45 protein-coding genes (1 of these 45 cut by a window edge) are annotated in these 47,979 nt (G+C 63.6%); 27 read left to right on the plus strand and 18 right to left on the minus strand.

Annotated elements, in window-relative coordinates; genetic code table 11:
- The 6 genes from G3O06_RS08265 to G3O06_RS08290 all read left to right on the plus strand — a co-directional run.
- Window positions 1–240 carry the 3' portion of a flagellar motor protein gene (locus G3O06_RS08265; protein WP_089453483.1) on the plus strand. Its footprint begins 525 nt before the window's first position, so only the last 240 of its 765 coding nucleotides appear in the window; its start codon lies beyond the left edge, outside the window; its stop codon occupies window positions 238–240.
- Window positions 241–279: 39 nt separating this feature from the next.
- Window positions 280–954: an OmpA family protein gene (locus G3O06_RS08270; protein ID WP_205815693.1), complete on the plus strand. Its 675-nt coding sequence runs from the start codon at window positions 280–282 to the stop codon at window positions 952–954.
- A gap of 169 nt (window positions 955–1,123) precedes the next feature.
- Window positions 1,124–2,986 carry a methyl-accepting chemotaxis protein gene (locus tag G3O06_RS08275; protein ID WP_205815694.1) on the plus strand — a complete coding sequence of 621 codons (1,863 nt, stop codon included), beginning with the start codon at window positions 1,124–1,126 and terminating at the stop codon, window positions 2,984–2,986.
- 105 nt (window positions 2,987–3,091) lie between these two features.
- Entirely contained in the window at window positions 3,092–3,508 is a 417-nt protein-coding gene (locus G3O06_RS48950; protein WP_241019592.1) for a hypothetical protein, read from the plus strand.
- A 492-nt stretch (window positions 3,509–4,000) separates the two neighbouring features.
- Window positions 4,001–7,516, plus strand: coding sequence for a hypothetical protein (locus tag G3O06_RS08285; RefSeq protein WP_205815695.1), 3,516 nt, complete (start codon window positions 4,001–4,003; stop codon window positions 7,514–7,516).
- A gap of 405 nt (window positions 7,517–7,921) precedes the next feature.
- The gene (locus tag G3O06_RS08290) at window positions 7,922–8,143 is read left to right on the plus strand and encodes a hypothetical protein (protein WP_241019593.1); all 222 of its coding nucleotides are present in this window, start codon (window positions 7,922–7,924) and stop codon (window positions 8,141–8,143) included.
- A 161-nt stretch (window positions 8,144–8,304) separates the two neighbouring features.
- On the opposite strand, the gene G3O06_RS08295 is transcribed toward G3O06_RS08290, so the two are convergent.
- From G3O06_RS08295 to G3O06_RS08305, 3 genes are all read right to left on the minus strand, one after another.
- Complete coding sequence (locus G3O06_RS08295; protein ID WP_205815696.1) at window positions 8,305–9,540, minus strand: amidohydrolase family protein; 1,236 nt, start codon at window positions 9,538–9,540, stop codon at window positions 8,305–8,307.
- 11 nt (window positions 9,541–9,551) lie between these two features.
- Entirely contained in the window at window positions 9,552–10,868 is a 1,317-nt protein-coding gene (locus G3O06_RS08300) for an MFS transporter (protein WP_205815697.1), read from the minus strand.
- A gap of 128 nt (window positions 10,869–10,996) precedes the next feature.
- Complete coding sequence (locus G3O06_RS08305) at window positions 10,997–11,908, minus strand: LysR substrate-binding domain-containing protein (RefSeq protein WP_174918889.1); 912 nt, start codon at window positions 11,906–11,908, stop codon at window positions 10,997–10,999.
- Window positions 11,909–12,115: 207 nt separating this feature from the next.
- Here G3O06_RS08305 and G3O06_RS08310 point away from each other — a divergent pair, with 207 nt between their 5' ends.
- The 4 genes from G3O06_RS08310 to yfcF all read left to right on the plus strand — a co-directional run bounded on the left by G3O06_RS08310 (window position 12,116) and on the right by yfcF (window position 14,045).
- Entirely contained in the window at window positions 12,116–12,376 is a 261-nt protein-coding gene (locus G3O06_RS08310) for a hypothetical protein (protein WP_174979055.1), read from the plus strand.
- Window positions 12,377–12,419: 43 nt separating this feature from the next.
- Window positions 12,420–12,647 carry a hypothetical protein gene (locus G3O06_RS08315; RefSeq protein ID WP_205815716.1) on the plus strand — a complete coding sequence of 76 codons (228 nt, stop codon included), beginning with the start codon at window positions 12,420–12,422 and terminating at the stop codon, window positions 12,645–12,647.
- A gap of 211 nt (window positions 12,648–12,858) precedes the next feature.
- On the plus strand, window positions 12,859–13,269 hold the full coding sequence (locus G3O06_RS08320) for a TIGR02594 family protein (protein WP_205815717.1): 411 nt from the start codon (window positions 12,859–12,861) through the stop codon (window positions 13,267–13,269).
- A 143-nt stretch (window positions 13,270–13,412) separates the two neighbouring features.
- On the plus strand, window positions 13,413–14,045 hold the full coding sequence (gene yfcF, locus G3O06_RS08325) for a glutathione transferase (protein WP_174968278.1): 633 nt from the start codon (window positions 13,413–13,415) through the stop codon (window positions 14,043–14,045).
- Window positions 14,046–14,091: 46 nt separating this feature from the next.
- On the opposite strand, the gene G3O06_RS08330 is transcribed toward yfcF, so the two are convergent.
- Complete coding sequence (locus G3O06_RS08330; RefSeq protein WP_205815698.1) at window positions 14,092–14,796, minus strand: hypothetical protein; 705 nt, start codon at window positions 14,794–14,796, stop codon at window positions 14,092–14,094.
- A 204-nt stretch (window positions 14,797–15,000) separates the two neighbouring features.
- On the opposite strand from G3O06_RS08330, the gene G3O06_RS08335 reads away from it, so the two are divergent.
- Window positions 15,001–15,411, plus strand: a complete 411-nt coding sequence (locus G3O06_RS08335) for a hypothetical protein (protein WP_205815699.1) — start codon at window positions 15,001–15,003, stop codon at window positions 15,409–15,411.
- 218 nt (window positions 15,412–15,629) lie between these two features.
- Here the strand turns inward: G3O06_RS08335 and G3O06_RS08340 are convergent, their stop codons facing one another.
- The 5 genes from G3O06_RS08340 to G3O06_RS08360 all read right to left on the minus strand — a co-directional run bounded on the left by G3O06_RS08340 (window position 15,630) and on the right by G3O06_RS08360 (window position 21,292).
- On the minus strand, window positions 15,630–17,066 hold the full coding sequence (locus G3O06_RS08340) for an efflux transporter outer membrane subunit (protein ID WP_205815700.1): 1,437 nt from the start codon (window positions 17,064–17,066) through the stop codon (window positions 15,630–15,632).
- A gap of 19 nt (window positions 17,067–17,085) precedes the next feature.
- Window positions 17,086–18,660 carry a DHA2 family efflux MFS transporter permease subunit gene (locus G3O06_RS08345; RefSeq protein WP_174979052.1) on the minus strand — a complete coding sequence of 525 codons (1,575 nt, stop codon included), beginning with the start codon at window positions 18,658–18,660 and terminating at the stop codon, window positions 17,086–17,088.
- A gap of 13 nt (window positions 18,661–18,673) precedes the next feature.
- Window positions 18,674–19,768, minus strand: coding sequence for an HlyD family secretion protein (locus tag G3O06_RS08350; RefSeq protein ID WP_205815701.1), 1,095 nt, complete (start codon window positions 19,766–19,768; stop codon window positions 18,674–18,676).
- Window positions 19,769–19,832: 64 nt separating this feature from the next.
- A complete protein-coding gene (locus tag G3O06_RS08355) occupies window positions 19,833–20,264 on the minus strand; it encodes a MarR family winged helix-turn-helix transcriptional regulator (protein ID WP_174918896.1) in 432 nt (143 codons plus the stop codon).
- Window positions 20,265–20,371: 107 nt separating this feature from the next.
- On the minus strand, window positions 20,372–21,292 hold the full coding sequence (locus tag G3O06_RS08360) for a LysR family transcriptional regulator (protein WP_174979050.1): 921 nt from the start codon (window positions 21,290–21,292) through the stop codon (window positions 20,372–20,374).
- 90 nt (window positions 21,293–21,382) lie between these two features.
- Between G3O06_RS08360 and G3O06_RS08365 the strand changes: the two genes are divergently transcribed.
- The 3 genes from G3O06_RS08365 to G3O06_RS08375 all read left to right on the plus strand — a co-directional run bounded on the left by G3O06_RS08365 (window position 21,383) and on the right by G3O06_RS08375 (window position 23,731).
- The gene (locus G3O06_RS08365) at window positions 21,383–21,811 is read left to right on the plus strand and encodes a MarR family winged helix-turn-helix transcriptional regulator (protein WP_174968287.1); all 429 of its coding nucleotides are present in this window, start codon (window positions 21,383–21,385) and stop codon (window positions 21,809–21,811) included.
- A gap of 185 nt (window positions 21,812–21,996) precedes the next feature.
- Complete coding sequence (locus G3O06_RS08370) at window positions 21,997–23,244, plus strand: aconitase X (RefSeq protein ID WP_205815702.1); 1,248 nt, start codon at window positions 21,997–21,999, stop codon at window positions 23,242–23,244.
- Entirely contained in the window at window positions 23,237–23,731 is a 495-nt protein-coding gene (locus tag G3O06_RS08375) for a DUF126 domain-containing protein (RefSeq protein ID WP_205815703.1), read from the plus strand. The genes G3O06_RS08370 and G3O06_RS08375 overlap by 8 nt, the downstream gene beginning before the upstream one ends.
- Here the strand turns inward: G3O06_RS08375 and G3O06_RS08380 are convergent.
- Entirely contained in the window at window positions 23,671–24,777 is a 1,107-nt protein-coding gene (locus G3O06_RS08380) for an AraC family transcriptional regulator (protein WP_205815704.1), read from the minus strand. The two genes, G3O06_RS08375 and G3O06_RS08380, sit on opposite strands and share 61 nt — an antisense overlap.
- Window positions 24,778–24,852: 75 nt before the next feature.
- Here G3O06_RS08380 and G3O06_RS08385 point away from each other — a divergent pair, with 75 nt between their 5' ends.
- On the plus strand, window positions 24,853–26,886 hold the full coding sequence (locus G3O06_RS08385; protein WP_205815705.1) for an NADPH-dependent 2,4-dienoyl-CoA reductase: 2,034 nt from the start codon (window positions 24,853–24,855) through the stop codon (window positions 26,884–26,886).
- A 201-nt stretch (window positions 26,887–27,087) separates the two neighbouring features.
- Here G3O06_RS08385 and G3O06_RS08390 read toward each other — a convergent pair whose 3' ends face one another.
- Both G3O06_RS08390 and G3O06_RS08395 read right to left on the minus strand, forming a co-directional pair.
- A complete protein-coding gene (locus G3O06_RS08390; protein ID WP_174979043.1) occupies window positions 27,088–27,492 on the minus strand; it encodes a DUF2471 family protein in 405 nt (134 codons plus the stop codon).
- 165 nt (window positions 27,493–27,657) lie between these two features.
- Window positions 27,658–28,551, minus strand: a complete 894-nt coding sequence (locus G3O06_RS08395) for a LysR family transcriptional regulator (protein ID WP_205815706.1) — start codon at window positions 28,549–28,551, stop codon at window positions 27,658–27,660.
- An 86-nt stretch (window positions 28,552–28,637) separates the two neighbouring features.
- Between G3O06_RS08395 and G3O06_RS08400 the strand changes: the two genes are divergently transcribed.
- Window positions 28,638–29,426 carry an NAD(P)H-dependent oxidoreductase gene (locus G3O06_RS08400; RefSeq protein ID WP_205815707.1) on the plus strand — a complete coding sequence of 263 codons (789 nt, stop codon included), beginning with the start codon at window positions 28,638–28,640 and terminating at the stop codon, window positions 29,424–29,426.
- Between the two features lie 150 nt (window positions 29,427–29,576).
- The gene (locus tag G3O06_RS08405) at window positions 29,577–30,767 is read left to right on the plus strand and encodes a hypothetical protein (RefSeq protein ID WP_205815708.1); all 1,191 of its coding nucleotides are present in this window, start codon (window positions 29,577–29,579) and stop codon (window positions 30,765–30,767) included.
- Window positions 30,768–30,868: 101 nt separating this feature from the next.
- Here the strand turns inward: G3O06_RS08405 and catC are convergent, their stop codons facing one another.
- From catC to G3O06_RS08420, 3 genes are read right to left on the minus strand one after another with little or no spacing between them, the layout of a single operon-like run.
- A complete protein-coding gene (catC, locus tag G3O06_RS08410; protein ID WP_011355923.1) occupies window positions 30,869–31,159 on the minus strand; it encodes a muconolactone Delta-isomerase in 291 nt (96 codons plus the stop codon).
- 43 nt (window positions 31,160–31,202) lie between these two features.
- Window positions 31,203–32,105 carry a catechol 1,2-dioxygenase gene (gene catA / locus G3O06_RS08415; RefSeq protein WP_174917622.1) on the minus strand — a complete coding sequence of 301 codons (903 nt, stop codon included), beginning with the start codon at window positions 32,103–32,105 and terminating at the stop codon, window positions 31,203–31,205.
- A gap of 31 nt (window positions 32,106–32,136) precedes the next feature.
- Complete coding sequence (locus G3O06_RS08420; RefSeq protein WP_089428086.1) at window positions 32,137–33,270, minus strand: muconate/chloromuconate family cycloisomerase; 1,134 nt, start codon at window positions 33,268–33,270, stop codon at window positions 32,137–32,139.
- A gap of 91 nt (window positions 33,271–33,361) precedes the next feature.
- Here G3O06_RS08420 and G3O06_RS08425 point away from each other — a divergent pair, with 91 nt between their 5' ends.
- Window positions 33,362–34,252 carry a LysR family transcriptional regulator gene (locus G3O06_RS08425; RefSeq protein ID WP_205815709.1) on the plus strand — a complete coding sequence of 297 codons (891 nt, stop codon included), beginning with the start codon at window positions 33,362–33,364 and terminating at the stop codon, window positions 34,250–34,252.
- A 147-nt stretch (window positions 34,253–34,399) separates the two neighbouring features.
- Here the strand turns inward: G3O06_RS08425 and andR are convergent, their stop codons facing one another.
- Window positions 34,400–35,359, minus strand: coding sequence for an anthranilate 1,2-dioxygenase regulatory protein AndR (andR, locus tag G3O06_RS08430; RefSeq protein WP_205815710.1), 960 nt, complete (start codon window positions 35,357–35,359; stop codon window positions 34,400–34,402).
- A 213-nt stretch (window positions 35,360–35,572) separates the two neighbouring features.
- On the opposite strand from andR, the gene andAc reads away from it, so the two are divergent.
- The 5 genes from andAc to G3O06_RS08455 all read left to right on the plus strand — a co-directional run bounded on the left by andAc (window position 35,573) and on the right by G3O06_RS08455 (window position 40,361).
- Window positions 35,573–36,844, plus strand: coding sequence for an anthranilate 1,2-dioxygenase large subunit AndAc (gene andAc, locus G3O06_RS08435; protein ID WP_122949727.1), 1,272 nt, complete (start codon window positions 35,573–35,575; stop codon window positions 36,842–36,844).
- A 14-nt stretch (window positions 36,845–36,858) separates the two neighbouring features.
- The gene (gene andAd, locus G3O06_RS08440) at window positions 36,859–37,347 is read left to right on the plus strand and encodes an anthranilate 1,2-dioxygenase small subunit AndAd (RefSeq protein ID WP_069251004.1); all 489 of its coding nucleotides are present in this window, start codon (window positions 36,859–36,861) and stop codon (window positions 37,345–37,347) included.
- Window positions 37,348–37,367: 20 nt separating this feature from the next.
- Entirely contained in the window at window positions 37,368–37,694 is a 327-nt protein-coding gene (gene andAb, locus G3O06_RS08445) for an anthranilate 1,2-dioxygenase ferredoxin subunit AndAb (protein WP_174917625.1), read from the plus strand.
- Window positions 37,684–38,904, plus strand: coding sequence for an anthranilate 1,2-dioxygenase system ferredoxin--NAD(+) reductase (gene andAa, locus G3O06_RS08450; protein ID WP_205815711.1), 1,221 nt, complete (start codon window positions 37,684–37,686; stop codon window positions 38,902–38,904). The genes andAb and andAa overlap by 11 nt, the downstream gene beginning before the upstream one ends.
- Window positions 38,905–39,074: 170 nt before the next feature.
- Window positions 39,075–40,361, plus strand: coding sequence for a DUF445 domain-containing protein (locus G3O06_RS08455; protein ID WP_205815712.1), 1,287 nt, complete (start codon window positions 39,075–39,077; stop codon window positions 40,359–40,361).
- Window positions 40,362–40,409: 48 nt separating this feature from the next.
- Here G3O06_RS08455 and G3O06_RS08460 read toward each other — a convergent pair whose 3' ends face one another.
- Together G3O06_RS08460 and G3O06_RS08465 are read right to left on the minus strand one after the other, a co-directional pair.
- Window positions 40,410–40,709 carry an addiction module antidote protein gene (locus G3O06_RS08460; RefSeq protein ID WP_039344756.1) on the minus strand — a complete coding sequence of 100 codons (300 nt, stop codon included), beginning with the start codon at window positions 40,707–40,709 and terminating at the stop codon, window positions 40,410–40,412.
- A 3-nt stretch (window positions 40,710–40,712) separates the two neighbouring features.
- Window positions 40,713–41,030 (minus strand): type II toxin-antitoxin system RelE/ParE family toxin, encoded by a 318-nt coding sequence (locus G3O06_RS08465; protein ID WP_174917674.1) that lies wholly within the window; start codon window positions 41,028–41,030, stop codon window positions 40,713–40,715.
- 352 nt (window positions 41,031–41,382) lie between these two features.
- Between G3O06_RS08465 and G3O06_RS08470 the strand changes: the two genes are divergently transcribed.
- The 4 genes from G3O06_RS08470 (at window position 41,383) to G3O06_RS08485 (ending at window position 47,941) form a co-directional block, all read left to right on the plus strand.
- Entirely contained in the window at window positions 41,383–43,023 is a 1,641-nt protein-coding gene (locus G3O06_RS08470; protein WP_174917628.1) for an acetolactate synthase large subunit, read from the plus strand.
- 29 nt (window positions 43,024–43,052) lie between these two features.
- Window positions 43,053–44,486, plus strand: coding sequence for an aldehyde dehydrogenase family protein (locus G3O06_RS08475; RefSeq protein ID WP_174917629.1), 1,434 nt, complete (start codon window positions 43,053–43,055; stop codon window positions 44,484–44,486).
- Window positions 44,487–44,739: 253 nt separating this feature from the next.
- Window positions 44,740–46,323: a Na+/H+ antiporter gene (locus G3O06_RS08480; RefSeq protein ID WP_174968303.1), complete on the plus strand. Its 1,584-nt coding sequence runs from the start codon at window positions 44,740–44,742 to the stop codon at window positions 46,321–46,323.
- A 484-nt stretch (window positions 46,324–46,807) separates the two neighbouring features.
- Entirely contained in the window at window positions 46,808–47,941 is a 1,134-nt protein-coding gene (locus G3O06_RS08485) for a hybrid sensor histidine kinase/response regulator (protein ID WP_174968304.1), read from the plus strand.
- The last annotated feature ends 38 nt before the right edge of the window (window positions 47,942–47,979 follow it).

Consider the following 47,979-nt stretch of genomic DNA (forward strand, 5'->3'; position numbering starts at 1 on the left):
GCGCAGCTCGGGCCGGGCATTGCGGTCGCGTTCATCGCGACGCTGTACGGGCTGGCGTTCGCCAACCTCGTGTTCCTGCCGCTTTACGGCAAGCTGCGCGCGCAGATCGACAGCGAGCTGCGGTTTCGCAAGCTGTATCTCGACGGCTTGCTGGCGATTTCGCGCAAGGAATCGCCGCATACGATCGAGACGCGCCTGACCGGCGACGTGCGCGGGCGCGCTGCCGAATCGCTCGCGTGATGGGCGTGTGTCGTACGACGAACCCGGATTTCCAACCGCATGACTGCTCGAACTGACGGTGCATCCGCTGCCGATCGCGACGACGACGAACTCGAAGGCGCGCAATCCGGCCGCTGGCTGATTTCGTACGCGGATCTCATCACGACGCTGATGGTGCTGTTTCTCGCGTTGTACGTGCTCCAGCTCGCGAAATACAACGCGCTCGACGCGCGGTACCAGACGCTTGCGCGGCATGCTGCAGGCGCGGCGAGCGCATCTGCTGCCGCCACCGTGACGCCTGAGCACTCGCCGCCATGGCTCGCATTGCTCGATTCGTTGAAGTCGAACGGCCGGATCTCGCTCGTGAAAGCGCCGCATGGCGTCGAGATCGGCATCGACGCGAAGATCCTGTTCAACGTCGGCGATGCGCGCCTGCTGCCCGATTCGTCGCCCGTGCTGAACCAGATCGCGCAGGCACTGAGCGATCACGCGACCGGCGACATTCTCGTCGAAGGGCATACCGATAGCGTGCCGATCGCGAACGCGAAATACGAATCGAACTGGGAGCTGTCGTCGGCGCGCGCGGGGAGCGTCGTGCGCTACCTGACCGAGCGCGGTGTCGCGTCGCACCGGCTCGCGGCCATCGGGCGGGCCGATACGCAGCCGCTCGTCGCGGGTGACGATGCCGCCGCGCGGGCGCGGAATCGGCGTGTCACGATCTTCGTTGCATACTGATTCGCGCTGAATTTTCGTTGTTCGTGCATCTATAAGCGGCCGCATATGTCCGCCTGACAACGACATAACGAATCTCGCATGATGAGCATGTGAAATCAGCGATGCGCTTCTGCGCGTGCATGCCGATAACCCAATCTGGCTCAGACCGAGCGGTTATCGAGGGTTCCCCATGCATTTCTGGCGCAAGCTTTCCATACAGAACAAGCTGATTCTCAGCATGACGAGTTGCCTGCTCGTGTTCGTCGCGATCTCGAGCGGACTCAGCATCCGTCTGATCGGCAACGCGGTGCGCGATCGCGTCGTCCGCGAAGAGTTGCCGACGGCTGTGAACGGCATCCGCGCCGACGTGCAGCGGCAGATGGCCGGGCCGATCGCCGCGTCGCGGATTCTCGCGCGCGATGCGTTCCTGCTGCAATGGGAAGCCGAGGGCGAACCCGACGCCGGCACGCGCAACTGGATCCAGCTCGCGAAGAACGTGAAGGACGAGCAGAAGGCCGCGTCGGTGCAGTGGGTGTCCGTGAAGAGCGGCAACTACTACAACGAATCCGGCCTGCAGCGGAAGGTGACTGACAAGGATCAGTGGCTGACTGGCTTCCTGTCGTCCGGCAAGGCGTTCGACGTGAACATGGACCGAGAGGTGACGGTCGGCGGCTACATGATGTTCATCAACAGCCGCGTTGAACTCGATGGCGTGCCGATTGGTGCGGCGTGCATGAGTTTGTCCGTCGATGCGCTCGCGAAGGGTATTGCTGCGTACCGGATCGGCGAGAGCGGGTTCGCGTATCTCGTGCGTCCCGACGGCGCGATCATGATGCATCGCGATACGGCGCTGATTGATGGCAAGCATTTCATGAAGGATCAGCAGGGGCTGCCGGGGGATGCGTCGTCGACGCTGTTGGCTGGCCAGCCGTATGCGTACCTGAGCTACAACGGTGATGGCGGTGCGCGTTTTATCGCGACGTCGTTCATTCCGGAGTTGAATGCGTATGTGGTCGTCGAGGTGCCGCAGGCGGAACTGCTCGGGCCGGTGACGCGTGCGATTCGCAGCGCGGCGCTGGTTGCGGCGGTGGTGGGGCTTGGTGTTGCACTGCTCGTGATCTGGCTGGTGGGGCGCGCGATTGCTGCGCCGATCCGTCGCGCGGCGACGCTGCTGTCGGAAATCGCCAGTGGCCAGGGTGACCTGACGCGCCGGATGACGGTCGAGAGCCAGGACGAGATCGGGCAGTTGTCGGATGCGTTCAACCGGTTCGTGTCGTCACTGTCGACGCTGGTGCACAGCATTCGCGCGGCTTCCTCGTCGATTGCGACCGGGTCGGCGCAGATTGCGACGGGGAATGCAGACCTCAGCGAACGCACCGAAGGGCAGTCAAGCAACCTGGAGCGCACGGCTTCGTCGATGGAAGAGATCACAGCCGTGGTGCGGAACAACACCGAAACGGCGACGACGGCCGCGAAGATGATCAACGGCGCTTCCGATACGGCGGCGCGCGGCGGGCAGGTGGTGGGTGAGGTCGTGACCACGATGCAGGAGATCAGCGACGCGTCGCAGCGGATCTCCGAGATCATCGTGATGATCGACAGCATTTCGTTTCAAACGAATATTCTGGCGCTGAATGCCGCTGTGGAAGCGGCGCGGGCCGGCGAGCAGGGGCGCGGGTTTGCGGTGGTGGCTTCGGAAGTGCGGAATCTTGCGCAACGCAGCGCGCAGGCAGCGAAGGAGATCAAGGCGCTGATCGAACATAGCGCGGGCACGGTGAGTACCGGGTCGCGGCTGGTGAGTGAGGCCGGGAAGGTGATGCGCGATGTCGTGTCACAGGTTCAAGGCGTGAGCGCGATGATGAGCGAGATTGCTGAGGCCAGCCTGGAGCAGAGTGCAGGCATCGATCAGATCGGGGACGCGGTGCAGTCGCTCGATCAGATGACGCAACAGAATGCGGCGCTGGTGGAAGAAAGCGCGGCGGCCGCGGCGAGCTTGAAGCAGCAGGCGGCGGAATTGACCCGGCTGGTGTCGGCTTTCAAGGTGGATGAGTAAAGTCTGATTCGCGATTTAGAATAAGGTGCTTCTGAGGGACGGCTGCCGTGGGTTCACGGCAGCCGTTTTTGCATGTCGGTGCGGGATTTGGTAACGCTTATAAAAATGAAACGCATTTCCAGGTGGAAGATCGGGGTGGGGGCAGCGGTGCTCGTCGCGGTGGCGGCTGCGGTGGGGGCGAAGGTGATTGTGTCGCCTACTGATTCTTATCTTGCGTATCGGAAGAAAGCCGTCGACGCGATTACAGCGGCGCGGATGGAAGATCAGGCGGATCTGGACAAGAAATACACGGCCGAGGTGAATGCGCGGCTGGTTAAGCTTGTTGGAGCGGTTAAGGCGAAAGGGTTTTCCGGGAAAGCGGGGAGTAACGTGCAAAACGTTGTGCCCGATGACGGGATGACGCCCGGGCCGGATGGGTTGTTCTTGAAGTCGGATGACTGGAATGTGAACCTTCTGGTTACTACAGTTCCGCTTGAAGGCTTGGGCCAAGAGGGCAGATGCGGGGATCAAGTCCTCGGGTGATGTTGCCGTTATCTTCGATAACGAGACTTTTTATACGGATGTGTTCGCCGATGACGCCGCGGCGTTTCGGTTTGCCGAGTTGCTGGTGAGGCGGAAGCCGGCTGATGCGGTGGTGAAGGCATTGCTGCTCGGGGAAAGCCAGGATGGGGTGCCGGAGGGGCCGAATACGTTGGCGGTCTCTGTCAAGCAAGGGGAGAGGGTTTATGTCCTCTTGCGGGAGGCGACGGTGCCGATGACTGCGACCTGTGCAGCGGGGCGGTAGTTGAGGAGCAGCGGCACAATTCCTTCACGAAGCATGTTCCTATGCTTAAGAGTTACCCTAGGATCACGGTGAGTGTTAGGTCTATGCTCGAGGCAGTCGCTAAATGACTCGGTTGCACTTGATATAACATCTGATTGTTATACGCAAGATGCACAAAACTGAGATGCAGGCGTCAGTTTTGAAATAAAAAATGTGTCGAGTAACAGAAAATTTTATATTCGGGGGATAGAATGGCCGAGTCAGGTGGACCGACAACGCAGTCGGGGATTTATTATCAAAACACGATTTCTGCTCTCTATTTAGGAGCGCTGCTGGATCTTCGCGTGTCTCCTAATGAGAGGGCTCGAATAGTTTCTGTGCGAATCGAAGCTCCTGAAGAAATCGATGACACGATTGTCGAGTATTCGGATGGATCGATGCTCTATATACAGGCTAAGGAGCAATTTTCGTTGCAAGGTGAGGTTTGGGATAAATTTTGGGCTGCGGCAAGAGAGCAAAACACAAAGTGTAGTAACAATCGTGATCGGTTTCGCCTTGTGCTTGGTACCATGGGCGCCTCGATGGAGAATCTGCGAGAAACGCTTGAGCGCGTGCAAGGAAAAGAAAATATTCGAGAGTGGCTAAATTCATTAAATAAACAGCAGAAGGCCATTGCTGAATCGATCTTGTCAACACTTGCCTTGCCGGAACAAGAGGCGTACGTCGTAGTAAAACGAACGCGTGCCGAGTTTGTCACGCTAGATGTCGCGGAAACGACTCGGGTTAGAGATTGGATGCCTCTCGCATCGGAACCGAAATTGGCCTTGCTGAGTCATTTAAGAGACTGTTGCGGTGGTGCTGGTCGAATTCGTTATACATTTCGCTCTGTAGAATTGTCGGAGTTATTGCTCGAAAAATTCAATGTCCGCGTTTTCGGATCTCATGGAGATGGGCTTGAGCAGTATCGCGAAGCGATTGCTATTCAGGTCGGTAATATCGGAGTTCCTGGTACTTCTTTATCGATACGCGAAGATGATGTGCTGATATGGCCGACTGCTATATCAATTGACAACACCATGAAGACGGATTTTGAGGATGAAGATCCGTGGCTTGTTCGTCGATATGATGGAGATAAAATCGATTTGAAGATTTTCCCATCACCGGAAATGCGCGCTGTGATTCTTGAAAGTGGGGCTGGATACGGAAAATCAACTATTCTCAGAGCGACCGTCCGTCGACTGGCAATTAAAACGACATATATTCCGGCATTGATTCATGCGGAATTTCTTCCCGATCATCCGACTATACAGGAATATTTGAATGCAGAGTATAACGCACTTTATCAAACTAATATTGATTGGACTGCCCTTTGTGAACAAGGGCGTGCCGTGATAGTCATTGATGGAGTCGATGAGCTTAGTGATGGTGCTCGAGCTGCACTTGTTAATATGATAGAGCGTGCTGCGGCTCGATTTCCGAATACGTCATTTTTGATTGGCGCTCGCGATGCGTCGGTTACTACATTTCCCCCGCATTTCAAATTGATCCGTGTGCAAAGGCTCGACGATGAGCAGATGATGGGAATGTTAAAGGCATATTTTAGAGCCCGCGGCGAATTTAATGTTGCTGAGATTGTGCGGCATGTACGGGCCTATCAAGAGTTGGAGTTGCTTTGTCGCATTCCGCTGTTTCTTGCTATCTTTTCTGCGACACTGAAAAAAAATGAAAAAATCCCGACTAGTAGGGTTGAGATGCTTGAGCTTTATTTAAGAAATGCATTTTCTCCGGAGAAAAATAAAAATGTCAAAAAAACGGATGTTGGGAAGACGCAGCTTCGGCGAGGTGCGGAGGCGGTTGCCTCTATTTCTTTGAAGAGGAATGAGGCTGCCATTCCAGAAACCAAGGTGCGTGCTGAGCTGAGTAGAATACTTGGGGACGCGATCGGTGATGATTGCGTAGATACTTTACTTCAATATGGATTGATTGAGCGTCGTGGTTCGCGTCTGGCCTTCTGTATTCCAACGGTTCAAGAGTACCTCGCTGGATGTGTCTTGGCGGAAGCCGTTACTTTAGAAGCGGCTGGCTTGTTGGAGAATGTCTATAGACGCCCTTGGGCCCAGGCAATTCAATATGCGGTTGAGAAAATAGATGATGCTGGTGGTATTCTTCGGCAACTGATTGAATCTGAGGATGATCTTTTTTATACATCGTTGCGACTTGTGGCAAGATGTATTGTCAATGGTGCAAAGGTCGACGCAGCTCTTAGAGAGTCAGTTGCATCGAGATTGGCTAAGGCGTGGGTTAGAGGTGGGTATATTGTTGAGCGACAAATTGGAAATTTAATTGCCGATGGTTTTTCTCGGCCACTTCATCCTGAGATTAGGCGTGTATTGATTGAGAGTGGTGAAAATTATTTTGAGCGATCTATTATTATCGATAGGGCGTCAGATAAAATTCTCACGTTGGAATGCCTTGAGGCGCTACTCAATAGAGAGGATATTCGAGAGCTGTGGGGCGAAGGTTGGTGTCGTGCAATAAAGCCAGTCTTAGGCGATGCGGTTGCGCTTTTGGTTGGCCGGGCTCGACGTGAAACTCGCGGATCTTTAGCTCTCGGAGTGATTTCGGAGATCTTTTACAAATTACGAGACGAGTCGTCGGTTGATTGGAAGATTATCTCAGATGATGAAACCCTTCCTCCGATTATACGAGCGGCTGCGATGTTTGGCCCCCCAGCAGGTGCTAGGGAGCCGGGCCCCGAATTGATTGATGCTGCGTTGGCAGAGACAGAGAGCGAGCATCTTTGGCCGAGCTTCCCTGCTGCTTACCTATCAACTACTTGGTGGAAGGTGCATCTCCGCGCGCGCTATCGTGTGGAGGCAACCAATGCCGGTGGATATCCGCTTGCACACCTTAACTCTGATGGTGACATATCCCGTGAACTTGTGGAGTTTTTATCAGAGATTGCGGATGATCCGCTTACTAACTCAAGATATAGGGCTGGCCTTGTTGTTTTGTTGGGGGCTTTCGGTATCGAGAAATTTTCCGATGCGGCTATTGATTGTCTCGCGGTAGCGGATATATCTGATATTCTGGGCTGGGTTCATGAGGTGCCGTATTTTTCCGAAGACAGAAAATGCCGCGGGATTGAGGTGATTTTTGAGCGAAATTTGCCAAATTTAGAGAAATTTAGAATTATAAAATCATTGAGTTTTCACATAAATTTGAAGCCATCTGGGAAGCGTGGGAGGCTCTGGGGAGGTGGTCCATTTTTGACGAAGAAAGATCCTGATGAATCGATGAAGCTGCTTGTTTGCCAGGCAGAGAATTTAATGAAGGAAAAGGATATTGATGGCCCTGAGGTAAGAGAGCTTCGATTAATATGTGCAGTGCATGGTTCAAGTGACGCGGCACATCAACTTGCGTTAGAGGTTGGGAGTTATCTTGATGGGCGAGATGTAATTGACCATGATGATTGGTCGTGGTTGGCCGGAGCTATCGATGTTCTTTGGCAAAAAGGTTTTGTGGTTGATGTTGATAGGCTTTGGCAAATATTGGAAAAAGGGCAAGATTTGCCAATGCATAGTATTGTAAGTATGATTGTTGGGAAGAGCGGGGCGGGTTGTTATGCGAATTTAATTGATTTTGTTAACAGGTATCCTAAATCGACTGCTATGCATGCGGTGTATTTTTATTTTGAAAGAAACGCGGAGCGAGAAGGTCTTAAGGTGCAAGTTCTGAATGGAAAATTTCATGTTGCAAAGATCTGAGTGATGTCGAGTGTTTTATAATTAATTTAATGTGTGGTAAATTGGATGGATTGTCGATTTGAATTTGATGGTGATTTTATAAGGTTTTGGTTTGCGAGGGAGTGAAATACACTGATCACAGTGGAAAATTCGAACGAGATTGGTGGCAATGCGCTTCAACGATCGATTTTTGCATGCAAAGGCGGTCTTGTTGTTCGCGGTACCCCAGCGTTTCGCCGAGCGTACTCAAAGAGGTCGGACTCTTGGCTACGGTATTCTGATTGCGCGGAACGGACATCGGACGACATGCAGTTGTCGCGGATGTCGAGTGTGGTGGGGCGCTTTGTGCACGAAGCTTCGGCCGTCGCTTGAGCCTTGCCGAACCTTTGTGTGTGAGGCATAAACTGATGGCCAAGGAGCCACTTTATGCCACGCGAACGCAAGGAAGCGCAGGAGGGCCAGCCGTACATGCCATGGATGCGCGCCATCGACTTGCATTTCGAGATGTTCGGATTCAAGCCGGGTGATCGCGTCTATCTTGAGTTCAACTTTGATTTCCGAAAGGTCATCATCACGCCCGACTACAGCGCGCTGAACTGGCGAGAGCAGCCTTACGGTGCGGCGGCCCAGGAAGAGGAGCAGGCATAAGCAGCAAGGGCCGCTTCGCGCGGCCCTTGCTGCTGGATTTCTGTTTCCGCGTGAACATAACTGAGAGCGGGCGCTATTGCGGGCGCCGTGTCCGTGTTGATGTTCACCGTTAACGATTGTCACGACCGCTGTATGCGGAGGGACTCGCGCAACCGCGAACGCTAACCCGCGCGCGCTTTCACGATCTTCCCTCGCTGCAGTACATATTCGACGCGTTCACCTTGACCGGCCACCACCCCGATATCCTCAAGCGGATTCCCGTCCAGCACGACCAGATCCGCGATCGCTCCCGCCGCGACCACCCCGAGCTGCCCCTGCATGTTGACGATCTCCGCCGCCACGGTCGTCGCCGACCTGAGCGCTTCCAGATTCCCCAGCACCTCCGCCCGAATCCGAAACTCCCCGCTTTGAAATGCATGCATTTCCCCGAGCAGATCCGACCCGAACCCCATCTTCACGCCGGCGTTCGCATAGATTTCCAGCGATTCGCGTCCCTTCTGCTGAACGGAAGCCACCTTTGCCACCGATTCGGGCGGCATCCCGAACTCCGCGCCGTGTTTGGCAAGCGCGTCATAAGTGACAAGCGTGGGCACCACAAACGCCCCATGCTCGTGCATCAGTTTCGCCGCCGCCTCATCCACAAGATTCCCATGTTCGATCGTCCTCACCCCACAGCGCACCGCCCGAGCAATCGCCCGCCCCGTGTATGCATGCGCCATCACATAAGTATTCGCGGCCTCGGCTTCATCCACGATTGCCCGAATCTCGTCCTCGGAGTACTGCGTGTTCGCAATCGGGTCGGTCGGCGAAGCCACGCCACCTGACGCCATGATCTTGATCTGCGTCGCGCCTTTCTGAATTTCTTCACGTACCGCAAGCCGCACACCTTCGACCCCGTCCACCACACGCGCAATCGCACCCGTCCTGAAACAGCACGAGCAAGGCTCCAGCAAGTCCCCGCGAGGCCGAAAGTCCCCATGCCCGCCGGTCTGCGACAACGCCTTTCCCGACGGAAAAATCCGCGGCCCCGACACTAGCCCGGTCTCGACCGCCTGCATCAAGCTCCAGTCCGCGCCCCCTGCATCGCGCACGCTGGTGAACCCGCGCGACAACATCGCATCGAGAATCGGCAACGACCGAATCGCCGCAAGAATATTCGGCTGCGTCGCATTCGCGCCGAGATTCGCATTCGAAGCCAGCACATGCACATGGCAATCGATGAACCCCGGCATCACGGTCTTGCCGCGCACGTCGATCAGTTGCGCATTCGGAAAATCCACCGGCCGATCGGTGACTTCGACAATCCGGTCGCCGTCGATCACGACATGATGATGGTCGAGCAGCACGCCCCGTTCGAGATCGAGTACGTTGCCGCCTTGCAGCACGGTAATGGTCATGGAGAAGGTCCTTATCGAGTCGTTGACGTGTTGCGCCGTGCGTCCTTCACGAAGCGCGTTCCGATGAAGCTGACGGCCGCCGCGAGGGTCACGTAGAAGGCAGGCGCCATGTTGCTGCCGGTGCGGGCGATGAGCCACGTGATCAGGAACGGCGCGAAGCCGCCGAAGATCGTGACCGCGAAGTTGTAGGCGACGGACAGCCCGGTCGACAGCACCTTGGTCGGGAACAGTTCTGCGAACGCCGCGAGGATCGGCCCCGTGTAGGTCGCGATCAGCACGCCGAACACGGCCTGGAACACGATCAGCGACGTGAACCCGGGCGCATGGTTGATCCACGCGAACATCGGCCACGCGAGCACGAAGATGGCAAGCGCCGATCCGGACAGGAACACGCGCCGTCCCCACACGTCGGCGAGCCGGCCGACGATCGGCGAGCAGCACATGATCATCAGCCCGCCGACCATGCCGGCCGCGAAACCGGTCGATTGCGGCAGATGCAGCGTGCGCACGGAATAAGTCGGCATGTAGAAGAGCAGCACGTAGGTGCAGACGGTCCACAGAATGACCATCGCAAAGCTTGCGAACGTCTCGCGCGGGTAGGTGGACAACACTTCCTTCAGCGGCGAGCTCTCTTTCGCCTGCGCTTCGACGGCACTGAATGCTGGCGTCTCGTCGATATGGCTGCGGATGTAGTAGCCGACGGGCCCGACGATGATCCCGAGCAGGAACGGCAGCCGCCAGCCCCAGCTATGCAGCGCCTGCACGTCGAGCGACGTCGTGACGAAGGTGCCGGTCGCGGCGCCGAGCAGCACCGCGAAGCCGATGCTCGACTGGATCCAGCTCGAGTAGTACGCGCGCTTTTCCGGCGGCGCGTATTCGGTGAGGAACGCGGTGGCGCCGCCCATCTCGCCGCCGGCCGAGAAGCCTTGCAGCAGCCGCGCGACGACGATCAGCAGCGGCGCGGCGATACCGGCCTGTTCGTAGGTCGGCGCGAGCCCGATGAGCGCGGTGCCGGCTGCCATCATGAGGATGGTGAGCGACAGCGCGGCCTTGCGCCCGACCTTGTCGGCGTAGATGCCGAGCACGATGCCGCCGACGGGCCGCATGAAGAAGCCGACGCCGAACGTCGCGACGGTCAGCAGCACGGACGTCAGTTCGTTGCCGGTCGGAAAGAACAGTTTCGCGATGATGACCGCGAAGAAGCTGTAGACGGTGAAATCGAACCATTCGAGACCGTTGCCGATCACGGTCGCGACGATGGCGCGGCGGCGCTGCTGCACTGCGGCATCGACGGCTGGTGCGGCGCGCGGGGAAAGCGTTCCTTGCATGGTCTCTTCCTCTATCGGAATCAGAAGACGGGACGGCTGCCCCGCGTGAATCCATGCTAAGGACAGCCGGATTTTTTTCTGAAACGAAAGATTCGCATGCATGCATGCGCTACACGCATGCATCGCGATCAGGACGCGGTCTGCTTCTCCGCCTGTTCGAACAGCCAGCGTGTGAACAGGCGTGCTGCCTGGTTCTGCGCGCGGTCGTTCGGCGAGATCACGTAGTAGCCGCCGCCGTGGCTCGCGGATGCTTCCGTCACGCGCACGAGCAGGCCGGCCTCGATGCATGCGTCGATCATGTAGCGCCAGCCGAGCGACACACCCTGGCCGAGAATGGTCATCTGTACGATCTGCGGATACGAATTGATCGTGATGTCCTGCGGCAGCGCCTTCTGTCGATCGATGTCATGCATGCTGAACCATTCGGGCCACGACATCCATTGGCGCTGGCCATCCTCGAGGCGCAGCAGCGTCTCGTTCGCAAGATCGGCTGCGTCGAGCGTGCGGCCGGCCAGATAGCCGGGCGCGCAGACGGGAAACACTTCCTCGTCGAACAGGCGGCGTGCGGTGTATTCGGCCGGCGCCTGCTGGCGCACGTAGTAGACGCCGACATCGAATTCCGCCGGCGACATCGACGCGAGGCCATCTCTTACGATCAAGCGCAGCTTGATGTTCGGATAGGCGGCGCGGAAATCCGGCAGGCGAGGGGTGAGCCACAGCAGCGCGACGCCTGACGAGCATGCGATCGTCAGTTCGAGATCGCCGTACGGCTTCATCACGTCATGCGTGGCTTCCGCGCATTGCGTGAGCAGATGGTGGACCTGGGTCGCGTATTGCTCGCCGGCAATGGTCAGCCGCAGCGAACGATGCTCACGGACGAACAGCGAGCGGCCGAGGAATTCCTCGAGCTGCTGGATCTGGCGGCTGATCGCGCTTTGGGTCAGGTGCAGTTCGGCGGCGGCTTTCGTGAAGCTCGCGTGCCGCACGGCGGCTTCGAACGCGACGAGGCACTGAAGGGGCGGCAGGGGCGTGATGCGCATGGCGGGTGTGAAGGTCTTGTGGCTCGCGACATCATAAGCGCGGATCGAAAGGAAATCACAAGCCGACGCATGGGTGAAAGCCCGACCGTCTGGTGCGTAATACAGATTTACAAAGTCTGAGCAATGCGGCGTCAACAGTGGGGCGGGACGGGGCGTTCACTACTGCAGCAACAATCCCATTCACGACAAGACGGAAGAACTGCACTCATGAAACTCAAATCCATCCCCGTGATTCTGTGCGCCGCCTTGATGGCGAATGCCGCGTTCGCCGACGAGCTTCACAACAAGGCGATGGCCGCCACGCACGATCTTCAGCGGTCCATCGAGGAAATGCACATCATCCAGCAGGAACATGGCGGCGAGTTCGGCGGCCATATGGCGCGTGCGGAGCAACTGGCCCGGCAAGCCGAGCAGGAGCGTGATGCCGCGCTCGAGTACTACCGCGCGCGACATCCCGGCTGGCAGTAACGCCTGCCTGCAACACATGGCAACTACGTCTGGATGATCAATGATGAAATCGAAAACCTGTTACACCCTGGTCGCGTCGCTGCTGTTGGTCGCGTCGCTGTCCGGTTGCGTGGTGGCGCCGGCTGAACCGCCGGTAGTCGCCCCCGCTGGTGTCGTCTATGTTGCGCCGGTCGGCGTGATGCCGGCTCCCGGTTATTCGTGGCGCTATCACCCGCACTATGGGTGGGGATGGTGGCATCCGCACTACGGCTGGCACCGAGGCTGGCGCTAACGTGTGACCGCGCGGGAATGCCTGCGTGACGAATGTGGACGTAGGAGCAAGGCACGGGGAGATTTCCCCGTGTTTTTTTTGAGGGTTCCATGCCGTTGCATCAGTCGCGGATCGTATTCATGCGAAGATTGAGCGCACATCACACTCGCCCGAGAACGACGTGACCCTATTCAACCCTGAGAGCAAACCGGACGCCGCCCATCCGCCGTGGATGCCTGTTGCGATGGCCGAACTCGGCATCCGCCGCCATCCGCCCGGCAGCATCAACCCGCGCATCGTCGAATACAACAACCAGACGAACCTGGTCGGCTACGACGACAAGATTTCCTGGTGCTCGTCGTTCGTCAACTGGTGCATGTCGCATGCCGGTGTTCGCGGCACGGGATCTGCGCTCGCGCGTTCGTGGCTCGAATGGGGGAGGCCGCTGGAACGCCCGGTCTACGGCTGCATCGCGATCCTGACGCGCGACGATCCCGCGAGCTGGAAAGGGCATGTCGGTTTCTACCTGCGTCACGACGACGAGCAGGTGTATCTCTTCGGCGGCAATCAACTGGAAGAAGTACGCGAACTCGCCTACCCGTTGAACGAAGTGATCGGGTATCGCTGGCCCGACGCCGCATGATCACACCGCTGCAGCACATACAAAACAACGAACATCACGAAACCCGCCGCTGCTAACCTGTCACACAACCGCATCGACCCACCCGGAGCCCGTCGGCGCATCAGCCCGCAGCCGTGAGCATCCGCACCCACAAGGGGCCAGCAGTGCAAACCGGTAATCTCCGTCTCTACGCGGATACGCAATACACGAGCCCTTACGCGATGTCGGTCTTCGTTGCGCTCGAGGAAAAATCGCTGCCGTACGAACTGGTGACCGTCGATCTCGGCAACCGCGCGCATTTCGCGCCCGACTACGCGGCGACATCGCTGACGCAGCGCGTGCCGACGCTCGTGCACGATGATTTCGCACTGTCGGAATCGTCGGCGATTACCGAGTATCTCGACGAGACCTTCCCGGGCACGCGGCTCTATCCGGTCGAGCCGCGCCAGCGTGCGCGGGCGCGTCAGGTGCAGGCGTGGCTGCGCAGCGACCTGATGCCGGTTCGCACGGAGCGATCGACCGAAGTGCTGTTCTACGGGCCGTCGAGCGAGCCGCTGTCGAGTCTGGCGCAGGCTGCCGCGCAGAAGCTGTTCGCGGCCGCCGACAAGCTGCTCGCGCCGGGCGCGGCCAACCTGTTCGGTGAGTGGAGCATCGCGGATGTCGACCTGGCTGTGATGCTGAACCGTCTGGTGCTGAACGACGATCCGGTGCCGCAGCGCCTCGCCGACTATGCGCGGGCGCAGTGGGAGCGGCCGTCGGTGCAGCGCTGGGTGAAGCTGAAGCGGCCGCCGTTGTAATTCTCGGATCTTTGTTGTGCGCGACGTCAGGGTGTGACCTGAACAATCAGTCAACCCGGTACCAGCGACCAGATTCTGGACACACAGCGGCTGGTGCGCCGTTCGACCAGACTTGCTCCTCATCCAGGTGCAGCGAGGTCGAAGGGGCGATGTCGAAGACTACCTTAAGTGCTTGCCCAACATGGGCATCTTCGATGGGAAGCTCCCAAGTCAGGAATATCTGGATGCAATCCTGGTCCGTCGCGAAGTCGACCTCATTAAAGCCGCTGCTGCGGCGCTGAATGACGCCATGAGGCTGGCCGGTATCGAATATCACAGCTGTCCCCCGGGTCAGGGGAATGCGATGGCCCGTAGAGGGAAAATGCAAGTCCAGCCCCCGGTCCTCGCTCAGGAATAGATTGCAGAAGGCCGCACTGCCATATTGCGCACCGTCATGGTGGTACTTCGCGCCACGACAGGCCATGAGGGCTACGTCGCTGGAGGCAAGCACGGTGGGCAGTCCTAGTGCGCACGTCCAGTCGGACATTGCCTGCACGCAGCGCTTATAGTCCGGCCAGCGCGCTTGCGTTCGCGCCAAAGGCATAGCCTCGACGTCCCCGGGTTCCAGGACGAGCCGCGACGATGTTTCTCTTTCCCAGTCTGCAAGCACGCGTGCGGAGGGAACGGGCACGTCGACCGTGCCTGATAGAACGATGTCACTTATGCGTCGACTGCGGATGGCGTCGCCGCTCCAGAAATAGGAAGTCAGCATGTCTCGAATTCGACTCTGTCGAAGGGGGCATCTGGGCGATTGTAACGATTCAGCCTGATCACGTCGGCGAAAATCGGCCAGGAGCAGTCGTTCGACATTAAGACGTAGATCGCCGACAATCTACGTCACTCGCGGAACCGCTGCTTGCTGCAAGTTCCATTGCTAGATCGGTTACCAACCCCGAGTGTTGGAGGATCTCCTGATATGAGCTGGGACGTTTCGCTTTACAAGTTCACTCGACGATACAAAACCATAGAGGAGATTGCGCACGACGAACAGCCACTTTCTCTTGGTTCGCTTTCGGAAGTGCATGCGGCAGTGTCAGACGTTTTTCCGGGAACGGATTGGAGTGATCCTGCCTGGGGTATTTATGACAGTGAATTCGGCTCGATCGAGTTCAATGTGGGCAAAGACGATCCAGTAAAAAGCTTAGGCCTACATGTGCGAGCCAGCGATGCCGTCGTCGTCGGAATTCTCAATCTTTGCGAACGCATAAGATGTCAGGCTATAGACCTGACCGACGGAAGCTTCCTCGACCAGTCGGAGTTCCCTGCCGCTGGCCTGGCGAAATGGCGTGAATACCGGGATCAGATCATCGGGAAGACTAGGGGCTAATTCCCCCATCCGACGGATGCCGAACGTAGGCGCTGGCGTTAGCGATATCATCAGGCGTAATGCACTTCTAAGGCAGTGAAAATACGCCCATGAGCGTCCGCTTCCGAGATGGGTAAGCGTCGGCTCAGGGTCGATCACAGCCCTTGATGAGGTGACGTCCAAGCAAGCTCAGAGCTAACCTGACGCTGACTGACAGAGCGGGTCTAGACTTACACAGCTCAGTCCTTCGCCACCGCCTCCACCTCCGGCCCACCCGCCGCGTCATTCCTGCTCCACCCACCCCCAAGCGACCGATAAAGCGCCACGGCCGCCAGCGCATGCTCGCGCTTGACCTGGTTGAGCGAATCCGAATCCCGCAGATAAACCTCCTGCGCGGACAGCACATCCAGAAAATCCGTCGCACCGCCCTTATAGAGCTGATTCGCCAACCCGAGCGCCTTGTCCGACGCAGAAAGCGCACTACCAAGCCTGCGCGACGCCTCGTCGGAACTGACGAGATTCGCCCGCGCATCCTCGACTTCCCTCAACGCCTGCAGCATCGTCTGCCGTAACCCGAGTTCCGACTCGCGCATCCGGCTTTCGCTCTGCGAGATATCGGCGGTAATCCGCCCCGCATTGAAGATCGGGCTTGTCGCACTCAACGCGGCACTGAACAGGTTATCGGTCAGCGTAGGCAACCCGAGATAAGAAGCCGCCAGAATCCCGTCCGTCAGGTTCAACGAAAACTTCGGATACCGCTCGGCCTTCGCCACACCGACTTGCGCCGCCCGCCGCTCGACCTGCGCATACGCGGTCAGCACATCCGGCCGCCGCAGCAACGCCTGCGAAGGCAACGTCCCCGGCGAGCCAACCGGCGGCGCCGGAATCTCCCCGGCCTGCGTGAGCACCAGCCGATCGACCGATTCCGGCGTGCGCCCCGAATACACGGCAATCAGATTGAGCTGATGCGAAACCTGCGCCTGCGTCGGCGGAATCCGCGCTTCGAGCGCATCGAGCTGGTTCTGCGCACGCGTGACGTCAAGTTCCGTCGACAGCCCGAACGCCTGCCGCTTGCGCGTGAGTTCGAGCGCATGCTGCCGGATCTTCGCGTTGTCCTGCAGGATCTTCAATTCCTGCTGCGCCCAGCGCAGATCGACATACGCGGAAGCCGCATCGGCGGCGAGCGCGAGCCGCATCGCATCTTCCGCATGCTTCTGTCCGACCAGCTCGGCCTGCGCGGCGAGCAGATCGAGCCGTTCGCCGCCGAACACGTCAGGCGACCAGCTCAGTGCGAGCCCCGCGCCAGCCTGCCGCACATAGCCGAGCGGCGGCGGTGTGTTCTGGCGGGCATCGGCCGCATGCGCGGTCGCGTCGAGTTCGGGCAACAGCACCGCGCGCTTCTGCACGGTCAGCGCCTGCGCCTGCTTCACGCGTTCGGCTGCTGCCTGCAGATCGAGGTTGCCGTCGAGCACGGTGGCGATCAGCCGGTCGAGCACGGGGTCGTGAAATTGTGCCCACCACGCGGCGGCGTCGATGTCCGCGCGCGGCACGTCGGTATCCCATGCATCGGGCGCGAGCGTTCGAACCGAATCCTGAAGCGCCGGATGCTGTGCTGGCTGCACCGCACACCCTGCGGCGAGTGCGCTGACGGCGAGGGCGACGAGAAGTTTTTTCATGATGGTGATGACCTCAACCTCAGTGCGCGTCCGGGGGCGGCGCGTTCAGGGAAATGGGTTTGGAGAAGACGACCGCGATCAGCGCGACAACGAAGCACAGCGACAGCGCGTAGTACGCATCTGCGTAAGTGAGCGTCAGCGCTTCGCGATAGATCAGGTGGTGCAGGTTCGCGAGCCCGGCTTGCGCGGTGTCCAGCGTGTTGCCGGCCACGGATGTCCAGTACGCGGCCTGGCGATCGAGCAGCGATGCGACCTGCGGCTGGCCGGCGCTCACGTGCTCGTTCAGGCGCAGGTAGTGAAAGTTCAGCCGGTCGTTGAGCATCGTCGCACTCACCGCGATGCCGATCGCACCGCCGAGATTGCGCATCAGGTTGAACAGGCCGCTCGCCGATTTCAGGCGCGACTGCGGCAGCGAGCCGAGCGCCATCGTCACGATCGGCGGCACGCTGAATTGCTGGCCGATGCCGCGCAGCGCTTGCGGCAGCAGCAGTTCGCGCCAGCCCCAGTCGTGCGTGATCGGCGTGTACAGGTAGCAGCCGAGCCCGAAGCAGATCAGCCCGAATACGAGCAGCGCGCGCAGGCTGAAGAAGCGCGCGGCAAACGCATACGCGCAGAGGGCGACCAGCTGGAATGCGCCGACCGACAGCAGCGCCATGCCGATCTGCAGCGAGCTGAACGCGCGCACCTGCGCAAGAAACAGCGGCGTCAGGAACACGGTCACGAAGATCCCGATGCCGGTCACGAACGAAAGCAGGCTGCCGATCCCGAAGTTGCGCACGACGAGCGCGCGCAGGTCGACGACCGGATCCTTCGCGGTCAGCGCATGCACGATGAACAGGAAGCCGCAGATGCCGGAGATCCACGCGCAGATCACGATCGCGTCGTCGCCGAACCAGTTCTTGCGCGGGCCTTCCTCCAGCACGTATTCGAGGCAGCCGAGGAAGCCCGACATCAGCACGATGCCGAGATAGTCACCACTCTTGATGAGGCTGAGGTCGGGTTCGTCGATGTGCACGTAGCGCGGCACGAGCAAGGCCACCGCGATACCCGGCACGAGGTTCAGGTAGAACAGCCAGTGCCACGACCATTGATCGGTGATCCAGCCGCCGATCACGGGGCCGATCGCCGGCGCGAGCGAGGCAAGCGCGCCGATGGTCGTCGATGCGATCAGCCGCTGCTTGCCGGGGAACAGCACGAACGCGGTGGTGAACACGGTCGGGATCATCGCGGCGCCGAGCGCGCCCTGCAGCCCGCGAAACAGGATCATCGAGTTGATGTCCCATGCGACGCCGCACAGCATGCTGGTGATCGTGAAGCCGACCGCCGATGCGGCGAACAGCCAGCGCGTCGACATCACCTTCGACAGCCAGCCCGACATCGGGATCACGATGATCTCGGCGATCAGGTAGGCCGTCTGCACCCAAGACAATTCGTCCTGGCTCGCGGACAAGCCGCCGCCGATGTCACGCAGCGACGACGCGACGATCTGGATGTCGAGCGTCGCCATGAAGAAGCCGACGCACATCAGCGCGAACGCGAACACGCGCTGCTTGGTCGGTTGCGACGCCGGGTCGCCGGAAAACGCGGTGGTCATCGTCGTCTCCCGTTCAGCTCGCGCGGCCGGTATGCACGGTCACGACCGCGGACAGGCCGGGGCGCAGCACGTGGTCGAGGCCCGGCTGCGGATCGAGATGCACGCGCACGGGCACGCGCTGGACGATCTTCGTGAAGTTGCCGGTCGCGTTCTCGGGCGGCAGCACGCTGAAGGTGGCGCCGGTCGCGGGCGCGAGGCTGTCGACGCGGCCGTGCAGTTTCGTGTTCGACGCATCGAGCGACACGTCGACGCGATCGCCCGCGTGCATCTTGCGAAGCTGGTCTTCCTTGAAGTTCGCATCGATCCACAGTCCGGAAGCCGGCACGACCGTCAGCAGCGGCACGCCGACGTTCGCGAGCATCCCGACGCGGCCCGTGCGATTGCCGACGTAACCGTCGACCGGCGAGCGGATCGTCGTGTATTCGACGTTGAGCGCGGCGACGCGCTGCGCGGCAAGCGCGGTGTTCACGCGGGCCTGCGCATCGGCGAGCTGCGCGCCGAGCACGTCGAGCTGACGCTTCGACGCGAGCAGCGCGGCGTCGCTGCGCTCGACGGCGGCGCCGGCCTTCGAGTAATCGGCGTCCGCGCGTTCGACGATCTGGTTCGACACGGCGTCGGATTTCACGAGCTCGCGGTAGCGCACGCGATCCGAGGCGGCACGCGTCAGCTCGGCCGACGATGCGTTCTTGTCGGCCGCCTGCTGGCCGATCACCGCATTTTGCAGTTGCTGCTTCGCTTCGAGTTCGGTCACGGCGGAGCGCGCGCTGTCGACTTCGGCGCTGGCCTGCGCGAGCTTCGCGTCGTAGTCGCGCGCATCGAGCTGCACGAGCACGTCGCCGGCCTTCACGCGCTGGTTGTCGGTCACGAGGATCTTGTCGACGAAGCCGTTGACCTTCGGCGCGAGCACCGTCACGTCGCCGCCGACATACGCATCGTCGGTGCTTTCCTGGAAGCGCAGCACGAACAGCCAGTCGAGCGCGGCGGCGGCGACGACGATGACGACGGCACCCACCGCGATGCGCATCCACGGCACGCGGCGTTGTTGCTTCGCGGGCCGGTCGAGAGTGGCTGCTTCACGTGATGACGCAGCGGCTTGGGTCGTATCCATCGATTCACCTATGTATATGCACTTATCGAAGCGATCGACGGCATGGCGTCGATCGGGGAAGGGGCTAGCGTTCCGGCAGGTTGTGCGTGATCCGGAACAATTCGTCTCTCAGGCGGGCCGCCTGCGTCGACCCGAACCGCTGCTCGAACGCTTCCTGTGCAGCGAGCCAGTGCACCTGCGCGTCGGCGATCTTCGTTTCGCCGTGCGCGGTCAGCGCGAACGTCTGGCGGCGGCACGGCGGCTCGATCCGGCCTGCCACCAGCGCCGCGCCGACGAGCGGCTTGAGCGCGCGCAGCAGTGCGGTGCGTTCGATCACCAGCACGGCCGACAGCGTCGCCATCGTCAGTCCCGGCCGATCGCGCAGCAGCGCGAGAATGCTGTACTGCGACGCCGTCACGCCCGCCCGCGACAGATAACGCTCGTAGAACTGCGAGATCCGGCGGGCGGCTTGCCGGACCGCGAAGCAATCGTCATCGGTGAGCGTTGTCTTGTGCATGTACACATATTAGGGTGAAGGGTGGTGCGAATCGATGGTCGGGGCAGGATCAGATTGGTGTCGTGGCTGTACCAATCGGCGGCAGACCGGAGCGTTCGCGCGCCGGATCAGGCCGCCGCCGGAACAATCCAGCCTTCGCGGTCGCAATAGGCGGCTGTGTAGTCGATGAACGCCTTGACCTTCGCGGGCAGCAGCGCGCGGTTCGCGTACGCGAGCTTGATCTCGACGAACGCATCGACGAGATCGGCGTCGGCCAGCAACTGCACGAGCGCGCCCGACGCGAGCTGGGCGCCGACGAGCGTCTTCGGCACGACGCCGATGCCGAAGTCATGCAACACCATTTCGCGGTTGAAGACGGGGCTGTTCGACGAGATGTCGAAGCGGAACGGCACGGTCAGCGTGTTGCCGTCGACGCGGAACGACAGCGCGGGCCGGCGCAGCGACGGCGACATCGGCACGAACGGATGGTCGGCGAGATCGGCCGGCGTGACCGGGCGTGAATGGGTGCGCAGATACGCGGGCGTCGCGACGATCACGAGCGGAATCCGCTCGATGAGCCGCACGACGGTCGATTCGCTCGTCAGCATGTACGGCACGACGATGCCGATGTCGTAGCCTTCGCCGACCAGATCGACGGGGCGCTCGGTCAGCGTCACGTCGAGGCGCACCTTCGGGTGTGCGGCCTTGAAGCCGGCAATCAGCGGCACCAGCTGGTTCAGCGCGGCCGTCGTGTGCGCGACGAGGCGCAGCAGACCCTCGGGCTCGCGTGTGTGCGTCTGCGCTTCCGCTTCGAGCGAGTCGAGTTCGTCGAGCACGGCGGCGCAGCGCTCGTAGATGCGCTCGGCCGTTTCGGTCAGCGATACCTGGCGGGTGGTCCGGTGCAGCAGCCGGCTGCCGAAACGCGCTTCCAGATCCGCGACCGCGCGCGACACGACAGGCCGTGCGAGGCCGTGCATGTCGGCGGCGCGCGTGAAGCTGCGCATCTCCACCACCGACCGGAAAATCCGCAGCTTGTCGATGTAGTCCATGTCCGTCTCCTTGACGCGAGGCCGGCCACCGGCCTTGTTACGGCGGAGTGTACATTGACTTTATGCATATGCACATATAAATTGCGAAGCATGAACGACACCTCGATTGCCCACGCGTGCAACTGCCTCGCGCTGCGTCAGGCGGCACGCTTCGTCACGCAACTGTACGAGCGCCATCTGGCCCCGGTTGGCGTCACGCCCGCCCAGTTCTCGATCATGGCGAACCTGACGCGCCAGCCCGGCCTGCTGATGAGCGAACTCGCCGATACGCTCGTGATGGACCGCACGACGTTGCTGCGCGCGCTGAAGCCGCTGCAGCGCGACGGCTTCGTCGCGACGGCCGCGTCGGAGCACGATACGCGCGCGCATGCGCTGAGCCTCACGAAGCTGGGCGAGCGCACGTTCGCGCAGGCAAAAGTCGCGTGGCAGGCCGCGCAGGACGAATTCGAAACGCAGTTCGGCCGCGACCGCGCGAAGGCGCTGCGCGACGAGCTGTTCAGTGTGACTGCGGGACGTTAGACGGACCGGCGGCAAACTGGAGCGGAATTCGATCCATTGGTCGCTTTGGTGGCGCTGGAGAGTGGAAATTGGTTTTTGAAACTGTCCAGATTGATGTCTATCTGGACAGTTTTTATTTCCAGTTGTAGAGTCCCCTGACGGGTTTCACGGGCCGGCGCCGCCGGCACGCGTCAGAGGAGCAACCGATGCTGCAGTTGAGTGACCGCGACAGCGCGATGCTGCGCGGGGATTTCGGCGATGGCGTCGCGCGCGCGATGCGGATCGTCGCGCGCACGGCGCAAGTGATGTCCGCGCCGCACCTGATCGACATCACGTCCGCCCATATCGACGGCTGTCTTTACCACGGCCAGACCAGCCTCGACTTCGTCGAGTATTTCGTCGACACCGGCGCGAAGGTCGCGGTGCCGACCACGCTGAACGTCGGGTCGCTCGACCTGATCCATCCCGAGCTGTACCACGGCGACCGCACGATCCAGCGCGATGCGCAGCGCCTGATGGACGCGCATCTGCAGCTCGGCTGCGAATCGAGTTTCACGTGCGCGCCATATCAGCTGAAGAACCGTCCCGCGAAAGGCGAGCAGATCGCATGGGCGGAATCGAACGCGATCGTGTTCGCGAATTCGGTGCTCGGCGCGCGGACGAGCCGGTACGGCGATTTTCTCGACCTGGCTGCCGCGATCACCGGGCGTGCGCCGTATGCGGGGCTGCATGTCGAAGCGAACCGCGCCGCGCGGATCGTGTTCAACGCACCGGACTTCAGCCGCCTGCCGTCGCGCGACATCTATTTCGCCGCGCTCGGGCTGCTGATCGGCAGGATCGCGGGCGCGGTCGTGCCGGCGATCGTCGGGCTGCCGGCGGACACCACCGAAGACGAACTCAAGGCGCTCGGTGCGGCCGCCGCGTCGAGCGGGGCCGTCGCGCTGTTCCATGCGGTCGGTGTGACGCCGGAAGCGCTCACGCTCGACGCCGCGTTGCACGGGCAAGCGGCGCAGCGCACGGTCGACGTGACGATGGCCGATCTCGACGAGATTCGCCGCACGCTGAACCACGGCGCGGCTGGCGACATGCTCGTCGCGGTGGCGCTCGGCACGCCGCATTTCTCGCTGGCGGAATTCCGCACGCTCGATGCCTTGCTCGACGCGTTCGACGGCAAGCCGGCCTGCGATTTCTACGTGAACACGAGCCGGTTCATCCTGTGGGAGCTGGAGGAGGTAGGCCTCGCGGAGAAATTCGCTGCGCGCGGCATCCAGATCGTCGTCGATACCTGCACGTACATCACGCCGGTGATGAAGCAACTGTCGGGGCTCGTGATGACCAATTCGGGGAAATGGGCGTCGTATGCGCCCGCGAACATCGGCGTGACGGTCGCGTACGGCAGCATGCGCGAATGCGTGCGCTCGGCGTATGAAGGAAAGGTGCGATTCGATGACTGAGGCGACGCGCAAGGTGTTGACGGGCGACACGCTCGTGCCGGGCAGCGCATGCGCGCGCCCGTTCGTGCTCGACAAGCCGCTCAGCTTCTGGGGCGGCTACGACTCCGGCGTGGGAAAGATCGTCGATCGCGGGCATCCGCAGGCCGGCGCGAGCCTCGCCGGCAAGGTGATGGTGATGCCGCACGCGAAGGGTTCGAGTTCGAGCAGCAGCGTGCTCGCGGAAGCCGTGCGCAATGGCACGGGGCCGGTCGGGATCGTGCTGAAGGAGCGCGACCTGATCATCTCGATCGGCGCGATCGTGGCGGCCGAACTGTATGCGATCGCGGTGCCGGTGGTGTGCGTGACCGATGAGGTGTACGACGCGATCGTTGCCGCGACGGGCGATGTGCGGATCGAAGCGGGTGAGGGGGACGGCGGCGCGAGGTTCTATTTCGGCGACGCTGAACCCGACGCCGGTTCCCCCAGTCCGCCTGCCGCCTCCCGGTAAGCACTCGGCGTCTGCCCGGCCCAGCGCCGGAATGCCCGCGTGAAATTTGCCGGGTCGGTAAATTGCAGCCGCTCGGCGATCGTTTTCAGGTCGAGATCCGACGCGGCGAGCAACTGCTTCGCGTCGCGAAACCGCGCTTCGTCGAGCAATTGCCGGTAGCTCGAACCGGCTTCCTCCAGCCGGCGCCGCAGCGTGCGTGTCGACACGAGCAGCGCGTCGGCGAGCGTCTCCGGCCCCGGGTAATCGCCGGCGCCACGTGCCAGCTCCGCGCGCACGCGCTCGACCAGATCGCCTTCGTCCTGACGCACCTGCGCATACTCACGCTCCACCTGAACGAGCGCCTGCCGGTGCGCGACTTCGTCGGCGAGCGGCAGCGGCCAGTCGAGCACGTCGTGCGCGATCCACAGCGCGTTGGCGGCGCAGCCGAATTCGACCGGCGGCAACTGGTCGCGATAGCGCGCGAAATAGGGCGGCTCCGGCCACGTGAATTGGAGCTTGATCGGCGGCGACGTGCGCCCGGCCCATTGAGAGATGTTCTGCGCGAGCCCGGTCAGCACGAATTCGAACATCACGTGATGCTGCAACACGGGGCTGGCCTGCACGCCGTGCAGTTCGAGCGTCGCGCCGCGTTCGTCTTCTGCATAGGTCAGGCGATATTGGCGGTTGCGCATCCGGAAGTAGCGCTGCGTGACGGAGAGCGCCTCGCGGATGTCCCGCGCGGTCAGCGTCGCGTAGCCGAGAAAGCCGTGCACGGTCGGCTTCAGCAGCAGCCCGAACGCGAGCCCGATGCCCGGATCGCCGCCGATCTCGATCGCATTGAGCACGAGCCGCCCCCATTGCGACGGCGCGACGCGCGCGTCCGGTTCGGCCAGCACCGCATCGCGCAGGCCGGTGCCGGCGCGCACGGCGGCCAGGTCGACGCCGCGCGCGGCCAGCGCCTGCAGCAGCAGGCGCGTATAGGCGACCGGAATCGTCGGCCGGCGCAGCCCGAGGCGGTCCTTGGCGAGAGGGGAGGTCATGTCGATTTGGCCGGAAATGACAAGCATTATGGCTGTTTGCCCCCTCACGTTCAAGGCGACGCGCGCCTACGATGTCACGCATTGCTTATTGGCACGATCATCATGACCACGACTTTTCCCCACCTGCTCGCACCGCTCGATCTCGGCTTCACGACGCTGAAGAATCGCGTGCTGATGGGCTCGATGCACACGGGCCTCGAGGACAGCCGCAAGACGCTGCCGCGGCTCGCCGAATATTTCGCCGAACGCGCGCGCGGCGGCGTCGGCCTGATCGTGACGGGCGGTTTCGCGCCGAACGTGGCCGGCTGGACCAAGCCGCTCGGCGGCACGCTGATGACGTCGGCCGCCGCGCGGCGGCATCGCGAGGTCACGGATGCCGTGCACGCGGAGGACGGCAAGATCGCGCTGCAGATCCTGCATACGGGCCGCTACGGCTATCACCCGTTCGCGGTTGCACCGTCGAAGATCAAGTCGCCGATCTCGCCGTTCGCGCCGCACGAACTGAGCGCGCGCGGCGTCGAACGGCAGATCCGCGCGTTCGTCCGCTGCGCGACGCTCGCGCGTGAAGCCGGGTATGACGGCGTCGAGATCATGGGCTCCGAAGGCTACCTGATCAACCAGTTCATCTCGATGCATACGAACAAGCGCACCGACCAGTGGGGCGGTTCGTACGAGAACCGCATCCGCTTGCCGATCGAGATCATCGAGCGCACGCGCGAAGCGGTCGGCCGCGATTTCATCCTGATCTACCGGCTGTCGATGCTCGACCTGATTCCGGACGGCAGCGACTGGAGCGAAACCGTGCAGCTCGCGAAGGCCGTCGAGCGCGCGGGTGCGACCATCATCAACACGGGGATCGGCTGGCACGAAGCACGTGTGCCGACGATCGCGACGTCGGTGCCGCGCGGCGCGTTCGCATGGGTGACGAAGAAGATGAAGGGCGAGGTCGGCATTCCGCTCGTGACGACCAACCGGATCAACCGTCCCGAAGTGGCCGAGCAGATCCTCGCGGACGGCTGCGCGGACATGGTGTCGATGGCCCGCCCGCTGCTCGCGGATGCCGAGTTCGTGGTCAAGGCCGCGCAGGGCCGCGCCGACGAGATCAACACCTGTATCGGCTGCAACCAGGCGTGTCTCGATCACGCGTTCAAGAACAAGATCGCGTCGTGCCTGCTGAATCCGCGTGCGTGCCACGAGACGGAGCTGAAGTACACGCCCGCCGTGCAGCCGAAGCGCATCGCGGTGGTCGGCGCGGGGCCGGCCGGGCTCGCATGCTCGACCGTGCTCGCGCAGCGCGGCCATCAGGTCGACCTGTTCGACGGCGCGGCCGAGATCGGCGGCCAGTTCAACATGGCGAAGCGGATTCCGGGCAAGGAAGAGTTCCACGAAGCGCTGAGCTACTTCGGCCGTCAGGTCGAGCTGACCGGCGTGAACCTGCACCTGAACCGCCGCGTCGACGCGAGCGACCTGATCGCGGGCGGTTACGACGAGATCGTGCTCGCGACCGGTGTCGCGCCGCGTGACCCGAAGATCCCGGGGCAGGACGGGCCGAACGTGCTCAACTACATCGACGTGCTCGCAGGCAAACAGCCGGTCGGCCGGCGTGTCGCGGTGGTCGGCGCGGGCGGGATCGGCTTCGATGTCGCCGAGTATCTGGTGCAGGAGGGTGAATCGCCGGCGCTCGATCTCGAAGAGTGGAAGGCCGAGTGGGGTGTGACGGACCCGGCCGCGACGCGTGGCGGCGTGACGCGTGCGCAGGTCACGGCGCCCGCGCGTGAAGTGACGCTGCTGCAGCGCAAGGCCGCGCCGCTCGGCAAGGGGCTCGGCAAGACGACCGGCTGGATTCACCGCGCGACGCTGAAGATGAAGCAGGTGAAGATGATCGGCGGCGTGAACTATGAGCTGATCGATGCGCGCGGCCTGCACGTGTCGTACGGCGAGCAGCGCACCGATCACGAATTGATCGAAGCCGACACGATCGTGCTCTGCACGGGGCAGGAGCCGCAGCGCGCGCTGCTTGCGCCGCTGCAGGCGGCCGGGCGCTCGGTGCACCTGATCGGCGGCGCGGAACTGGCCGCCGAACTCGACGCGAAGCGCGCGATCGATCAGGGCTCACGGCTCGCGGCACGGCTGTAACGGGCGGCCGCTGCAACGGCCGCCCGGGCGTACGCCGCGTGGCGGCGATCCGCCTGCGCGGCGATTCGTGGCTCACCGCTCGATGCGTCGATTCGCTGGCGCAGGACTGAAATGAGCAGCAGCGCCGGCCGCGTCGCCACGTCACGTGGCGGCGCTATCCCGACAGACCGCGACCGCGAACGCGAACGGCCCTCACGCGGCTCAGGCCGCTTCGGCCCGCTCTTCCTCTTCCGCTTCCAGCATCGCCTTGACGATCAGGTAGATGGCCGGCAGATCGTCATCGTCGCGGCGCCAGTCGACCGGCTCCTCGACATCCGAGGCGACCAGGCGGCTGTCGCGCAGCCGGATGAACGCGTCGACGACGGCCGGATCGTTGCGGTTCAGGAAGCCGGCATTCGAGAATGCCAGCTCTTCGACGTTCAGCAGCGCCTGCCAGCTCATCGTGCGGACGGCCGCGGGATGGGTTCGGCGCCGCAGGCCGAGCGCCCGCTGCGCGGGGCCGCCCGCGACACGCTGCAGATCGACGACCGCCCGCTGCGCGGCGCGCTCGAAGTGGACGGGGTTGAAGCCGGGTTGCTCGGGATCGAATGCGGATGCCTGGAACATGGTCGCCTCACAAAAGTCCGTTCGTCTGTGAATGACGGAATTCGGGTCAAATGGTGCAAAAAGCACTGTAAATATATACAGTGTTTGGTGCGGTTTCAAGCCCCGGATGAAGGATTTTGTGCGACGGCGATCGAAGCGGGCGGCAGCACCGGGCAGGAGAACGATCTACACCGCTGCCGCGATCGTCTCCCGCAACCACCGGTGCGCCGGATCGCGATGCACGCGCTCATGCCACAGCATCGACATTTCATAGCCGGGCACCTCGACCGGCGCTTCCACCACACGCAATGCGGGTACGTCACGCACCAGCCGCTCGGGCAGCATCGCGACGAGATCGGTGCTCGCGACCGCCGACATCACGAACAGGAAGTGCGGCACCGACAGCACGACACGCCGGGCGGCGCCCACCTTCGCGAGCGCTTCGTCGGTCACGCCGAAGAAACCGCCGCCGTCGGGCGACACGATGACGTGTTCGAGCGTGCCAAACTGCGCGAGCGTCGGGCGCCGTTTCAACTTTGGGTGCCCGGCGCGGCCGATCAGCACGTAACGCTCGGCGAACAGCGGCAAGCGCCGCATGCCGGGCGGAGACCCTTCGGTCGTATGGAAGGCGAGATCGATCCCGTTTCGTTCGGCATCCTGCTCGATGCGCGGCGGCACGAGTTCGACGACGGCGAGTCGCGTGGCGGGCGCGGCCGAGCGCAGCGCGCTCAGCGCGGGCAGCACGATCGTCGATTCTCCGTAGTCGGTCGCCGCCACACGCCACGTGTTCGTCGCGGTGACGGGATCGAACGGCGTGGCCGGAATGACCGCACGCTCGACCGCTTCGAGCGCATCGCGCAACGGTTCGCGCAGCGCTTCCGCGCGCGCGGTAGGCCGCATCCCGCGTGGCCCCGGCAGCAGCAGCGGATCGCCGAACACGTCGCGTAGTTTCTGCAGCTGTACGCTGACCGATGGCTGCGACATGTTCAGCTTCTCGGCAGCACGCGTGACGTTGTGTTCGGCGAGCAGCACGTCCAGTGTGACGAGCAGATTGAGATCGAGTCGCCTGAGATTATTCATGGCTATACCTGGGATATCAGGAATTCATTTCAAATATACCGTGGGTGGCGGCATCCTGCAGTCATTCAATCCACGGAGTGACGAACATGAATGTGCTGATCGTGTATGCCCATCCCGAACCGCGTTCGCTGAACGGCGCGTTGCGCGACTTTGCCGTCGAGCATCTCGAAGCGGCCGGCCACACGGTGCAGGTGACCGACCTGTATGCGATGAACTGGAAGGCGGCGTTCGATGCGGACGACGTGGCCGATCGTGCGCCCGACGCGCGGTTCGATCCGTCGCTCGACTCGAAGCGCGCGTTCGCGGCGGGCACACAAAGCGAAGACATCGCACGCGAGCAGGAGAAGCTGAAGTGGGCCGACGCGGTGATCCTGCAGTTTCCGCTATGGTGGTTCTCGATGCCGGCGATCATGAAGGGCTGGTTCGAGCGCGTGTATGCCTACGGTTTTGCATACGGCGTCGGCGAGCATTCCGATACGCACTGGGGCGATCGCTACGGCGAAGGCTCGTTTGCCGGCAAGCGCGCGATGGTGATCGTCACGACGGGCGGGTGGGAATCGCATTACAGCCCGCGCGGCATCAACGGGCCGATCGACGACGTGCTGTTCCCGATCCAGCACGGCGTGCTGTATTACCCGGGGTTCGATGTGCTGCCGCCGTTCGTGATCTACCGGACGGGCAAGATGAACGATGCGCGCTTTGACGAAACGCGTGCGGCGCTCGGCAAGCGTCTGGATGCGTTATGGACCGCGCAGCCGATTCCGTTCCGGCGGCAGAACGCGGGTGATTACGAGATTCCGGCGTTGACGCTGAAGGAAGAAATCGCGCCGGGGAAAGTGGGGTTTGCGGCGCATCTGGTGCACGAGCAGGGATGACGCATGGGCAGGCCCGCGCGAGAAAGCGACGCGCGGGCATATCGACACATGCGCTCGAATCAAGTAGTTTCCGGAGATCGACACGATTCGTCTGCACAATAAGCCGGCACATCCCGCGCACCGAATCGGTCTCGACGGAGAACAACAACGATGACTTCCGAACAACCGGGCCAGGCAGAACCGATTGATGACAACCGCGCCGTCCTGCTGATCGAACTCGAAGCCGGCGGCTATCTGACGGAGGAGCAGGCGGCGCGCGTCACCCAGCGTCTGAGGGACGCACCGGCCGAGCTTCCCGACACCGATTCCGCGCGCAAGATGCTCGACTGGCTGATCGCCGAGGGCTACACGACGGCGGAAGCCGAGGCGAAAGCCACGCATGAACTGCTGGACGGCCGCTACGCGAGCGGCAACGCGAAAATCGTCCTGATGACGGTGCTGGAGGAGATCGATCCGCCCCGGTTCGAACAGCGTCGGAACGAAACGGTCGCATCGATGCAGCGCGAGCAAAAGAAGAAGCAGATGCTGATCGGCTTCGGCGGCCTGGCTGCCGCGCTGGCGGTGGGCGCCTACCTGTTGTGGCCCGCATCGGCGCCCGCATGCAGCGCATCGAGCACGACCAAGGCGCTGAGTGCGCTGATGTTCGGCGCGCGCATGGACATGATGCGCAAGAACCCGATGCAGATGCTGGACCAGGGCAGCATGCCCTTTCCCCGCATCAGCAACCATCGCGAAGTCGGTTACGACGAGGCGAATCAAGTGCGGGGCTGTCTGGCGGACCTGAGTATCGCTGACGAGCATACGACGCTCGGCTATGTGGTCCGGCACGACGACAAGGACAAGAGCGCGTTTGCCGTGCAGATGTTCCCGTCTGAATACGTGACGGCTCGCTACAGTGCGCAGGGCCTCAATCCGAAGCTCGGCGCACCGCTCGGCCGCGACGTCATCAGCACGGCTTTCATGGCGGGTGTCGCACAACTCGACAAGAATGTGTCGGCGCGTTCGCCGAGCTACGGCAAGCCGCTGCCCGGCGACGACGAGCCGACGACGCTGACGAGCAGCGTGCTCGGCGTCATGCCTGCCGCCGACTGCAAGCAGATCGACGGCGACCATGTGTCGTGTCCGTTGCTGATCGATTATCGCGACCGGCTGCTCGGCGCGATCGGCGCGCCGTCGATGCTGCAGTTGAAAGGCGATTTCACGTTCGTCAAGGAGGGCAGCGGCTGGAAAACCGCCGACGATTTCGACAAGACGCTGATGCAGGCGATCGTCGCGCGACGTGTCGCGAAGGTGTATGGCGACGAAGTCGCCGACAAGATGGAGGGGCAGAAGCAGAAGTAGGGCGCGCGGCAACCCGATCCACCGCTGCGGATGACGAAACGAAACGGGCGGCCTGCGAGGCAATCGCAGGCCGCCCGTGTTGTCAGTGCTCGACCGCCTGCTTAGCGATCGTCTTCCCGCACCGATGAAGGATGCCGGCACAGCGCCCGCACTTCCATCTCCATATACGGGAACAGCGGCAACTGGCTCAGCAGGTCATGCAACTGCTGCACGCTTTCGACGTCGAAGATGCTGACGTTCGCATACTGCCCGGCGATCCGCCACAGATGTCGCCACGTCCCTTCGTTCATCAGCCGCTGGCACATCGCCTTTTCTTCCGCCTTCAGCGTGGCCGCCTTGACCGGATCCATATCCGTCGGCAGACGGACGGTCATTTCCACATGAAACAGCATCCTGCACTCCTTGCGTTATCGGTTCGTCGAATCGGAAGGCCGCTCACGCCTGCGCGCGGGCTCGCTCGACGTCGCTACCCGGCACGTCCTGCTTTTCCTTGAGCAGCGAGAAATCGAAGTCGATCAGCGCGAACTGTCCGTCGACGCCATACGGCTTGCCTTCCGCGCCTTCGGCCTGCTTCACCGGCGGGATCAGCCCGTCGCGCGTCGCGAATGCGAAGTCGTCCCACAGATGCGGATCGCCATCGATGTTGATCTGCGTCGTCAGCTTACGATAACCGTCCGCCGAAACGAAGAAGTGAATGTGCGCCGGACGATGGCCGTGGCGGCCGAGCTGGTCGAGCAGTTGCTCGGTCTTGCTGCCCGGCGGCACGCTGTAGCCGACCGGCAGCACGCTGCGGAAGCTGTAGCGGCCTTCGGCATCGGTGCGGATCGAGCGGCGCAGGTTGAACGCCGGCTGCGACTGATCGAAGTACGAGTAGTTGCCGAGATGGTTCGCGTGCCACACCTCGACCAGCGCGTTCGCGATCGGCGAGCCGTCCTGGCCGAGCACCTGGCCGCGCATGATGAGCGTCTGGCCCGGATCGGTGCCGTCGTCGAGACGCGCATGGCCGACCGATTCCGGCGCACCGGCGACATACAGCGGCCCTTCGATCGTGCGCGGCGTGCCGCCCTGGATGCCGGCCTTCTCCTCGGCTTCGTCCATGCGCACGTCGAGGAAGCGCTCGAGGCCGAGGCCCGCGGCGATCAGCCCGAATTCGCGGCCGGCTTCGTTCAGGTAGTTCAGCGCCGTCCAGAATTCGCTCGGCTGCACGTCGAAGTCCTCGATCGTGTAGCAGATGTCCTTCACGATCCGGTTGACGATCGCGCGCACGCGCGGGTTGCCCGGCTTCTCGGCGGCGTCGTCGAAGGTCTTCAGCAGTGCGTCGATGGCTTGCTTGTTCATCTGTGTCTCCGGTTTCGGTTGTCGTGTGGGGTCAGCGGGCGTCGCGTCGCATCCGTTCGATGCGGGCCCAGTCGAAGGTGATGCCGAGGCCGGGCGCTGCCGGCAGGTGCAGCTTGAAATCCGCGTAGCGCAGCGGCTCGACGAGGATTTCCTCGGTGAGCAGCAGCGGGCCGAACAGCTCGGTGCCCCATTTCAGCGAGTCGAACGTGCTGAACAGTTGCGCGGACGCCATCGTGCCGGCCGCACCCTCGAGCATCGTGCCGCCGTACAGTTCGATGCCTGCCGCCGCCGCGATCGACGCGACGCTCGCCGCACCCTGCAGGCCGCCCGATTGCGCGATCTTCACCGCGAACACGTCGGCCGCGCGATCCTGCGCGAGCGCGAACGCATCGACCGGGCCGTGCAGCGCCTCGTCGGCCATGATCGGCACTTGCGCCAGTTGCGTGAGGCGTTTCAGCCCCGCACGGTTGGTCGCTGCGATCGGCTGCTCGACGAGGCTCACGCCGGCTTCCGCAAGGCGCGCGCCGGCCCAGATCGCGTCGGTCTCGCTCCATGCCTGGTTCACGTCGACGCGCACGTCGCCGCGTTCGCCGAGCGCGCGCTTGATCGCGATCACGTGCGCGACGTCGTCGGCCACCGCGTTCGAGCCGATCTTCAGCTTGAACGCGCGGTGCCGGCGGGCGTCGAGCATCGCTTCTGCTTCCGCGATGTCGCGCTGCGTGTCGCCGCTTGCAAGCGTCCATGCGACATCCACCGCATCGGTCCGGCGGCCGCCGAACAGCTCGGACAGCGGCACGCCGAGGCGGCGCGCCTGCGCGTCGAACAGCGCGGTTTCGATCGCGCACTTCGCGAAGCGGTTGCCCTGGAATAGCTTGCGGGCGCGCGCCAGCGCGGCGCCCGGACGCGTCGCGTCCATGCCCTGCAGCAGCGGCGCGAAGTAGGTGTCGATGTTGACCTTGATGCTTTCGGGGCTCTCCTCGCCGTACGCGAGACCGCCGATGGTGGTCGCCTCGCCGACGCCTTCGATACCGTCCGTGCATCGAACGCGGACCAGCACGAGGGTCTGGCAATTCATCGTGGCGACCGACAGTTTGTGGGGCCTGATCGTCGGCACGTCGACGAGCAACGTCTCGATGCGTTCGATGGTGGCGGCAGTTGCTATCATGCGATTCCTCCTGTTGGTGCACATGGTAGGAATTCCCGCCCCGCGTCGTCCAACACTCTTTCCGACTACTTCCATACCTTTGAGGCATGAAATGGAATTGCGTCAGCTCCGCTACTTCATCGCCGTCGCCGAGGAAATGAACATCACGCGGGCGGCGGAGCGGCTGCACATGACGCAGCCGCCGCTCAGCCGCCAGCTCCAGGCGATCGAGGACGAGATCGGGTTGCCGCTGTTCGAGCGCGGCGCGCGGCCGCTGAAACTGACGGATGCGGGGCGCGTGTTCTATGCGCAGGCGAAGCGCCTCGTCGACCAGGCCGACGAGCTCGGCCCGCTGACGCGGCGGCTTGCGCAGCTGTCGGAGCGGATCGTGATCGGCTTCGTGCCGTCGACGCTGTACGGCGCGCTGCCGGACGTGATCCGCGCGTTTCGCGAGGCGCAGCCGGACGTCGAGTTGTCGCTGATCGAAATGTTCACGCTCGAACAGCTCGGCGCGCTGAAGGGCGGGCGGATCGACGTGGGCTTCGGCCGGCTGCGGTTCGACGACGACCAACTGGTGCGCGAGGCGCTGATCGAGGAAAAGCTGATTGCGGCGCTGCCGGTCGGGCATACGCTTGCCGATCCGGCCCGGCCGCTGACGCTCGCGGATATCGCGAACGAGACGCTGATCGTCTATCCGAGCACGCCACGGCCGAGCTTCGCCGATCAACAGCTGTCCGCGCTGCGCGACGGCGCGCTGGTGCCGGCGGCCGTTCACGAGGTGCGTGAGTTGCAGACGGCGCTCGGGCTCGTGGCCGCGCAGGTGGGCGTGTCGCTGGTGCCGGAGAGTGTGGAGGGGGTGCGCGTGAAGGGCGTGGTCTACCGGCGGTTGCCGGAGCCGGCCGCGACGTCGCCGATCATCATGAGCCGCCGGCTGCACGGCGAAAGCGCCGCCACGGCCGCGTTTTGCGCGATTGCGCGGGAGATGATCGTGCCGGCGGGGTAACGATCGTCATTGCCTCTACAAATCGCAACTAACGGTCTGTTTCGGCAAGCACCGGCAAATGCGGGAAGGGCGTCGCGGTCTCATGCCGCTCCGTGCAAAGTCGCGGGCCGGTTGTGCAAGCCGCCGGGCGCGTGAGCGTGCGCGGCGTCAGCGCTTTCCGTCGAGCGTTTCCGACGGCGATTCCCCGAACTTCTCCCGATACGCGATCGCGAAACGCCCAAGGTGCGTAAACCCGCAATCGAGCGCGACATCGGCGATCCGCCGGTCGGACGCCGTGCCGCGCAGCAGCTCGCGCGCATGGTCGAGCCGCGTCGCGCGCAGGTATTGCATCGGGCTCATCCCGCGGAACTGCAGGAACGCGTCGCGCAGCGTGCGTTCCGGCACGTTGGCGGCCTGGACGATATCGGCGAGCTGCAGCGGCTGCGCGTAGTGCGCGTTCACGAACTCCTGCGCGCGCCGCACGAAGCCCGGCGCCGGATCGCGGTGCGATGCCTGCAGCACGGACGGCGGGTGGCCTTCGATCAGCAGGTCGATCAGCAGGTGCTCGAGCTGCGACGCAACACGCGGGTTCGCGTTCGCGCGTTCGAGCAGTTCGGGCGACCGTGCGACGAGCATCAGCTGCTGGCGCCACGCGGCGAGCGCGGCGTCGCTGACGTGCAGCACGGGATCGAGCGTGGCGCGCGGGTCGCCTGTCAGCGAGCCGACGGTCGCCGCGTCGATGCGCAGCACGAACTGCTCGCAATCGGCCGACAGCACCGCGTCGAAACGCTCCCCGGGCGCGCACAGCACGCCGGTCTGGCCGTCGACGCCGAGTTGCCGCCCCATCGCGCGCACCTCGGCCCGGCCGGACAGGCAGAACATCAGCAGGTAGTAGCCGTCGACCGCGTCGACCTGCACGCGCATCGCGTCGCCGAACGCGATCGTGCCGATCCCGAGCCCGCCGAGCCTGACGAAATCCATGTGCGACGCACCACGCGTGCGGCCGTTCGGCAGCAGCGCATGCGGTTGCATCACGCGCGAGATCCGCTCGCGCGTCTCGTCGAGATCGCGGGATTCGAACAGCCGGTGCGCGCGCAGCGCGAGCGGCTCGAACGACGTTGGGGACATGGGCATCAGCCTTGGTGTAGACGGCCTGCGCTTCGATCCGATCAATAGGTCGCGATCGTGCGCCGGGCCGTATGTGCCGTCATGCTAGCGCAGAAATCCGCCGAAAGTGGATATTGCACCGCCGCAATCGCACTTTCCGGATAGACGGCGAATATTAGCTTTTCAAAAATCGGCTCCATGCATTCAACGAAACGGATCGACCAGGAGTCCGACATGGAGCAGACAGAATCGCCCGTCGTTTTCGCCGCCCGCGGCGACGCGTCCGACGTGACCTTCCCGCACGAAGACGGCTCGCGCGTGCCGTACAAAGTGTTCAGCTCACGCGCGGTCTACGATCGCGAGCAGGAGCGGATCTTTCGCGGCCCGACGTGGAACTTCGTCGCGCTGGAAGCGGAAATCCCGAACGCCGGCGACTTCAAGAGTACGTTCGTCGGCGATACGCCGGTGGTCGTCACGCGCACCGAGGACGGCACGCTTTCCGCGTGGGTGAACCGCTGCGCGCACCGCGGCGCGCAGGTGTGCCGCAAGTCGCGCGGCAACGCGAGCTCGCACACGTGCGTCTATCACCAGTGGAGCTTCGACAACTCGGGCAACCTGCTCGGCGTGCCGTTCCGGCGCGGCCAGAAGGGGATGTCCGGGATGCCGGCCGACTTCGACCCGAAGCAGCACGGGCTGCGCAAGCTGCGCGTCGACAGCTATCGCGGGCTCGTGTTCGCCACCTTCAGCGACGACGTGATGCCGCTGCCCGACTATCTCGGCGAGCAGATGCGCCCGTGGATCGACCGGATCTTCCACAAGCCCATCGAGTATCTCGGCTGTACGCGCCAGTATTCGAAGTCGAACTGGAAGCTGTACATGGAGAACGTGAAGGACCCGTATCACGCGAGCATGCTGCACCTGTTCCATACGACCTTCAACATCTTCCGCGTCGGGATGAAGGCGCGCTCGATTCCGGATGCGAACCACGGGCTGCACAGCATCATCACGGTGACGAAGACGGGCGACGACACGTCGGCCGCGTACAAGCAGCAGAACATTCGCTCGTTCGACGAAGGCTTCCATCTGGAGGACGAATCGATCCTCGATCTCGTGTCGGAATACGACGAGGACTGCACGAACCATATCCAGCCGATCTTCCCGCAGCTCGTGATCCAGCAGATCCACAACACGCTGGTCGCGCGGCAGATCCTGCCGAAAGGCCCCGACAACTTCGAACTGATCTTCCACTTCTTCGGCTACGCGGACGATACGCCCGAGCTGCGCGCGCTGCGCATCAAGCAGGCGAACCTCGTCGGGCCGGCCGGCTATATCTCGATGGAGGACACGGAGGCGACCGAGCTCGTGCAGCGCGGCACGGTGCGCGACGGCGACGCGACGTCGGTGATCGAGATGTCGCGCGGCAATCCGGACCAGCAGGACACGGTGATCACCGAAAGCCTGATCCGCAAGTTCTGGGTCGGCTACCAGAAGCTGATGGGCTATTGAAGCGGGAGCGCGGAATGATGGAAAACCTGACGGAAGACATGAAGACGTGGTTCGAGATTTACATGCTCCAGAACCGCTATATCGGGCACCTCGACAACGACCGGCTCGAAGCATGGCCGACGATGTTCACCGAGGACTGCACGTACGAAATCGTGCCGAAGGAAAACGCCGACCTTGGGCTGCCGGTCGGGATCGTCCACTGCACGAACCAGCGGATGCTGCGCGACCGCGTGGTGTCGCTGCGGCACGCGAACATCTACGAAGAACACACGTACCGGCACATGACGTCGGGCCTGACGATCGTCGCGGAACGCGACGGCGAGATCGACACGGAGAGCAACTACGTCGTCGTGCAGACGCGCAGCAACGGCGAGTCGAACGTGTACCAGGCCGGCAAGTACTACGACACGGTCGTGCGCACGCCGGACGGGCTGCGCTACAAGACCAAGCGGGTGATCTACGACACGTCGCGCGTGCAGACGCTGCTCGCCACCCCGATCTGATACGGAAGCAAGGAACAGACATGACCGAAGCAACGCTCGCCGAGTGGCATCCGCTTGGCACTTTCGACGAATTCTCAGAAGACGAACCGGCAGCGCGCGTCGCCGGCCAGAAGCCGATCGCCGTGTTCCGGATCGGCGACGAACTGTTCGCGATGCACGATCTCTGCACGCACGGCCATGCACGGCTGTCTGAAGGCTATGTGGAGGATGGCTGCGTCGAATGCCCGCTGCACCAGGGGTTGATCGACATTCGCACCGGCGCGCCGAAATGCGCGCCGATCACCGAACCGGTGCGGACCTATCCGCTCCGGATCGTCGACGGGCAGGTGGAAGTCAATGTCGGCTGATCCGTTCGTGATCGTCGGCGCCGGGCATGCCGCGCGGCGCACGGCCGAAGCGCTGCGCGAGCGCGATGCCGCGGCGCGCATCGTGATGATCGGCGCGGAGCGCGAGCTGCCGTACGATCGGCCTGCGCTGTCGAAGGATGCGCTGTTGACGGACGGCGGCGAGCAGCGTGCGTTCGTGCGCGATGCCGCGTGGTACGACGCGCAGCGCATCGAGCTGCGGCTCGGCACGCGTGTCGACGCGATCGAACGCGATGCGCAGCGCGTGCGGCTCGACGACGGCACGACGCTGCCTTACGCACGGCTCGTGCTCGCGACGGGCTCGCGGGTGCGCACGTTTGGCGGGGCGATCGACGAAGGCGTCAGGCCGCATTACGTCCGCACGGTCGACGACGCGCGTGTGTTGCGCACGCAGCTTTCGCCGGGCCGCCGCGTGGCGGTGCTCGGCGGCGGCTTCATCGGCCTCGAGGTCGCGGCGGCGGCGCGCCAGCTCGGTTGCGACGTGACGGTGATCGATCCGGCACCGCGCTTGCTGCAGCGCGCGTTGCCGGAAGTCGTCGGCGCGTATGCGCATCAGTTGCATGATGCGCGCGGCGTGGTCTTCCAGATGGCGACGCTGCCGCGCGCGATCCGTCGCGCACCGGGCGGCGGCGCGATCGTCGAGACCGATCGCGGCGACGTGCCGGCCGACCTCGTCGTGGTCGGCATCGGCGTGGTGCCCAATATCGAGCTGGCGCAAGCGGCGGGGCTCGATGTCGACAACGGGATACGTGTCGACGCGGGCTGCCGCACGGTCGATCCCGCGATCTTCGCGGCGGGCGAGGTGACGATGCATTTCAATCCGCTGCTCGGGCGTCACGTGCGGATCGAATCGTGGCAGGTAGCCGAAAACCAGCCGGCCGTCGCGGCCGCGAACCTGCTCGGCGCCGACGAGACCTATGCCGAGTTGCCGTGGCTGTGGTCCGATCAGTACGATTGCAACCTGCAGATGCTCGGGCTGTTCGGCAGCGAACGCACGATCGTCGTGCGCGGCGATCCGGGGAACGGGCCGTTCACGGTGTTCGGGCTGGGCGACGACGGCAGGATCGTCGCGGTGGCCGCGGCGAACCTGGGGCGCGACATCGGCGCGTCGCGCCGGCTGATCGCGGCGGGGGCGGTGCCCGATCCGGTGAAGCTCGCCGATCCGGCAGTGAACCTGAAGACGTTCATGTAGCAGGCGCACGGTCGTCCGGCCCGGCATGCGGGAGCGATGCCGGCCGGCGCCGTGCGCGATCCGCCGGTCCGATCCGCCGGAGTGCCGCCCGCACGATGGGTGGCGCAATGTTTGTCGGCAGCACCGCAACCGGTGCATATTAGCGGCATCGTTCGCCCGACCGGTTGCCCATGACGCCAGACAAAGCCCTCGAACTGAAACGCAGCAAGCGCCGCGCGCTGTGGCTGCTGCTGGCCGCCGTCGCGGTGTTCGTCACGACGATCCTGTTGCCGCGCGGCCCGTGGGTCGACGGCTTCAAGGCCGTGGCGGAAGCCGCGATGGTCGGTGCGCTCGCCGACTGGTTCGCGGTCGTCGCGCTGTTCCGCCGCGTGCCGATCCCGTTCGTGTCGCGCCATACCGAGATCATTCCGAAGAACAAGGACAAAATCGCCGACAACCTCGCGGTGTTCGTGCGCGAGAAGTTCCTCGGCCCCGACGCGCTTGCCGCGCAGATCCGCCAGCACGATCCCGCGCAGAAACTCGGCGCATGGCTCGGCGAACCGGCGAACACCGATGCACTCGGCGGCTATGTGACGAAGCTGATGAGTTTCGCGCTCGACATGACCGACGACGCGCGGATCCAGTCGTTCGTCCACGACGCATTTCGCGCGGTGATCGACCGGGTCGACCTGTCGCAATCGGCCGGCGCGATCCTCGACACGCTGACGAAGGACGGCCGCCACCAGGCGCTGCTCGACGACGCGATCGAACAGGTGGTCGACGTGCTCGACAAGGAGGAGAACCGCGAGGTGATCGCGGGCTTCATCGTCGAATGGCTGAAGACGCAGTACCCGAAGGTCGAGAAGATCATGCCGACGCAGTGGTTCGGCGAGAACGGCGCGCGGATGCTCGCGAGCGCGGTGAGCCGCGTGCTGGAAGGCGTGGCGGCCGACCCCGAGCACGAACTGCGGCAACGCTTCGACCGGACGGTGGTGCGCTTGACCGAGCGGTTGAAGCACGATGCCGCATTCATCGAGAAGGGCGAGGAGATCAAGCGCTATATCCGCGACGGCGCCGCGTTCAACGAGTATGTGCGCGACTTGTGGGATCAGTTGCGCGCGTGGCTGAAGGCCGATCTCGCGCGCCCGGATTCGGCGCTGCACCGGCAGGCCGCGACGCTTGGCGGCTGGCTCGGCGCACGGCTGGCGGAGAGCCCGGCATTGCGCGCGTCGCTGAACGAGCACGTCGAGAAGGCCGTGCACGAGATGGCGCCGGATTTCGCGGATTTCCTGATGCGTCACATCCGCGACACGGTGCGCAACTGGGATGCGCGCGAGATGTCGCGGCAGATCGAGTTGAACATCGGCAAGGATCTGCAATACATCCGCATCAACGGCACGCTGGTCGGCGGACTGATCGGGCTCGGGTTGTATCTGGTGTCGCTGGTGCCGCGCTGGGCGGCCGGCTGGCTGCACTGACACGGCCACCGGTATCGCGCGGCGGGCGCGACGGGCCGCATCCGTGCATCACGCGTGCGCTTTCGAGCCGTGCAGTTGCAGGCCGAGCGCCTTGATGACCTTCAGGATCGTGCCGAAGCTCGGGTTGCCGTCGTGCGACAGCGCCTTGTACAGCCCTTCGCGCGACAGGCCCGCATCGCGCGCGACCTGCGACATGCCGCGTGCACGCGCGATCACGCCGAGCGCGTGCGCGATGAAGGCCGGATCGTCGCCGGCTTCCTGCAGGCACGCTTCGAAGTAGTCGGCCATGTCGTCTTCGGTTTTCAGATGATCGGCCGAATCCCACGGCCGGGTGCTGATCTTGTCCATCGGTTACTCCATGTCGAGATGCGCGAGCATCGCGTGCGCGGCGCGGATGTCGGCCTGTTGCGTCGATTTATCGCCGCCGCAGAGCAGGATGACCCAGATCGTTCCGCGCCGGACGTAGTAGACGCGATAGCCGGGGCCGTGGTCGATCCGCATCTCGACGACCGGCGAGCCGGCGGACTTCCAGTCGCCCGGATTGCCCATCGAGAGACGATCGATGCGAGCCTGGATGCGGCGCTTCGCGACGCGATCCTGCAGGCCGGCGAACCAGGCGTCGAAGACGCCGGTGGTCCGGATGCTGAACGTAGGCGCACTGTAGGGCATGGATTGCAGTATGTCAACCATGGTTCACAGGTTTGGTGTGTTGAATTCCGTTGCCGCTACAGTAGGGCCGCCGGCTTGGTTTGCGTGCCAATTGGCCATTCGGCCGAAGTCGGGATCTTCCGAATCCGTCTACAATCAAAAGCATCTTTGCCGCCCGTGCGTGCTTGCCGCGCGCGGGCGGGTCCGTTTGTCCTCCGGTATCCGGAGGCGCCGCCGTGCAGCGCGTGTCGCGCGGCGGGCAGTGCCGTGGTTTGTGTCCAGTAGGTAAAGCGTCCGCGTGCCGTAGGCCGGCGCGCGTTCTGAACGCTGCGTGTCCGTAGGCCGGGCAGGCGGCATCAACCGAGAGTCCCCCATGAAAGCATCGGATCTGTTCGTGAAGGCGCTGGAAGCCGAAGGCGTCGAGTACGTGTTCGGCATTCCCGGCGAGGAAAACCTCGATCTGCTCGAATCGCTGCGGCGATCGAAGATCAAGCTCGTGCTGACCCGGCATGAGCAGGCGGCCGGGTTCATGGCCGCCACCTACGGCCGCCTGACGGGCCGTACCGGCGTGTGTATCGCCACGCTCGGGCCCGGCGCGACGAACTTCGTGACGGCCGCTGCGTATGCGCAGCTCGGCGGGATGCCGATGCTGATGATCACCGGGCAGAAGCCGATCAAGTCCAGCAAGCAGGGCCACTTCCAGATCGTCGACGTGGTCGACATGATGCAGCCGCTCACGAAGTTCACGCGGCAGATCGTGTCGATCGGCAACATCCCGTCGGCCGTGCGCGAGGCGTTCCGCCGCGCGGAGGAAGAGCGCCCGGGCGCCGCGCACCTCGAACTGCCGGAAGACATCGCGCACGAGGAGGGCGACGGCAAGCCGATCCCGCGCAGCTACAGCCGGCGGCCGGTGGCCGAGGAGAAGGCGATCGCGCATGCGGTCGACGCGATCCAGGCCGCGCGCCATCCGCTGCTGATGATCGGCGCAGGCGGCAACCGCAAGACCACCTGCAAGATGCTGCTCGAATTCGTCGACAAGACGGGCATCCCGTTCTTCACGACGCAGATGGGCAAGGGCGTGATCGACGAGACACACCCGCTGTGGCTCGGCAACGCGACGCTGTCCGATGGCGATTTCGTGCACCGCGCGATCGAGCATGCGGACTGCATCATCAACGTCGGCCACGACGTGATCGAGAAGCCGCCATTCTTCATGCGTACCGACGACAAGACCGTGATCCACGTGAACTTCCTCGGCGCGCAGGTCGATCCCGTCTACTTCCCGCAGATCGAGGTGGTGGGCGACATCGCGAACGCGGTGTGGCAGATGAAGGAGGCGCTCGCGCCGCAGCCGCACTGGGATTTCGCACGCTTCGCGATGATCAAGGAGCACTTCGACGCCCATCTGGAGAAGGGCCAGCACGACCCGCGCTTCCCGATGTACCCGGTGCGGATCGTCAACGATCTGTACAACGCAATGCCGGTCGACGGCATCGTCTGTCTCGACAACGGGATGTACAAGATCTGGTTCGCGCGGTACTGGCGCGCGCATGAGCCGAATTCGCTGCTGCTCGACAACGCGCTCGCGTCGATGGGCGCGGGCCTGCCGTCGGCGATCGCGACGAAGATCGTGCATCCGCAGCGCAAGGTGATCGCCGTGTGCGGCGACGGCGGCTTCATGATGAATTCGCAGGAGCTCGAAACGGCCGTGCGGCTGAAGCTCGACCTCGTCGTGATGATCCTGCGCGACGACGCGTTCGGGATGATCCGCTGGAAGCAGGAGAACATGAACTTCCCCGATTTCGCGATGACGCTGCAGAACCCCGATTTCGTGTCGTATGCGCAGAGCTACGGCGCGCACGGGCACCGCGTCGAATCGGCCGACGATCTCGAACCGCTGCTGCGCGAGTGTTTCTCGTCGCCGGGCGTGCACGTGATCGACGTGCCGATCGATTACTCGGACAACGAGCGCGTGCTGAACCGCGAGATCAAGCGCCTGTCGGCGCAACTCTGAATGTCCCGTTCACAGGAAGGAGTCGTTCCATGTTGAAGGAAACCTATCCGTACTACCTCGCCAACGAAGCCGTCTACGCGAACACCGATCTGGAAGTGACGGACAAGTTCAGCGGCAAGGTCGCGACGCGCGTCGCGATGGCCGACGCGAAGGCCATCGACGCGGCGATCGGCGCGGCGGTCGCCGCCGCGAAGCCGATGCGCGAGCTGCCGGCCTACAAGCGGCAGGCCGTGCTCGACCATTGCGTCGCGCGCTTCCGCGAGCGTTTCGACGAACTGGCCGAGGCGCTGTGCATCGAGGCCGGCAAGCCGATCAACGATTCGAAGGGCGAAGTAACGCGCCTGATCGACACGTTCCGCGTGGCGTCCGAGGAATCGGTGCGCATCGACGGCGAGATCATCAACCTCGAGATCTCCGCGCGTGCGCAGGGCTATACGGGCTACACGAAGCGCGTGCCGGTCGGCCCGTGCTCGTTCATCTCGCCGTTCAACTTCCCGCTGAACCTCGCCGCGCACAAGGTCGCGCCGGCGCTCGCGGCCGGCTGTCCGTTCGTGCTGAAGCCGGCGAGCCGCACGCCGATCGGCGCGCTGATCATCGGCGAGGTGCTCGCGGAAACCGACCTGCCGAAGGGTGCGTTCTCGGTGCTGCCCGCGCATCGCGACGGCGCCGACCTGTTCACGACCGACGAGCGCTTCAAGCTGCTGTCGTTCACGGGTTCACCGGCCGTCGGCTGGGCGCTGAAGGAGAAGGCCGGCAAGAAGAAAGTCGTGCTGGAACTCGGTGGCAACGCGGCCGCGATCGTCGATGCGGACCAGCGCGACCAACTCGACTACGTGGTCGAGCGCCTTGCGTTCGGCGCGTACTACCAGTCGGGCCAGAGCTGCATCGGCGTACAGCGGATCCTCGTGCATGCCGATCTGTACGACGCGCTGCGCGAGAAGCTGATCGCGAAGACGCGTTCGCTGAAGATGGGCGATCCGAAGGATCCGTCGACGTTCGTCGGCCCGATGATCTCCGAATCCGAGTCGCGTCGGCTGTCGGGCTGGATGGACGCGGCGGTCGCGGCAGGCGCGAAGATCGTCGCGGGCGGCAAGGTCGACGGCGCGATGTTCGAGGCGACGCTGCTGGAAAACGTCGGGCATGAGCAGGACCTGTACCGGAAGGAGGCGTTCGGCCCCGTTGCGATCCTCGAGAAGTTCGACCGCTTCGACGACGCGCTCGCGCGCGTGAACGACAGCGACTTCGGGCTGCAGGCCGGCGTGTTCACCGATTCGCTCACGCATGCGCAGCGCGCGTGGGACGAGCTGGAGGTCGGCGGCGTCGTGATCAACGACGTCCCGTCGTTCCGCGTCGACAACATGCCGTACGGCGGCGTGAAGGATTCGGGCCTCGGCCGCGAAGGGATCCGCTACGCGATCGAGGACATGACCGAGCCGCGGCTGATGGTCGTGCGGCGCCGGTAGCGCGCGGGCAGGCAGCGCGGTGCCGCAGCGGCACGCGGGCGGGCGATCAGGCCGGCCCGCGTGCCGTTTTTCATGGCGGCGCGTGCAGCGGGCCGGTGCCGGGTCTGCATCGTGCGGGTACCGTGCCCGCATCGCGCGGCGGGCTGCCCGAACGCGCTCGACTGCGGGCCTCGCCTCGTGATGTAATCGCGCGAAACTGCCGACCGGGGTACGACGCCGGAAAGCGCGAATTCATTCTTCACGAGGTCGTTTCATGTCTCCCGTCTCGGCATTCAAGCTGGTTTTGTTGTCATTCCTTGCGATCGTCGCGCTCGAATGCATCGCCAAGCGGCTGCGGCTGCCGCCTGCCGCCGCGCTGTTGATCGGCGGCATCGGCATCGCGTTCATCCCCGGCCTGCCGCCGATCAATCTCGATCCCGAACTGGTGCTGCTGGTGTTCCTGCCGCCGCTGCTGATGGACGGCGCGTACTTCTCGGTGTGGGAGGAGTTCAAGCGCAACGTCGGCGGCATCCTGCTGCTCGCGATCGGCGCGGTCGTGTTCACGACGTTCGCGGTCGGCTTCGCCGTGCACTGGGTGGCGCCGTCGCTGCCGTGGGCCGCGTGCTTTGCACTCGGCGCGATCGTGTCGCCGCCCGACGCCGTTGCCGCGAAGGCCGTGCTCGAACGCGTCGCGCTGCCGCGCCGGCTGATGGTGCTGCTCGAAGGCGAGAGCCTGCTGAACGATGCGGCCGGCCTCGTGCTGTTCCGCTTCGCGGTCGCGGCCGCGCTTACCGGTGCGTTCAGCCTCGAGCACGCGGTCGTGCGCTTCGCGGAGCTCGGGCTCGGCGGCGTGGCGATCGGCTTCGCGGTCGGCAAGCTCGTCGTGTGGTTCCTGAAGCAGCTCGACGACGACTATCTCGTGATCACCGTCGCGGTGATCGCCGGCTGGATCGCCTATATCGCGGGCGAAATGGTCGAAGTGTCCGGCGTGATCGCCACCGTCACGGCCGGCATGATCATCGGCTGGCATCAGCACGAGGTGTTCTCGGCGGCCGTGCGCACGCGCGGCACCGCGTTCTGGCAGGTCATCGTGTTCCTGCTCGAAGCGATGGTGTTCGTGCTGATCGGGCTGTCGCTGCGCGGCGCGGTCCACCGGCTCGGCGGCTTCGAGCAGGTGCTCGCGACGATGGTGCCGCCGATGCTCGCGGTGCTGGCGGCCGTGATCGTGTCGCGCTTCGTGTGGATCTACGCGGTCGAGGCGCTGAAATGGCCGGTGCGCGGGGTCGCGCGGCGCGGCGAAGCGCCCGACTGGAAGGCCGCGACGATCATGAGCTGGGCCGGGATGCGCGGCGTCGTCACGCTGGCGATCGCGCTGTCGCTGCCCGAGGCGATGCCCGGCCGCGACGTGATCCTGGTCGCGTCGTTCGCGGTGATCCTCGTCACCGTGCTGCTGCAGGGCACGACGATCGGCCCGCTGATCCGGCTGTTGCGCCTGCCGCAGCGCGAAGAGCGCGCGGCGCATCACCTGACCGAGCCGCAGACGTGGGCGTACGTCGAGGCGGCGCAGCTCGCGGCGATCCAGCCGCTCGTGCGCGATGAGAACGGGGTCGTGATCCATCCACGCCTGCTCGAGCAGTACACGTACCGTGCGGAATTGACGGAAAGGGCGAAGAACGAGCCCATGTATCCGGCAGAAGTACGTGCCGCGCACTACGACGTCGTGCTGGCCGCGATCAAGGCCGGGCGCGCGGAACTGTTGCGCCTGCACCGATCGGGCCACATTCACGACGAGATGCTGCATGCGCTCGAGCGCGACCTCGACCTGCAGGAAGTGTCCGCGCAGCACGCGCGAGGGTAAGACCGCACACCTGCGTCATCCCGCCATCAAGCGGCCGGCGCCAGCCGGCCCGAAGCGCGCCCGGGCCAATCGTTGCCCGGCGCGCTTTTTTGCTTCCTCCCGCCGGCCGATTCGGCGCATTTCCATCCGGCCCTTAAATGCTGCAAACAGCCAGCCTTGCAGCGCATGCAAACCTTATCGCGCCGGTCCCGCAAACGTTATCGTCTTTCGAATCCGGAAATGATCTGATTTAACTGTTTCCGTCTCTTTCTGCATATTTGGCAAAACTAAACCGGATTGAGATAGATGCTGTGTTCTAATTTCATTTAGAATCAGCCGGTTATGTTTATTGAGAGAAAGGATGCGGAGGTAATGCGGCCGCCAACGGGGAAGAAATCGGCGTCCGGTGCCCTGCAAGGCAGTGCTGACAGGCCAAATCGGCGGAATCAGGTGGGGCTTTCAACCGCCAAAATAAGATAGCGTCCAAGCCGGATAAACAACTCCTATGAAAGAATCGATTGGAGAATCGGCGTTTGAAACTGTATTTATGAAAGAATCGAGCGGTGATAATGCCTCGGATTGTCTTGAATCGGGGTTATCGGTCCTTCTCGTCGACGATCAACCGTTCGTCGGCGAGGTGATCCGACGCGCATTGCGCAGCGAACACGACATCGACCTGCACGTGTGCACTGACGCGCACCGGGCGATGGCGGTCGCCCGCGACGTGAAGCCGACGGTCATCCTGCAGGATCTCGTGATGCCGGAGATCGACGGCCTCGATCTCGTCCGTGCGTGGCGCGCGGACGCCGGCACCGCTCGCGTGCCGATCATCGTGCTGTCCGCGAAGGAGGAGCCGATCGTCAAGCGCGAGGCGTTCATCGCCGGCGCGAACGACTATCTGGTGAAGCTCCCCGACGCGATGGAGCTGGCCGCCCGTATCCGCTATCACTCGAATTCGTACCTGATGTCCCGGCAGCGCGACGAGGCGCTCGATTTCCTGTCGCACGACATGCGTTCGCCGCAGACGTCGATCCTCGCGCTGCTCGACGTTTACCGGACCGAGCACGGCGAGATGCCGGCGATCATGGAGCGCATTGCCGGCCATGCGCGGCGCGCGCTCGCGCTTGCCGACGGCTTCATCCACCTGACCCGCGCGCAGTCCGAGCGCCGCGCGCACGAGGTCGTGAGTCTCAACGAGATCGTGCTCGACGCCGTCGACCAGCTGTGGGAGAAAGCGGCCGGGCTCGGCAGCCGGGTCGTCGCGCACGTGCCCGATACCGAGTGCGTGACGATGGGCGACCGCATGATGCTGACGCGCGCGGTCGCGAACCTGATCGACAACGGGCTGAAGTACGGCCCGGCCGGCACGGACGTGCACTGCACGCTGAGCAGCGAGGACGGTGCATGGCTGATCGGCGTCGAGGATACCGGCGCCGGTATCGCGCCGGAGCAGCGCACGGCCGCGACCGAGTCGTTCGTGCAGCTCGAATCCGCGCATGGCGCGGCGCGCGGCGGCTTCGGCCTCGGTCTCTCGTTCGTCCGCGCGACGGCGGCGCGGCATCGCGGCCAGATCCTGATGCGCAATACGGCGCGCGGCTTCATGGTCGCGCTTCGGCTGCCGGCGCAAGCGGAGCGGTGATGTCGCGGCGCGGCCTGCCGGCGCCGCGCTGCCCGCAG

It is taken from the genome of Burkholderia sp. Ac-20345 (assembly GCF_017104825.1).
GTDB classification, from domain to species: domain Bacteria; phylum Pseudomonadota; class Gammaproteobacteria; order Burkholderiales; family Burkholderiaceae; genus Burkholderia; species Burkholderia lata_B.

What these genes read in the sequence shown, in the direction of transcription:
- G3O06_RS08395 (WP_205815706.1), bottom strand. Translation starts at nt 28,551, where the DNA reads ATGAATAATCTCAGGCGACTCGATCTCAATCTGCTCGTCACACTGGAC.
- G3O06_RS08365 (WP_174968287.1), top strand. Translation starts at nt 21,383, where the DNA reads ATGAACGACACCTCGATTGCCCACGCGTGCAACTGCCTCGCGCTGCGT.
- G3O06_RS08420 (WP_089428086.1), bottom strand. Translation starts at nt 33,270, where the DNA reads ATGATAGCAACTGCCGCCACCATCGAACGCATCGAGACGTTGCTCGTC.
- G3O06_RS08460 (WP_039344756.1), bottom strand. Translation starts at nt 40,709, where the DNA reads ATGGACAAGATCAGCACCCGGCCGTGGGATTCGGCCGATCATCTGAAA.
- G3O06_RS48950 (WP_241019592.1), top strand. Translation starts at nt 3,092, where the DNA reads ATGAAACGCATTTCCAGGTGGAAGATCGGGGTGGGGGCAGCGGTGCTC.
- G3O06_RS08315 (WP_205815716.1), top strand. Translation starts at nt 12,420, where the DNA reads ATGAAATCGAAAACCTGTTACACCCTGGTCGCGTCGCTGCTGTTGGTC.
- G3O06_RS08475 (WP_174917629.1), top strand. Translation starts at nt 43,053, where the DNA reads ATGTTGAAGGAAACCTATCCGTACTACCTCGCCAACGAAGCCGTCTAC.
- G3O06_RS08470 (WP_174917628.1), top strand. Translation starts at nt 41,383, where the DNA reads ATGAAAGCATCGGATCTGTTCGTGAAGGCGCTGGAAGCCGAAGGCGTC.
- andAc (WP_122949727.1), top strand. Translation starts at nt 35,573, where the DNA reads ATGGAGCAGACAGAATCGCCCGTCGTTTTCGCCGCCCGCGGCGACGCG.
- G3O06_RS08390 (WP_174979043.1), bottom strand. Translation starts at nt 27,492, where the DNA reads ATGTTCCAGGCATCCGCATTCGATCCCGAGCAACCCGGCTTCAACCCC.
- G3O06_RS08425 (WP_205815709.1), top strand. Translation starts at nt 33,362, where the DNA reads ATGGAATTGCGTCAGCTCCGCTACTTCATCGCCGTCGCCGAGGAAATG.
- G3O06_RS08290 (WP_241019593.1), top strand. Translation starts at nt 7,922, where the DNA reads ATGCCACGCGAACGCAAGGAAGCGCAGGAGGGCCAGCCGTACATGCCA.
- G3O06_RS08305 (WP_174918889.1), bottom strand. Translation starts at nt 11,908, where the DNA reads ATGCGCATCACGCCCCTGCCGCCCCTTCAGTGCCTCGTCGCGTTCGAA.
- andAb (WP_174917625.1), top strand. Translation starts at nt 37,368, where the DNA reads ATGACCGAAGCAACGCTCGCCGAGTGGCATCCGCTTGGCACTTTCGAC.
- G3O06_RS08355 (WP_174918896.1), bottom strand. Translation starts at nt 20,264, where the DNA reads ATGCACAAGACAACGCTCACCGATGACGATTGCTTCGCGGTCCGGCAA.
- G3O06_RS08465 (WP_174917674.1), bottom strand. Translation starts at nt 41,030, where the DNA reads ATGCCCTACAGTGCGCCTACGTTCAGCATCCGGACCACCGGCGTCTTC.
- G3O06_RS08295 (WP_205815696.1), bottom strand. Translation starts at nt 9,540, where the DNA reads ATGACCATTACCGTGCTGCAAGGCGGCAACGTACTCGATCTCGAACGG.
- G3O06_RS08485 (WP_174968304.1), top strand. Translation starts at nt 46,808, where the DNA reads ATGAAAGAATCGATTGGAGAATCGGCGTTTGAAACTGTATTTATGAAA.
- G3O06_RS08345 (WP_174979052.1), bottom strand. Translation starts at nt 18,660, where the DNA reads ATGACCACCGCGTTTTCCGGCGACCCGGCGTCGCAACCGACCAAGCAG.
- G3O06_RS08375 (WP_205815703.1), top strand. Translation starts at nt 23,237, where the DNA reads ATGACTGAGGCGACGCGCAAGGTGTTGACGGGCGACACGCTCGTGCCG.
- G3O06_RS08285 (WP_205815695.1), top strand. Translation starts at nt 4,001, where the DNA reads ATGGCCGAGTCAGGTGGACCGACAACGCAGTCGGGGATTTATTATCAA.
- catC (WP_011355923.1), bottom strand. Translation starts at nt 31,159, where the DNA reads ATGCTGTTTCATGTGGAAATGACCGTCCGTCTGCCGACGGATATGGAT.
- G3O06_RS08270 (WP_205815693.1), top strand. Translation starts at nt 280, where the DNA reads ATGACTGCTCGAACTGACGGTGCATCCGCTGCCGATCGCGACGACGAC.
- G3O06_RS08370 (WP_205815702.1), top strand. Translation starts at nt 21,997, where the DNA reads ATGCTGCAGTTGAGTGACCGCGACAGCGCGATGCTGCGCGGGGATTTC.
- G3O06_RS08380 (WP_205815704.1), bottom strand. Translation starts at nt 24,777, where the DNA reads ATGCTTGTCATTTCCGGCCAAATCGACATGACCTCCCCTCTCGCCAAG.
- andR (WP_205815710.1), bottom strand. Translation starts at nt 35,359, where the DNA reads ATGTCCCCAACGTCGTTCGAGCCGCTCGCGCTGCGCGCGCACCGGCTG.
- catA (WP_174917622.1), bottom strand. Translation starts at nt 32,105, where the DNA reads ATGAACAAGCAAGCCATCGACGCACTGCTGAAGACCTTCGACGACGCC.
- G3O06_RS08335 (WP_205815699.1), top strand. Translation starts at nt 15,001, where the DNA reads ATGAGCTGGGACGTTTCGCTTTACAAGTTCACTCGACGATACAAAACC.
- G3O06_RS08360 (WP_174979050.1), bottom strand. Translation starts at nt 21,292, where the DNA reads ATGGACTACATCGACAAGCTGCGGATTTTCCGGTCGGTGGTGGAGATG.
- G3O06_RS08350 (WP_205815701.1), bottom strand. Translation starts at nt 19,768, where the DNA reads ATGGATACGACCCAAGCCGCTGCGTCATCACGTGAAGCAGCCACTCTC.
- G3O06_RS08405 (WP_205815708.1), top strand. Translation starts at nt 29,577, where the DNA reads ATGACTTCCGAACAACCGGGCCAGGCAGAACCGATTGATGACAACCGC.
- G3O06_RS08480 (WP_174968303.1), top strand. Translation starts at nt 44,740, where the DNA reads ATGTCTCCCGTCTCGGCATTCAAGCTGGTTTTGTTGTCATTCCTTGCG.
- G3O06_RS08300 (WP_205815697.1), bottom strand. Translation starts at nt 10,868, where the DNA reads ATGCAAGGAACGCTTTCCCCGCGCGCCGCACCAGCCGTCGATGCCGCA.
- G3O06_RS08385 (WP_205815705.1), top strand. Translation starts at nt 24,853, where the DNA reads ATGACCACGACTTTTCCCCACCTGCTCGCACCGCTCGATCTCGGCTTC.
- G3O06_RS08275 (WP_205815694.1), top strand. Translation starts at nt 1,124, where the DNA reads ATGCATTTCTGGCGCAAGCTTTCCATACAGAACAAGCTGATTCTCAGC.
- G3O06_RS08310 (WP_174979055.1), top strand. Translation starts at nt 12,116, where the DNA reads ATGAAACTCAAATCCATCCCCGTGATTCTGTGCGCCGCCTTGATGGCG.
- andAa (WP_205815711.1), top strand. Translation starts at nt 37,684, where the DNA reads ATGTCGGCTGATCCGTTCGTGATCGTCGGCGCCGGGCATGCCGCGCGG.
- G3O06_RS08455 (WP_205815712.1), top strand. Translation starts at nt 39,075, where the DNA reads ATGACGCCAGACAAAGCCCTCGAACTGAAACGCAGCAAGCGCCGCGCG.
- G3O06_RS08340 (WP_205815700.1), bottom strand. Translation starts at nt 17,066, where the DNA reads ATGAAAAAACTTCTCGTCGCCCTCGCCGTCAGCGCACTCGCCGCAGGG.
- G3O06_RS08330 (WP_205815698.1), bottom strand. Translation starts at nt 14,796, where the DNA reads ATGCTGACTTCCTATTTCTGGAGCGGCGACGCCATCCGCAGTCGACGC.
- G3O06_RS08320 (WP_205815717.1), top strand. Translation starts at nt 12,859, where the DNA reads ATGCCTGTTGCGATGGCCGAACTCGGCATCCGCCGCCATCCGCCCGGC.
- G3O06_RS08400 (WP_205815707.1), top strand. Translation starts at nt 28,638, where the DNA reads ATGAATGTGCTGATCGTGTATGCCCATCCCGAACCGCGTTCGCTGAAC.
- andAd (WP_069251004.1), top strand. Translation starts at nt 36,859, where the DNA reads ATGATGGAAAACCTGACGGAAGACATGAAGACGTGGTTCGAGATTTAC.